Here is a 42,769-nt window from a genome sequence, read left to right as displayed (position 1 = left end):
CCTAACCTTTTGATCCGTAGTCAAACGCTCTATCCAATTGAGCTACGGGCGCTTAATCAGGCGACTTAATTATCTTAACATATCGTTTTTATCAAGTCAATATCTTTTTGAGATTTGTTTGTCGCATGTGTTTGAATGTCTTTGTTTCAAATACGTCATCAGCGACGAATAAAAATATACCATGGATCACATAAAAGGGTCAATACATTTTTCTAAAAAAGTTTCATGTTTTTTAAGAAGTCGTTTTTTCTTAGATAAATAGAAATGCAATAGCCCTATTTTCTTCCCTTTCTTCATAATTCCAATGATTCTTAAATAAAATCTTTCTAAATCCAAAGGAGGACAAAACATGGTCACATAGAATTTTTATTTATTGGAAAATTCTTAAAATTTTCCAAGCATTTAAAGGGGGTAGGAGATGATGAAAAAGTTCGTCGCTTTTCAAATCATGATCGCTTTGGTGATAGGAGCTCTTATCGGCCATTTCTTTCCTGACTTCGGGATGGCTCTCAGGCCAATTGGAGATGGATTCATCAGGTTGATTAAAATGATTGTTGTTCCTATCGTTTTCTCTACCATTGTTATTGGTGCAGCCGGCAGTGGTGGTATGAAGAAAATGGGAAGCCTAGGATTAAAGACGATCATTTGGTTTGAGGTCATCACAACCATCGTTCTAGGAATTGGTCTATTGCTGGCTAATGTTCTAAAGCCTGGCGTTGGCCTTGACTTCTCTAAATTAGCTAAGAAAGATATTGGTGAATTAGACGGCTATACGCAGAAAGTCGTCGACTTTAAACAAATGGTACTCGATATCATTCCAACGAATATCGTCGATGTCATGGCTCAAAATGATTTACTAGCTGTCATTTTCTTCGCCATATTATTTGGTGTAGCGGCAAGCGGTATCGGTAAGGCATCCGCTCCTGTTCTCAACTTCTTTGAATCAGTGGCACAAATTATGTTTAAGCTAACGCAGATGGTCATGGTGACAGCACCTATTGGAGTGCTTGCATTAATGGCTGCTTCTGTTGGTCAATATGGCATTGTGTTATTAATCCCGATGATGAAGCTTGTTGGGACTGTATTTTTAGGATTATTCATTATTCTCTTTGCTTTGTTCCCTCTGGTCGCACTGATCTTCCGTTTTAACTACTTCGAAGTTTTAAAAATGATTTGGGATTTGTTCTTGGTTGCCTTCTCTACTACAAGTACAGAAACCGTCCTTCCTCAGCTTATGTCACGAATGGAGAAATACGGCTGTCCGAAAAGAATTGTCTCCTTTGTCATTCCATCTGGTCTTTCTCTCAATTGTGATGGGTCCAGTTTATATTTATCGGTTTCCTGTGTGTTTCTTGCACAAGCGTTTGGTGTCGACATGAGTTTGTCACAGCAGCTTTTGATGATGCTTGTTCTTGTGTTAACGAGTAAAGGGATTGCAGCGGTGCCATCCGGTTCACTCGTCGTCCTTTTGGCGACCGCCCATGCAGTAGGTCTTCCAGCAGAAGGCGTCGCCATTATCGCCGGTGTCGATCGAATTATGGATATGGCTCGAACAGGTGTGAATGTTCCAGGTCATGCCGTTGCATGTATTGTCGTATCGAAATGGGAGAAAGTATTCCGCGAGTCTGCTTGGGAAGTTCCAAAAGCAGGTGAAGAAACAAAAGGAATGTAGTGTTATATGAAGGAAAGGGCTTCCCCTTTCCTTCTGCGTGTAGACAAACCCTCGCATTCGTTGTCAGTCCTGCGCTCCGGTGCTCACGAATGTCAAATTCGCTCCGCTCCGGTACTCGTCCTTCCTAGACTTCAAAGGTTTTCTATCACGCTGAAAAGAAAACAAAAGGAAAGGGCTTCCCCTTTCCTTTTCTTATGATAAAAATGCTTGCTTTAGGACCGCTTTGCCTTGAGGTTGCAGCTGCACTTCTGCATATGCGCCATTAATCAGCGTCATTTGCGGCGGGACATGCCCACAATCTATATCATAAAAAATAGGGATTTGTAATTCCTTTTGTAATTCTTCATATACATCATGATACTGATACCCTTCCACAGGCACATCTACTGCACTTCGCCCAAACATAATACCTGAACAATGGTCAAACCATCCTGCTAGTTTCAATTGAACAAGCGATCTCTTCACGCTTACAGCATTTAATTCACAGTTTTCAAAGTACCAGAGAATTGGTTCATCTTTTAAGAATGTTTTTTGAAAAGCTTTGACATCTCCAAAAGGCGTCCCAGCTAAGTGGCGTATGACATCAATACAGCCGCCCATTAGCCTCCCCTTTACCATCTTTTCTTGTCGATCAACCGTATGCCATGCGGTCGGTTCTGTTAAATGAAAAACATGTTCAATCGGATTGTCATACTGCCATTCCTTTTGATACATAGATGAAGAATATTGGCTGATGTCCATTTCCCCTTTTGTTGAAAGTACTTCTTCCCACATGACAGTTGTTTGATCAAGCTCTTCTCCCTGAAGATCTACTAGGTTCGGCCCATGCGCAGTGGCAATGCCTGTTTTGAATGTCAACGCCAGCAGAAGCGCACTCGTATCCGAGTAACCAAGAATCCACTTTTTTTGCATCGATGAGAAATCAAGGTGCTCTAACACCTCCATCAGAAGCTGCCCTCCCCATGGCGGGATGATGTGATCAATCTCATCACAGGTCATCATGTACTGAAGCTCCTTTGCTCGTTCTACGGCAGGAGCTGATTTTGCCTTTTCCTGGTGCCATACCGTATCTCCACATATGACATCATAGCCTCTTTTTTTCATTCGCTCGCATGAGAGCTGAAACATGTCATGCAAAGACGGCTGTACACCTGAGGAAGGTGCTGTGACGCCAATTGTTTGTCCTTTTTGTAATTGTGGAAATTGTATCATCCTATTTCCCTCCATCCTCTCTCAATCTCTCATTTATAAAGAGGAGCCCCTATTACAAGGGACATCTTCTTTTATTCCTTTTGACGCAGCACAGTATAGACACCTGCAAAGATACATAGAATGCCAATGAATGAGCGTAATCCCATTTCTTCTCCCAAAAGCAGCCAGCCAAGAACGGCACCTACGATCGGTTGAAAGAAAAAGAACAAACCGCCGCTTGAGGCATCCATTAATTGAAGCCCTCTATTCCATAAAAAGAATGCTAGAGCTGTTGAGATGATGCCTAGATAAAGAATACCGCCCCAAATCTCCGGCCTTGCCATCTGTTCCACATCTAGGTGAGGTAAACGAAATAATACAGGCGGTGTTAAAACAATGAATGCAATGATGATCGCATATGTGGTTGTCACCACCTGAGGGTACTTTCCTGGGACACGTTTGAGCAAAACAGACATCAGCGCCCATGTTAAAGCAGCGAAGACCAATGAAAGACCACCGACAAATTCATCTGTCTGTACTGCAACTGGTCCAATCATGAGCCATACACCTGCTGTAGCAAGCAGGATGGATGCGCACTTTCGAACAGTCATGGCTTCTTTTAATAGAAAGAAAGCAAACAGCACCATAAACGCAGGAGTTGCAGATGTAATAACAGCCCCCATTTGTGCAGAGGTATACATCGTCCCAATTTCTTGGGTCACGATTGAAAGGAAATTTCCGATCAGCCCAATCAACACCATAAGGGGGATATCTTTTTTATCTAATCGAAAGGAATAGCCCAAGCGCCAAATGGTGATCACCAACACGACTCCTGCTACAGCATATCTCATCCAGACGAGTTCAAGTGGCGGAACAACCGCTACTGTTACTTTGACAACAACGTACATGCCGCCCCAAATACTTGCTGCGATTGCTAGGTAAAGGGCGCCTATATATTTTTCATTCATCATTTTCCCTCCGTTATTGGATATTTTGAATACCATATCCACAAACGGAGATCACTCTCCGTTATGGACGGAGGGCATTTGGAACATCATGTTCAAACAAAGGTTTGCACAGCATTGTCGTCACTCCAATTTTTTTATTTTCTGATACTTTATAACAGATTCTGGATGACTTCAATCCTTTTTACACCTTTTTTCTTTATATAATAGAAGATAAGGGGATATTGACATGCTAAATTCGTTTTCATATAGTAAGTAAAACTATAGGTCGTCACGCAGAAAAGGAGTAGAGGTCGTTGGATATTGAAGCTAAAAAACATATTCCCAGCACGGAACATGAACCATTTCTCGAGGGAATAAAAGATTGTGTGCCAACCCTGCTTGGTTATATGAGTATCGGGTTTGCCTTTGGAATTGTTGGAATTAGCGCACAGTTGAGCCTATGGGACATTGCGCTTCTAGCAATCTTTATTTACGCAGGTGCTTCACAGTTTATTATCTGTGCACTGCTTGTCACGGGAAGCCCCCTTTCCGCTATTATTCTCACTACATTTATTGTGAATCTGCGTCATTTATTACTAAGCCTGACGCTGGCTCCTCATTTTACATGCTACTCTTTAAAACAAAATATTGGATTCGGTCTATTGCTGACTGATGAATCCTTTGGCGTAGCCATGAATAAATTAGCTCAGCATGGAAAGCTGAATAACCGGTGGATGCACGGGCTGAACATAACGGCTTATTTGTGCTGGATTGCTGCCTGTATACTTGGCGGCATTTTTGGACACTGGATCTCAAATCCTGAAGCACTTGGTCTTGATTTTGCTCTTTCCGCTATGTTTGCTGCACTGCTGGTTCTTTCTTTGCAAACTGTGCCTAAAAGTAAATTAACCCATCGCCTGTCACTTGTTTTGTATATGGTCATTGCGATGTTTGTCCTGCTTCATTTTGTTCCATCACACGTGGCTGTTCTATTAGCCACCATAATTGTCGCAACCATTGGGGTGGTGACAGATAAATGATCAGCAGTTTTATGATGTGGCTCATTCTCGGCTGTATGATTGTCACTGTGATTCCAAGGGTCGTTCCCTTTATATTTGTACGAAGTATCGAGCTGCCTGAAGTGGTGCTCAAGTGGTTATCGTTTATTCCCATTTGTATCTTTACGGCTTTAATTGCAGAGCATTTGTTCATTCATACCACAACAGGTGTCACCATTCACTGGATGTACCTTGCTGTCTTGGTTCCTACCGTCGTGATCGCTGTTTGGACAAAGAGCTTATCACTTACTGTTCTTGTAGGCGTCATGCTGATGGGGACTGCCAGATGGTTTTTTTAAAAGAAAAAGCTTAACCGCATGCGGTTAAGCTTTGTTTCATTTTACGATTCCGTATACAAATCCATCGTAACCCTTTTCACCAACAGTTTGAATGGCTGTTGCCTCTATTCTTGACTCTTGTTTGAGTAAATTGAAAAATTCACGAGTTCCTTGCACTCGTTCATCCCCATCAGAGTCATGAAGGACTGCTCCATTTCTGACGACATTGTCTGCAATAATGACTGTTCCCTTTTTTGAGAAGTGTAACGCCCACTTTAGATATTTCGGGTTGTTCGGTTTATCTGCATCAATGAAAATCAAATCGAATGGAAGCACATCCCTCTCTTTTAACTGAGATAGCGTATCCAATGCCTTTCCTTGCAAAATGCTCACCCGTTCCGATAAGCCCGCTCTACTAATGTTTTGCTGCGCAATCTGTACATGGTGGCTGACAGCCTCTAATGTGATGAGTTCTCCATCCTCTTCAAGAGCACGCGCCAACCAAATGGTACTGTATCCACCAAGTGTCCCGATCTCTAAAATGCGCTTTGCATTCTTGGTTTTTGCTAATAAATAAAGCATTTTCCCTTGAGCTGGTGACACATCAATTTCTGGCAGTCCTGCTTGCTTATTATGAGTAAGAGCTTGCTCCAAAACATCATCTTTAGGAATCAACTTGTCTGTGATATACTCGTCAACTTTCTCCCACACTTGCTTCATCTCAACCATCTCCCTTGATCATGTCTTCTGTCTCAAGTCTACATGATGATAGCGAGCGCGTATAATCAATTCTTTTCACACATCTATTCATTTTATTGATGAAAGACATGTCATGATGGAGACATGAAGCAATGCCGTGTTTTCGGATTTACTGGTTCAGGTGATTTTTCAAATCCCCTTTTTTATCTTGAAGCTTTCCTTTGGCTTGATCCTTTTTCCCTTCTGCTTTCAGGTTTTGATGATCTGTTGCTTCGCCAAGCTTCTCTTTCAATTGACCTTTGGCTTGATTTGTTTTTCCTTTCGCTTTATCCATATGTCCTTTTTCTTCACTCATTTGTTCCACCTCCACGTTTGATACTATTCATTTAGCCTTTTTCACAGATACAAAACATCTGAGTGTGCGATCCAAGAAACTACAGCAACAAGAAAATCCAGCCAAGGTCGGCTGGATTAAAAATAATGATCTATAAGATAGACTTAAAAGCTTTAACCTGTTTTACTCTGATCGTACTCAACAAGATCACCTAGAATTTCGTCAATCTGATTCATCATCTCAGTTTCAATTTTCACCTCAGATGCTAAAGCATTCTCCCTCACCTGTTCTGGACTAGATGCACCGATAATTGCTGCAGAAACGTTCTGATTTTGCAGTACCCATGCTATTGCAAGCTGAGCGAGAGTAAGATCAACCTCTTGTGCGATGGGCTTAAGCTTTTGGATCGCCTCTAAGGTATTATTATTCATCCAGCGTTGAGCAAGGTTTTTAAAAAAGGGTTTTCCAGCAGGTGAGTTAGCACGCGAATTAGTCGGAAGTGATTTTCCTGGGAGGTACTTTCCAGTAAGGATTCCCTGGGCCAAAGGCGACCATACTACCTGGCCAAGTCCTTCGCGCTGACAGGTCGGTATTACATCACTTTCAATGATTCTCCATAACATGGAGTATTGAGGTTGGCTGGCAATTAGGGGGACTTTTAGCTCTCGTGCAAGCGCTGCCCCTCGAGTAATTTGTTCTGCTGTCCACTCACTTACACCAATATAGTTCACTTTCCCCTGTCTTACTAAATCTGCGAAAGCTAACATCGTTTCTTCCAGAGGTGTAGTTGGATCAAACCTGTGTGCATAGTAAATATCAATATAATCCGTTTGTAAACGTCGCAAAGAGGCATGACAGTTTTCCAAAATATGCTTGCGTGATAATCCTCTATCGTTTTTCCCAGTACCGGTTGGATGACATACTTTTGTACATAGTTCAATGCTCTCCCGCCGGATCCCTTTTAAAGACCTGCCTAGTATCTCTTCAGCCTTGGTGTCTGAATAAACATCAGCAGTATCAAACGTCGTAATACCAACATCAAGAGCAGCTTTCACACAATCATGGGCAGTTTCTTCATTTATCTTACCACCATGATTAATCCAGTTTCCGTATGCAAGTTTACTAATTGTTAATCCACTATTTCCAAGTTTACTATACTCCATAATAATGCCCTCCTTTTGAAAGAATACTTTCATTATAAAAAGAGGCCGTTAATATGTATAATATATATATTAAGATAAATATATATATATATTATATAACTAAAAATATTTCCATTAAAAAAACACAATAAGCAATGTTGAAATTTATAGGGGGCATAAAAAATGGATCTGAGACAAATACGTTATTTTATCATGGTTGCTGAAGAACTAAATTTTAGCCGGGCAGCTGAACGTCTTAAAATGGCACAGCCTCCATTAAGTCAGGAAATTCGCAAATTAGAAGAAGAGTTAGGTGTTACGCTTTTTCATAGAACGAGAAGACAGGTTGAACTTTCAGATTCGGGGAGAGTATTTTTAGAAGAAGCCCGCCGTACGCTTCTTCAAGTAGATAGAACGATTAAAGCAACACAGCTTGCAGATGACGGAAGAATAGGTCATTTGACGATCGGCTTCGTTGATTCTACTGATATTGTGATTGATATTATTAAAAGGTTTCGAGAAAGTTTCCCTAACATCCATCTTGTCTTATGTGAAATGGCTACAGAACAGCAGTTAAAAGCACTATATAAGAAAGAAATTCAAATAGGATTTATTCGTTCTAACCAAAATAATAAGATACTTACCTCAGAAATTTGTTGTGAGGAATCATTAAGCTTGGTTTTGCCAGAAAATCATCCTTTAGCTTCATTTCCCAAAGTTCCAATTCATTTATTAGCCAATGAACCATTTATCATGTTCCCACGTCATCTAGGTGCAGCTTTTTATGATTTAATTATCAGCTACTTTTGGGAAAACAGCATAAGTTTAAACGTAGTTCAGGAAGCTATTCAAATGCATACGATTGTGAATTTAGTTGCTGCAGGAATGGGAATCTCTGTGGTTCCATCCTCAGTAGAAAGCGTAAAACGTTCAGGGGTTGTTTATAGAAAAATCCAAGAAACTACACCAAAAGTAAATTTATATGTTTCATGGAGACAAGATGAAACATCAACCGTCGCTGACCACTTTTTAACAGTTGTGAGAGAAGCCTATTTAAGTTCTCAGTCTAAATCATGAAAATCCAGCCAGGGTCAGCTGGATTAAAAAATAATGATCTATAAGACAGACTTAAAAGCTTTCACCTGCTATGTACACGTTTCAGGTATGATAGACATAATGGAAAGAAAGGTTGGTGTTCTATGATTATCTCTGAAAACATATTCACCGTTCGTGACTTGACCTATCGTATTCGGTCTGCTGCAATTGGCGATGCCAAGCAGTTATCAGCGCTCAGACTGAAAATTGATGGTGAAACAGAATATTTAGACCGTGAACCAGGCGAAGCCTTTCTTCATGAAAAAGATTTTGAGGTGTTGATTCAAGATGATACCAAAAAAAGCAGGCATTTATTTTTGGTCGCTGATATTGAAGGAGAAATTGTTGGTTTCTCCAGATGTGAGGGACATTCACTCAAGCGCTCTGCTCACAAAGTGACTTTTGGGGTCGCCATTCAAAAGGATGTTTGGGGCTATCACATTGGCAAAGAGCTTTTAGCCGCTTCTATTGACTGGGCTGATCAGCAAGGCATCCAGAAGATGTCACTTCAAGTGCTAGAAACGAACCAAAAAGCCATTCGGTTATATGAGCACCATGGCTTTCTGATTGAAGGGGTATTAAAAAATGATAAACGTCTGGCAGATGGACTTTATTACAATACTGTTGTGATGGGCAGGCAGCGGCCAAGCTTCTGACTACTTACATCACATAACCCCATACCATTGAAATCGCACTGTATATTAGAAGCAGCCCCATGACATACTGGAACGGTCTTTCATAAGCAGTCAAAAAGCGCTTATACAAAGAGCCAAATAGGCTCCAGCTAAATGTACCGAGAAATCCAATAAGTGCGAGAATCAGCGTCCATATGACATACTGCATATTCGATTGTCCATATGGCAAAACAAATGTTGAAATCACAGTCAATCCATACAAAATCGCTTTTGGGTTGATAAATTGCAGCATCATACCAGGGACAAAATGATTGTAACGATCAAGTGTTTCGTCATCCCCGCCTTTACTTTTCATGATTTTGACCGCTAAATAAATCATGTATGCAGCTCCGATGAACGCCATGACCCAGCCTATTTTCGGCATCACTTGATAAAGAATGATATTAAAGAAGCAACTCAAACACAAAATAACGAGAAATCCGATACCCACACCTAAACAAAATCGAAATGTTTGCTTGACCCCATATTTATTCGTAAAGACCATGGCCATGATGTTGTTTGGCCCTGGGGTAAAGCTGCTCACAAAAGCATAGATCAACATAGAAAGAATCATAGTTGCCGCCTCCCTTGTACGTTATTAAGACTTTAATTACTTTATTGCGTATGTTACGTTTTATTGTAACGTTCGGTCTTTATAAAGTAAATAGAGAAAGGAGTTTTTTTCATGGAAGATGTACAATCGATTATTTCTAAAAATGTGAGGCTTCTTAGAGACCAAAAGAAATTAAGCCTCGAAAAGATGGCAGAATTAACAGGTGTCAGCAAAACCATGATTGGACAAATTGAAAGAGGAGAATCAACCCCTACCATCACGACTTTATGGAAAATCGCCAACGGATTAAAGGTATCTTTTAGTGAGCTCATTCACGCACCACAGCCTGAAATCAAAGTAGTACGCAATGAAGATGCACAGATTTTAATGGAAGATGATGGGCGATATCGCGTATATACGACTTTTCCTTTTGATAACCGGGGGAAATTTGAAGTGTACCGAGTAGAAATTGATCCTGGCGGGTCGCTGCATGCAAATGAACACATTGGCGGGACAGAGGAATTGATTACCGTTTTTGAGGGAGCGCTTGATATATCCATTGGAGATGAGCAATACAGCTTAAACGCCGGCGACTCCATTCGTTTTAAAGCGGACCGTACGCATGCATATAAACAAACCGGAGAACAAATGGTCCGGCTGCAAATGATTCTTTATTATCCTCATGAAAAAAGCTGACAGGCTTGTCCACCTGTCAGCTTTGCATTTTATTTAATTAAATCCTGGATCGCGTACCACTGTTCCAGTAAATGTGACACTATATTTTCCTAATCCCAATTCTTTAATAGAGGTTTGTTTTAAAATACCGACCCAGCCATCCTCTGCATATACAATACTTTCTGGGATGTTTGATGTCGTATATGTTCTTGTTACTGAAACAGTTCGACTGGCCTGAGCCGTTATTTCACTGTTTGTTTGCTCCTTTGCTTCCACTGGAGCAGTTGTGACCCCAGCACCCGTTAAGACAATTGCTCCAACTAAAACAGAAGACATGACCTTTTTCATAAAAAAATCCCTCCCTTTTTTTGTAGAACATAATAACCATACCATAACTCAGTACTTATATAAGATATTTTTTCATTTTTTTGAAAATTATGATATGATTGTCTTATGTTGGATAGAGAGTGTTTTATACTTCTGTGCTTTTATCCTCATCTCATTCCGTCAAACAATTGTGAACGGAGGTGATTTCATGAAAAAATGGCTCATCTGTTTTCAACTTGTTTTTCTCTTCACCTTGACGACCACACCACTTGCTTCTGCTGCTTCATGCCCTACAGTGAAACCTTGTGTCATTGATCCTTAAGCATCAAAAAGGTCGATCAAGCCTATTCACTTGATCGACCTTTTTCGTTATGCTTGCTCTGCTTCCCAGCGAGCAACCTCTTCTCTTACTTTAGGAGCGACTTCTTTTCCAAATAGCTCAATGGCTTTTAATACTTGATCATGCGGCATTGAACCAACTGGTACATGAAGCATAAAACGCGTGATTCCTACATTTTTTCTTAGGTGAATCACTTTCTCTGCCACTGCATCTGAATCTCCTACATACAGCGCGCCTTCTAACGTTCTCGCTGCATCAAATGTAGAACGAGTATAAGGTCCCCAGCCTCGCTCTCTTGCTAACGTATTCATCACATGCTGTGTGGAAGGGAAGAATTGGTCTGCTGCCAGTTCTGTTTCTTCCGCAACAAATCCATGCGAATGTGACGCCACGGTTAATTTCTCTGGGTCATGTCCAGCGTGCACTGCCGCTTGCTTGTACAGCTGAACGAGCGGTGCGAACTGTCTAGGACTTCCGCCAATGATGGCAAGTACTAAAGGCAGTCCCAATAATCCAGCACGTACGACAGATTCACGGTTTCCTCCACTGCCGATCCAGATTGGAAGCGGATCTTGAACAGGTCTTGGATATACGCCGACATCTTGAATAGCTGGGCGATGCTTTCCGCTCCATGTGACACGCTCAGACTGCTGTAATTTGAGCAACAAATCAAGCTTTTCTTCAAATAATTCTTCATAGTCATCAAGGTCATAGCCAAAGAGCGGGAATGATTCAATAAATGAACCACGGCCTGCCATAATTTCTGCACGCCCGTTTGATAGTCCATCTAGCGTTGCAAAATCCTGAAAGACACGAACAGGATCTGCTGATGAAAGGACTGTCACTGCACTTGTCAGGCGGATATTCTTTGTTTGTGTTGCCGCAGCCGCTAAGACAACAGCGGGATTCGATGCAGCGAAATCCTCACGGTGATGCTCACCTACGCCAAATACATCAAGGCCAACTTGATCTGCTAAAATAATTTCTTCGACTACTTCTCGAATACGCTGTGCGTGACTGACTGTTTTTCCTGTTTGAAAATCAGGTGTTGTTTCTACAAATGTACTAATTCCTAGTTCCATGAGTGGAACCCCCTATCTTATAAGTATGTTACGAATTCAGAGACTGGCTTTCGGTAGCCTCTCGGTTGTCTGCTCTCTACTTTTTCTTTTCCTAGTGTGATCATTAACACGGGAACCAAATCCGAATCGATGTTGAGCACCTTTTTCATGACATCAGGGTCAAAGCCGATCATTGGGCACGTGTCCCAGCCCTTGTTTTTGGCGGCGAGCATAAACAGCATCGCAGATAATGAAGCATTGCGGATTGCCTCTTCTTTCTGAAAATCCGCTCCTCTCTGTTCATAAAAGCTCATCGTCTCTCTGACCATTTCTTCGTATTGCTGTGTGTTTAAAATGCCAAGCATTTTCAGACCTTCATAAATGTTCGCCGCTTGCTGATAAGCCTTTGGGTCTCCCAGTACAATGATCGCTGCTGAGGCAGAATGCACTTTATATTGTCCAAATGCAGCTTCTCTTACTTGTTCTTTAAGACCTTCTGTTTGGACGACGACATATTGTGTGTGCTGTAAGTTAAAAGCAGATGGTGCCATTTTGACCTCTTCAAAAATGCTGTTAAGCTCTTCTCTCGAAATCGAGATATTTGGCAAAAAATTTGATGCGGATCGTCTTTCACGTACCAATGTATCAAAGCTGAGAGTCATCTTGTTTCCCCTTTTCGTGAAGTTGTTTTGCACCTAAACCGACTTTTTTTAATAATTCAATGAGCTGTTCTTTTTCTTCTTTTTCAATAAAGGATAGGTTTTGTGAAATGACATCTGTGTGTTTAGGAAAAATGTCGTCAAACAATTGCTTTCCTTTTTCCGTCAGTAATACATGAAATACACGTTTATCAGAGGGCGCACATTGCCTTTTCACGAGCTCTTGTTTTTCTAGTTTGTTCACGACATATGTCATACTTCCACTTGGGATTGACAGGATGTCGCTGATTTTTTGGACGGGATGTGGCCCCTTACTATAGAGCAATTCAAGGATCTGAAAGTTTTCAAATCCGATATCATAACGTTCAATGTCTGTTTGAATATTTGTAAAAAGAGCTTGATAGGCTTTCATCCACACGCGGAATAGCCTTAAGTCTAATTCATGTTCATGCTGCACCATGGCAACTACTCCCTTTTTAAGAAATCCTAAAACTAGGATAAATTTATCCTAACACTAGGATATATCATTGTCAACGAGTTTGTTTCATAAAAAAAAGACCACCTCAAATCAGTGATCTTCTTCTTTTAAGACAAAATGCAATTCAGCTATCTGCATGTATTGTTTGACTTCTTTTAATGAAAACCTGGATTCTATATCCGCTGGGGAAAACAGGGGAATGCCTCTACCAATCATGACAGGAGCAATTTGAAGATAAAGCTCATCAACCAATCCTGCTTTTATGAAAAACTGAAGCAGTTCCCCGCCGCCGACAATCCAGATATGCTGACCTTCTTCATGTTTTAATTTTTTCATAAAAGATAAGATATCTTCACGAATGATATGGGTTCCTTTCAAACTGTCTTGTAAAGTACGTGACATGATATAACATGTCTTTCCTTCATAAGGAAACTCATCTGGTGACAGCTGTAGAACCTGCTCATATGTATTTCGCCCCATGATCAGCGTATCAACTGACGCATAAAAGTCATCATACCTCGTTTCTTCTTCGCCCTCTGTTCCTATTAACCAATCGAGCCTGTGATCCTCTCTCGCTAAATAGCCATCGATACTCATTGCCCCATAAAAAAGCAGCTTCCTTTTCTGACTCAATTCCATCACTCCCTTATCTTAAACGAGAACATATATTCTATTTTAATTGTATCAGAAAGGAAAGACAAAGTATATATGGATTTTTCATCATCCGTTTTCATGCCTTCAACACCGTGATTCACTAAGGTATCCTCTTCAAGTAATGATATAATAAAATCAGTTCAATCAATGATCATACTTGGAGGAGAAACTGATGATACGACGACTTGATCATATCGTGTTGACTGTACAACATATGGAGGACACCATTCGCTTTTATACAAACGTATTAGGAATGAAGGAAGAAACCTTTGGAGAAGGCCGTAAAGCGCTTCGTTTTGGTTTACAGAAGATCAATCTTCATGAAGCTGGTCATGAATATGAGCCGGCAGCGGCTCACCCACTTCCAGGCTCTAGTGATTTGTGCTTTATCACCGATTTAGATATGGACAGTTTGCTGCTGCACCTTCGCAAGCAAGTAGTTCCTATTGAAGAGGGACCCGTCAGGCGCACAGGTACATTAGGTCCGGTTGAATCTGTTTATATCCGTGATCCTGATCTGAATTTAATTGAAATATCTCGATATATAGAGGAGGGTGATCCGTCATGACCCGCTTATTTTTGAGACCGATTGAAGAACAGGATTATCCGGGTATTCAAAGAGGATGCCAGCATGAAGAAACACTTTACATGACTGGCACACGAAAAACGTTCACACTAGAAGAAATTCGTTCAGCCTACACCCGATTTTTACAAGATGACAGCAGACGAGATTTCGCCATTTGTCTGTTAGACACGAAAGAAATGATTGGGGATGCGGCGATTGTGGATATTGATCCAATCAATCATACGGCAAGCTTCCGCATTGCGCTTCATGGACCAGAACATTTCCAAAAAGGCTATGGCACCGAAGCTGTCCGAATGGTTCAAGCATTCGCCTTTGAGACATTAGAACTCAATCGCCTTGAGCTCGAAGTCTTTTCCCACAATCCGAGAGCCTTCAGAAGCTATGAGAAAGCCGGATTTCAATATGAAGGAAAAAGGCGCCAAGCGCTTTATTTCAATGGTACCTACTCAGATGTGATCATCATGGGCATCCTTCGTGAAGAATACAATCAGATGAACAGTGGAGATGCCCCTGCTTAAGAAGGGACATCTTTTTTTAAAATTTGAATCGCTGTGACGATGATCAAACAAATCATGGAAGAGAGAACGATAGAGACGCTTGATATACTAAGCGCCATGCCTTCCCATCTGCCAATGAAGAAACTGGCTATCAATAAAACCAATCCAAATAGAATAAAGCATATAGGGAGGATCAGACCCGCATGACGGTTTCTGCCTTTTTTCCCTGCCCACCATGAGAGACACAATACAACGATTGTAAAAATAGCGGTTTGCAGCCAAAACATGTTGTTTCAACTCACTTTCTCTTTTTTTATTTTATGACGATGGAGGTACTTCCAATGAACATGAGACCCATTGAGCAAAAAGACAACCCGTATATCGCAGCGATTATCCGCCAGTCACTAGAATCGGCGAATCTGGCGATTGAAGGAACCGCCTACACTGATCCCCACCTTGACCAGCTGTTCGAATACTATCAATCATTGACTCATGCAGCCTATTGGATTGCTGAAGAGAATGGCGATATTCTGGGCGGCGTAGGCATTGCTCCATTTACTAACGGAATATGTGAATTACAAAAGCTTTATCTGAGTCCAAATGCTCAAGGAAAAGGTGCTGGCAAAAAACTGATGGATACAGCGCTGCAATATGCCTCTACATACTATGAAGCATGTTATTTAGAAACCCGCCAGGAATTAACTGCAGCCACCGGCCTTTATCAGCGATATGGCTTTTCTCTTCTTTCAGAGCCGATTGAAGGCTCTGAGCATTCTGCAATGGATGCTTGGTATCTCAAAACCTTCTCATCATGAGCTGTAAAACAATCGATAGGTTTTTGTCCGCTGAAAGCCTAGCTTTTCTGCCAGTTTGATCGAAGTTAGGTGATGGACATCGCAATCCCAATGCGGTGTCCTCTTATTTTCAAGACAACTCTTGATCATATGCTGACCCGCCAGCTGCGCTAAACCTTTCCCCCGGTAGGCTTCTTCTGTCCAAATATCTATCTCTACACGATCTTCACTTGAAAAAATGGAGACACATTCACTCACCACGTTCTCACCATCTAAGATGGCAACTCCGATTCCTTTTGATAGAAAGCGCGCCGGTCTCCCCCAATAGGCTTCGTAATAGCTAGGCGTGAAAGCCCTGCTTGCATTGATCACCTGTTCTTTTGTCCGCTCTACTCTGTAGCCTGGATGAGACGCAGAAACATAAGATTGTGCTTGCGAAAAAACGTACGCATGTCTTTCCATCTCTTTCAGATGTGATCCAAGACAATTTTTCATCATCACATCTGTCGATTGATTCGCTGAAAATATGGTAAATCGGCCGTTTTGTCTTTTCTGCCTTTCGTAAATATCCACAATAAACGCCGAGAAGTGTGACAGCTCTTCTTCTCTCTTGCCTGCAACATAATAAATGCCGCATGCTGTTTCGAGAAAATAAATACGAGGGTGCACTGCATCATCTACATAAAGATTCCCTTGTATGAAACCATCCATGACCGCATCTACAAACACTGGATATGCCGGATCGATCTGGCGAATCCCTTCTTTTATCGATGCTGTCCTTTGCTTTTCCAAAAGATGCATGGCGCTCCCCTTTTCCAAACATGTTCTTTCCTTCCATTATATATAAAAAAATGCGCGCATGCAGTGACTCTTTGCAACTAATAAAATTCTTTCTCATTTGCTTTCCTCTATTGCTATGCTCATTGTGAAAGGAGGTTTATGAATGAGGGTTTGGTTTTATTTAGAAACAAGAAAAGGTTATGACATAAGTAAACGTCATCAACCATCCACATGGCACAGGCATTAAAACACCTGAAGCCGCAGTCTTAAAAAAAGAGACCTCGTTTAAAAGGTCTCTTACTTCTTCATTCATTATTCTGCTGCTGTCTCTTCTGTCGCCTTCACCTTCCAAATAAGGGGTAAGCCTACCTGCGAATAAAAATGGGACATGAATATTTTGATCGGATAATATGCCGCCAAGTGCCGGGTCAAAGATCGTACCATTACTTATGTAGGCAGAGTTCATTTTCCTACACATACTGAAACCGCAGTGGAAGAGATAATAAATCACTTGACGCTGAAACTTAACAGAGCAATGTTTCTTGTCATCATCTCATATGATCATTCGCTCTCTCTAAAAATGAATCATCCCTAATTCTACTGCTGCTTTAATTGCTTCCGCTCTTGAAGTGACCTCCAGCTTTTGATAAATATTTGTTAAATGAGCTTTGACAGTTCTCTCAGAAATCCCCATATCAAATGCAATTTCCTTACTTCGAAATCCTCTAGCCACTGCTTGCAAGACAAGCATCTCTTTTTCAGTCAGCATGTTTATTTCTTTTTTCAAATGGTTCGGAGTCACTTGATGCTCTGTTGATTCAAATACCTTAGCAGCGACGTTTGCTTGAAGAAGAATATCTCCTCTGATAGCTGCTTCAATTGTATAAAATAAATTTTCCCTGCTGGCATCCTTTAAAAGATAGCCCTTTGCTCCAAGTTGCAGCCCTTCAATCATTAATTTCTCTTCGTTATAGGTAGTGAGAATCAGGACCGGTACTTTTAATTGAAGAGACTGCATCTCTTTTAGCATCTCAAGCCCACTCATGTTAGGCATGTTGAGGTCAAGTAATACAAGGTCTGGAGCCTTCTCTTTCAAGACATCTAACCCCTTTGCCCCATCCTCAGCTTCACCAACAACATCAAATCGTTGATCTGTCTCAAGAATTAATTTTAACCCTTCCCTAACAACAAAATGATCATCGACAATCACAATTTGATAAGACATTGTTTTTACTCCTTTTTCAAAGGTATGGTTACCGTCACTTGTGTACCTTCATTTTTTTCACTTTTTAAGTGTAGCTGTGCATCAAGCAGTCGGGCACGTTCTGACATACCAATTAGACCGTAATGCCCGGAAGTGGATTCTTGTTTTTTCTCATTAAAACCCACTCCATTGTCTGTGATTTGCAAGGAGATGTGATCACCTTTTTGCTCCATCATCAATTCGACTTTACTTGCTTTGGCATGCTTGGCAATATTCGTCAAACATTCACTGACAATGTATACGGTATGTTCGATGAGAAAAGGTGACACTTGATAGGAGACAGCCACTTTTGTATGAACTGGAATATTCGTCGCCGTCATAAACCGATTCACTTCATCTTTCACAGAATCAGCTAAGTCATATTGATCCTGGCTATATGTTCGAAGGTCGTCAATGACCAATCTCGCCTCACCTAATGTCGTCCGCGCATGGCTCATTGAACCTTTAATAATGCTTTGAGCACGCTCAACATTCTGATTCTCTAAATGTGCATGGGCCGCTTCTAGCTGCATAATAATACCTGCCAGTCCTTGTGCAAGGGTATCATGTAAATCTCTCGCCATTCTTTGACGCTCATTTGCAAGTGTCAGCTCTTCCACTTGTTGATGTGCCAATTCAAGTTCCTTTAAAAATGTTTGTGTACGAATTCTAGCTTTGACTTGTCTAAAAAATAAAATGGAGTATGCGATGACTACAATCAGAATCAAAAACAAAATAGGAATGTATACCGTCAAATCATCTGTATCATTGACCAAAATAAGGGCAAGAAAAAAAAGGACATAAAAACTAAGCCCTGTCAAAATCACCTTCAATGTATGATAATATACCCCAATACTTTGCGCAATTAGTACCGGTAACAGACCAATTAAGATCACAGGGGAAGCCGCCTGCATGACTGAAACACAAAGTAGAATCACAATTCCTTGAATCAGAAAATATACCCATGGATTCTGCTGAAACCAGTAAAATGCCCACCAATGCAGAATCAGATGTATGGCAATAAGTGCAGAAAAAAACAGGCCAGAAATTGCTATTGGGGTGGTTATAAACTGAAATATCATTGCTGCAATATAAACAAGAATGACCCATAATAATGTTGGAATCCGCGAATAGATCATTTCATTAAAAGGGTCTACCCGTCGTTTCGCCATAAATAATCACCATCCGAGCCTCATATTCACTCAAAAAATACCGCCCACCCTTTATCGAGGTAATGGCGGTATCATCAATCATACCATGTAAGACTATTAGTGACTAAATCACTTTCTCTTCTTTCTCTGCTTTCTCATCTTTCTGAGAAATAGACTCACCTTCAATGTCTATACGTGGAAGCCAGCTTTCGAGCCATTTGGGTAAGTACCAAGCAGCTCGTCCGATCAGCATCATACAAGCTGGGATAAAAGTCATTCTTATGACAAATGCATCAAACAGAACGCCGAATGCCAACGTTAATCCCATTGTTTTAATGATCAAGTCATCTGCAAAGATAAAACTAGCAAAGACGAGGATCATGATTAAGCCTGCGGCAGTCACTACTCTTCCACTGTGCTTCAAACCTGATACAACGGACTTTTTCGCATCACCTGATAGAAGGAAATCTTCTCTCATTCGACTGACTAAAAAGACTTCATAATCCATTGCAAGACCAAATAATATTCCTGTCACTAGTACAGGCATAAAGTTTAACAATGGGCCATTTGCTGGTATTCCAAACAATGGCGCAAGGTGTCCATCCTGTAAAACAAAGACTGAAAAACCTAGTGTAGCGGTCAATGTCATAAGGAATCCTAAAACCGCTTTTAATGGAACAAGGAAGGATCTAAACACAAGAATCATCAAAATCAAAGCAAATCCAATAATGACTCCTGCAAATTTCGGTAACGCTTCACTGAGTCTATCTGAAATATCTATATTAACTGCCGTAGAACCAGTAACAAGTAATTTCGTATCATACTTTGCAGCAGTCTGACTAGATTCATTTCGTATATCTTTGACTAATTGCTTTGTCGCCTTATCTTCTGGACCGCTTTTCGGTAAGATGGTCAGCATGGCGTACTTACCCGATGGATTAGGAACAGCCGGTGCCACTTGTTTGATGCCATCCATCTTCTCTAATACTTTTGTTGTTTTCTCAATAGATTTCATTGCGTTATTTGCATGGGAGGCATCAATGATAACAACCAGTGGCCCATTAAACCCTTTGCCAAACCCTTCTGCTAACAGGTCATAGCCCTTGCGTTCAGTTGTTTCCTTCCCCTTCATACCGTTATCAGGAAGACCCAACTCCATATGAAGTGCTGGCCAACTAAATAGACCAGTCAATACAATGACACCTAGGATGATTTTACCTGGATACTTTTTGATAAACCTTCCCCAAGCTGTTGTTTCTTCTTTTTGTTGAGATTGTAATTTAGAGAACCATTTATTCTTTCTTGAAGGGCTTACTTTATCACCAAGAATCCCTAGTATCGCAGGAACAATTGTCAGAGACACAAGCATAACTGATAATACCATGAATGCAGCTACAAGACCCATAACGCCTAAAAATGGTATACCGACTAATACAAGTCCGCATAGTGCAATCACGACGGTGACACCTGCAAACAATACAGCACTGCCTGCTGTAGCAACAGCTCTAGCAGCTGCTTCTTTCAATTCGTAACCCTCTGCTAATAACTGTCGATATCGAGAAATGATAAATAATGCATAATCAATTCCTACGGCAAGTCCAATCATCACAGCTAATGTAAGACTAAATGCAGACATATCAACAAAGTTTGAGGTAATTAATATGACCATCACGCCGATTATTAACCCAATGACAGCCGTCAAGATCGGTAGTCCTGCAATCAATAATGAAGCGAAGGTAAAGGCTAAAATAAAGAAGGCCATGACAATACCTATGACTTCCGAAATCCCGCCTACCTCAATTTCTGAGAATGTGACGGAGCCTCCTAATTCTGTTTGGATGCCAGCCTTTCTTGAAATCTTAATACTATCTAATACTTTCTCTTTTGAGGATGCTTTTACCTCACCCGCCTTCACCCGGTATGTAATATCCGCATACCCTATTTTCTTATCTTTACTAATAGCAAATGTCTGATATAAATCCGTCACTTGCTTGACTGCTTTATCCTTTTTGACTTCTTTGATCGTTTCGTTCAATTTATTTTTTACTTTTTTTGTTTCTAATGTTTCGCCCTTAGGTGCTTTAAAGATCAGACGAATGGTCCCGCCATCATCACCTGCTGGGAACTTTTTCTCCAAGAGATCCATTGCCTTTTCTGACTTTGTTCCTGGAATCGACATATCTCCATTAAATGAAACACCTGTCCCTATTGTTGCCGCCACAACAGCTACTAAAACAAGTAACCAACCGATAATCATCCGTTTCGGCTTAGAAAAAGCACTTTTTCCTAAATGATATAAAAATTTTGCCATTCACTTACTCCTTTTTCTTCAACTTCATGAACTTCATCTTTTTATTCTAAGCAATGAGATGATCGATTAAAATTGTACTTTTGGGCAAAAAGCACTGTACTTTTAGGCAACAAAAAAAGGGCATCTTCTTAAGATCCCCTTTAAATCGTTTATGAGGCGACTGTTTTTCGTCTCGTTCTGTTGATTTTACCGACAAACATATAGCCATATTTATAATGATTTGCTAACCGAGACAATAGGATAGGTCCAGCAATTGCAAGTGCTGATATTATGAATGTCCCCACAAAGAATGGATAATCTTTTAATTGTCCCCATAGTAACACAGAGATACCTAGAAAATACCCGTGAAGCAAATAGATGGTGAATGAATATTGACTAATGACAGCTACGAAAGATGGAACGCTTTTTACTTTAGAAAACAAGAGAAAGCATAAGAAGACAATACTGATTGTATAAAGAACAACATCTGGCCTCTTAGAAGAAGGCTCGAAAAAGCCTACATATGTATTGCTTAGAAGGGTCACTGCTGAAATCAGAACAAGTCCATACACGGCAAACTTAAATTGATGAAGTCTTGTGATAAACTGCTGATAATTCACTCCACAATAATAGGCTAAACAAAAATAGAATAACCAACCTGGAAATGGAATCCATTCTAAGCCGAACATTGGATTAGGTAATTGAGGTTGTGGGATTTTGACGAGGTTCATGACACTTAAATAACCAACTGTGATGATAAAGGAGATCGGCAATACCCATTTGGCTGAGGTACGCTTAGCCATTTTGTGAAAAAACATATGCAAAAAGTAAAATTGAAAAATAATCAGAACAAAATAACCAATATAATTTCCCAATAAGACATTTGCTGAAGCTCTTTTAAAGAAGTCAGCTGCCCCTCCATTTAACGATGCAGAATACAAAAACCCATCAACAATCCCAATAAATGCAAATGGGAAAAAGATGGCTTTCACTCTCTTCCACATAAATCCTTTAGGTGTACCATTTGGATAAGAATGCGCCAATAAAAACTCAGAAATGAAAACAAAACTCGGTGTACTGAACATGAGTAGTGCTACAAGAATAGATGATGATTGTGGGCTAGATAAAATGGCTATTGCATGAATGAGCACAACACTCAAACACGAGATACACCGAATATAAAAAATCTCTTTAATTTGCATTGAAAATCCTCCTCTAGCATTTTGGTAAAATATGTATCATGTTAACATGAATAACACCTCATCAACAGTGACCTTGTGATTATTTCAATACTCTATCCACAGGAACAAAAAAAGAGCCCTAGTTAGAGCCCTTAATTAGATACAACCGTCGCCTTCCCCTTCCAAATAAGGGTTAAGCCTAATCCGAGAAATAAGACAACACCTGCGAATAGAAATGGGAAATGTATATTTTGATCGAATAAAATCCCGCCAAGGGCTGGGCCGAAAATCGTACCAAGGCTTGTGTAGGTAGAGTTCATCCCTGCGACAAATCCTTGCTGATTGCCAGCGATTTTTGATAAGAAGGTCGTTAATGCTGGACGCAATAAATCAAACGCTAAGAAAATCACACATGTGACAATGAGGACTACCATAAATCCTGAGACGACAGTTGAAACAAAAGCGAGCACCGCTCCGACAATCAAGCAGAGCTGAATGACTCTTTTTTCCCCTAGGGTATTTACGAGTTTCCCAAAAACCAGCACTTGGATGATAACCGCCACAATCGAACTGACCGTAATAATCACCGCAATATCTTTTGGACCAAAACCAAACTTATGATTTGTAAACAAGCTGAAGACCGTTTCATACGCAGACAGTCCAAACGCGAGGACAAACACAATGATAAAAGCGATGAGATAGCTTGGATGGATCGATTTTTTCAAATCCTTAAAGAAGGTCGATTCCTTCACTTGATCCATCTGCTTCGCTCGCTCTTCTTTTGTTAATGGCTCCTTCAGCAAAAGCATAGACGAAATGACGGCTATAAAGGCAATCCCTGCTGCAAAGAAGAATGGCAGGCGTACACCGTATTCTGCAATAAATCCGCCAATCCCAGGTCCGATAATAAAGCCGGTACTAATGGCCGCTGATACATATCCCATTGCCTTTGATCTTTCTTGAACGGTCGTGATATCTGCGACATAAGCAGTCACAGCTGGCATAATAAATGCCGCACTAATACCGCCTAGCAGCCTTGCAAAATACAGCACATACACGTGTGTCCCAAGACCGAAGACGAGTTCTGATAACGCAAATAGAAATAGTCCTGACACAATCATAATCTTTCTTCCATAGCGGTCTACCCATCTCCCTGCAATAGGTGATGCAATGAGCTGAGCCACAGCAAACGCCGCCACAAGGTATCCCATCGTACTCCCTGTTAGATGCATCACATTCATGAATAGCGGCATGACAGGAATAATAAGACCAATGCCTAAAAAGGCAATAAATATGTTACTTAATAAAATAACGAGTACAGCTTTTTGCTCACGAATCGGTTTTTGCATGATGTTTGTTTCCCCTTTATTGATTCAATTGTTACTCATGATGGTTGATTCCGTGAATAATCAATGAGATCGCTTGTTTTTGTAATTCTTTTTTCTCTTCGATTGGATCATTTTTATACAACACGTCTAATCCGTAAAAAACGGATAATAATATTTTCACCGTTGACTCGACATGCTGGATCGACCAGCTGCCATCTTTGTTACCTTCAAGTATGATGTCTCTCATCACATCATCAAAGTCGGCGTCAATCTTGTTCAGCCGTTCCATGACCTCGTCTGATGTAAAGGCACTTGCACAAAATTCCTCACTTGCTCTCATTAATGGGTAGTTAATGCCCATTTGACTGAGCAGCTCTGCAAATCCTGCGAGCTGATCAATGGCCTGGTGCATCGTTTGTTTTTCCTGATGCCACGTCTCCATCATCAAGAGGTGATCCTCTTCCATGATATGAAGGAACAAAAACTCTTTTCCTTTAAAATGGTGATAAAGATTGCCTTTACTCACTTCAGCCGCCTCTAGAATATCTCGCACAGATGTTTCTGAGTACCCCTTTTTTGCAAATAAATCACGTGAAGCGGTGACGATTTTTCGCTTCGTCTTCTCGCTCTTTTCAGCCCCGCTTTGTGTACTTGTCATCTTTTACAATCCCTTCTATCTTGCTTTTCTTCATCAGGACAATTCAAAACCGACCAGTTGGTTTATTTTTTTATTATAAATGGATCTTTTTCAAAATACAATGAAAAAGTCGTCGAAACAATCACTCATGCCATCTCCTCATTTAAATTACCTTAATATTTAACTTCACTTAACTATAAACATTGCCTATAATGGAGTAGAGGTGATGTCATTGGATGCAGAAATCATTCATTACAGTAAAAAAATCATTGAATACTCGAATGCACTAGGCTCCATCTACGTAGAAGAGTATCAACGATTTTTAAAACATGAATATGCAGATTTATCAGCCAAACAAGAGCTGACACTTGAATTATTACGGACAAAAACAAGAACAATCAACGAACTAGCTGATTACTTTTCCATTTCGGCAAGTGCCGCCAGCCAGCTTGTATCAAAGCTTGAACAACTTGGCTATGTCAAACGAGAAATTAATCCACATAACCGGCGGGAAATCATTGTTGATTTTGCTGAAAAGGGTCATGACTTTCACAAGAATACAGAAGAAATTCAATTGCACCTCATTCAAAAATACTATGCAAAGCTTCCAAAAGAAGATTTAAAAACATTATTGTCTCTATACGAAAAAATCTATCAGATTGCGAAAGAAACGCCTTAATCCGGTGTTTCTTTCTCCGACATTTAAGTTAGATAAACTATTAAGGGGATGAAAGTATGGATAGTATTCATTTACAAGATGGACGTCATATTGGTTTGTGTGAATACGGGGATCTTGAAGGGTTTCCAGTATTCTTTTTTCATGGAACTCCTGGATCAAGAGTGATGTTTTTAGATGATGACCCCATTTCTAAAGAGCTCGGTGTTCGTCTCATCTGTTTAGACAGACCAGGATTTGGTTTATCTACCCCTCAACCTGAACGTACGATTTTAGATTGGGCAAAAGATGTGTTGGAAGTCGCAGATCATCTTGGCGTTCACCATTTTTCAGTGATGGGTGTATCTGGAGGCGGCGCATTCGCTGCTGGCTGTGCTTATCAATTGCCGAACCGAGTCCTTTCAGCCGCTCTGATTTCAAGTACAACGCCATTTCAGGACGGAAAACCGCCTAAAAGTATGCTCAAAGAAAACAAATTGGCTTTTTTCCTCAGTAAGAAGTTCCCTTGGCTATTGAAAGCAAGCTACCGTTCTCAGAAAAAAATGATTGAGAACAAACCAGAGAAATTTAAGAAGCTGGCCAAAAACGGGAACAAGCATTTACATCCATGGGACCGTCAATTTCTTCAAACCGATGAGCAATTAGAGATGATGATGACACATTTACACGAAGCCACTCGTCAATCGGTGGATGAATGTATTCATGAACCAGATTTGCTCTCGCGTCCGTGGGCATTTGATATGAAGGATATACAAATCCCTGTTGATGTATGGCATGGAAAAGAAGATGCGATGGCTCCTTTTGCCGAAATAGAAAAAATGGCGCCTAGCATTCCAAACGTCAAAACCTATTATATCGATGAAGCGGGACATTTTCTTACAGATGTAGACGATATTTGGCGAGATATTTTACTCTCTTTAAAAACACGTGCAAAAGAGCATCATCAGGAGCACGCATAAAAAAGACCCGAAGCTTCGGGTCCCTTTCTTCATTAATATTTTTCATAATATGTCTGCACTTTACTTGGATCTTTTGTCTTCGTTAGAGCGAGCATAAGCAGAATGCGAGCTTTTTGTGGATTCAATGAATCTGATGAGACAAAGTGATGTTCATCATCCATTTTTTCATGGGTCACAATCCCATTTCCTGCACGGCTTGACCTCACGACGACTACATCTTTCTTTACGGCATCTGTTGCCCCTTTGATGGCTTCTGTTGACATCGTTCCATTTCCGGCTGCGGCAACGACAATGCCTTTCGCTCCTGCTTTTACTGCTGCATCATACATGTATTTTTGATCATTTTGATAGCCGTATAAAATATCGACTTGTGGTAATTCTTTTATTTTTGATACATCAAATTCACTTTCAGACGTATGTTTTCTTGTTGGTTCGTTATAAAAGGAAACCACTTCACCAGCAATTTCTCCAATGTAGCCTTGCTCAAGAGACTTGAAGGAATCGGTTGTCGTCGTGTTTGTCTTTGTAATAAATCGAGCTGATGCAATTCGGTCATTTAATGTGACCATGACCCCTTTGCCCTTTGCTTCTTTTGTAGAGGCAATTTTGACAGCATGATACAAGTTTAGCGGACCATCCGCACTGATAGCAGATGCTGGACGCATTGAGCCAACGACTACAACTGGTTTATCACTTTTGACAACCAAATGTAAAAAGTAAGCGGTCTCTTCTAGTGTATCTGTTCCATGTGTGATGACAATCCCATCGACTTGATCATCGTTTAAGAGTTTATTCACTCGTTTAGCTAATTTTAAAAGAAGAGCATCATCCACATTTTCACTACCTACGTTCGCCACCTGCTCACCTGTTACGTTTGCAATATCCTTGAGCTGAGGAACTGAAGCAATGACTTTATCGATGCCAAGTGAACCAGATTTATATCCTGTCGTATCTGTATCACTGTCTGAACTGCCAGCAATCGTCCCGCCTGTCGCTAATACCTTAATATTAGACAAGGACTTATTCCCTGTTTCTACGGCTGTCGTTTTGTCCTTTGATTCCTTAGATGCGGTTTCGTTTTCGCTTTGATTTTTCTCTTGGGTACTTGTATTGGCACAAGCTGCTGTCGACATTAATAAAACTGAAAGAAGGACAGCACCTAACCATTTTGTTACGTTCATTCGATCATCTCTTTTCTTAAATATGATGGATTCAAAGCTAGGTCTCTTTCTATAGGATTTACTTTATACCATTCCTTCATTCATCAGCATGAGGCGAAAGATACAGAACCAAATAAAGGAAAAAAGGTCATTATCACAATCATTTCTTTATATCTAAATACCTATTTTTTTAAAAAGGTAATATTGAGGTTGTTCAATTATTAACAGTAAACGATGCTAGATCATCAATTTATGATAAAATATAGTAAATTTTACAAAAAGGAGTTTACATATTGCAAAAGCTTCAATTATTTCACAAAATCCTAATAACACTATTCCTTAGTTCGATTTTACTCAGTCTGTTCGTATGCTTCTATCCACCGATTCAGGGAGAGCCTGCGTTCATGGTATTTTACGTTCCCATCTTTTTTGTTTGTTATTTCGTCTTTGCGGTTCCTTTGCAGTTGTTGTTTTCTTTGCAACCAAAGGCTTTCCATCCACTTTATCTTGCTGCTTATTTACTGATCGCAATGGTTGTCATGCTTTTTGTGATCGATGGTATTGGGAGTTCAGTATCTATACCTATCATTATCATGAGCAGTCTCATCTACTGGATCTTTGATTCTTTGCTTTATCAAAGAACGCATGAAAAAAACACCTAATGTGAAGGTGTTTTTAGCTGCTCAAGTATATGTTCACAATGATCCAAGTACGCTTGGCTAAGCAGGAAGTCTTTCGGTGCGGCGATCGCTGCTAATGTGATCAGAGTATTTGAATGATGAATGAGCGGATTCAGCATTGAATGCTCTACATCTCTTATTGTTTGAATATGCAACCATTGAGGTGCTACTTCTTTCTCGTAGATCGTTTTTGTTTCAGCGGAATCTACGTTTCGGTCATTTTGTGCCAAAACCAAATAGATCGGTGATTGGATGCGCTTGATATCTGAAGTGGCATCGGCTTTCATGTTCTTTTGTATGAATTCAAATCGATCTTTTGTCATCTCTTGATCGTCCGTTTTCTTTTGATATGTGCGAAATGCCGCGCCTTCTTCTAATAATTTGTTTTGCTCATCTTCTTTTTCGATTGTTTTTTGAATTTGTTCTTGAGATGCATCCGCTTCTTTTAATGTTTGAAGTGTATTGTACCTTCCCTGTCTCATCCAATTGACAGCAGGCCCGACAAGGATGGAGGCTGTGATATCGGTTCGATCTGTCATTACTTTTGGGATCACCCAGCCCGCTTGGCTTGCTCCCCATAAGATGATTTGTTTTGATTGAAGATTAGGCTCTTTCTTCGCCCATTTGATCACATTCTCTACTTCCTTTGCACGATCATCCATGGATTGATGCAGCCAGTTTCCTTCTGATTGACCCACCCCGGGCTTATCCCATGATATAGACGCATAGCCTTGCTTTGCAAAGCGTTCCATTAAAGGTCTGTATCCTCCGTCATATGTGGCATTTTGTGGACCATCTCCGTGTACAAAAAGGACAATTCCTTTTATTGACTCCTTCTTAGGTGTTGTGACGATACCTGATAATGTCCCATCCGCAGTCTCCATGACGACTTCCTTTTCATTCATAGCAAAGCTGTTTTCATAAAATACAAATGCTGTGATACAAATGAATGCCGCTGCAGCGATGATCAGCCAAATCCTTTTTTTCAATTTCTATTCCCCGCTCTCTGTTCAACTGTGTACACCATGGAATCTTGGTACGTGACAGAGACTGGTACATTCTCATATAAGATCATATAAGAAGGCTGGTCAAACGGAGCTTCGTGTAGAAAAGCCTCAATTTCTTCAATGACTTTCTTTTCATCCCCGGCTAAAAAACTTTTGACCGCGTAAGAACCAGCATCCAGTCTCACATCGTAATCCTGTTCATTTGATACATAATAAGAAATGGTTGAGTCATCTTGCAGTTTGATCACATAATATCTCTCCTCAAAAAGAGACAGATCCAGCTCTTTTTGGTGAACGATTTGTTTAAAGTCGAGCTCTGTTTCAGTCTTTAGAAGATGATCTGGGATCTGTTTTAAATAACGAATTGGCCGATCTTGAGTCGTTGTTTGATTAAGCTGAAGGCTGTTTTGAATCGACAGCATATGCTCCAGACGCTGTTTCACTTCGCTCAATTCCTGTAATTGCTTCTCGACCTGATCCAGCATACCTCGATAGGACAGAGTCATACCGGGTTCTTTCGAAAAGCTCTCGCTGATATCTTTTAAAGAAAACCCCGCCTTTTTTAAGAAGAGGATTTGATAAAGGGTGTAAATTTCTTTTTCATCAAATAATTGGTATCCATTTTGAGCGACCTTCGCAGGGCGGACGAGATCCTGTTCTATATAATGACGAAGCGTATACTTTGTGATGTTTAATAGCTTACATACTTCTCCACTTGTTACATACGTCACTAGATTCCCTCCTTGTGTACATAGTCTAAACCATGTGGTTACCACACAGTCAATCATGCCATAAAAAAATCACCGAGGACATCTTCCCTCAGTGATGTGTCATTTCTATTTCATACTTGGACCAGCATGTGAAAAAATCGGATCTTTCAATTCAAAATCAAATGTCTTGCCGTCAACAATACCGACTGTTTTCTCATGATCATACAGCTCGAGCAGACAAGCTGCCATTTCTTTTGATGTATGATATTTCTTGATATTGCCTTCATATTCGAATTGATCTACATCTAATGAACGCTTTGCAAATTCCGATTCTGTTGCAGAAGGTGCTAATATTTTTGCCTGTAACTTAGCTCCCTTTTCTTTCAACTCTAGTGCCAGTCCTTCTGTAAAGGCACTCACGTAAAACTTTGTGGCCGAATAGGTGACGGCATTGCCGACGACTGTATAGCCCGCTCTTGAAGAAATGTTGATCAGCTGAGCCCCTTCTACTTGCTCATAATCACGAACAAATAAAGTGGATAAAATCGTTAAGGCTTCGATATTCAGATGAAGCATATCTCCAATTTTACTTACATCCTGTTCTCCTATCGAGCCGAAATGGCCGAATCCTGCATTATTAATGAAGGTGTCGAGCTCATATTCAGCCAATGATTCATAAAATGAATACACTTGCTCCATGTCGGTTAAATCGACAGACTGTATATTTACTTCGATATCGGGATATTGATCAAGAATCTCCTTCTTCAGTTCTTGGAGTTTCTCGAGCCGGCGTGCAGCTAAAATAAGATTTTTGCCTCGTGCTGCAAAGGCCAGTGCCGCCTCATATCCAATACCTGAACTTGCTCCTGTAATGACTGTATAGCTCATTTTATATCCCCCTATGAACGTCTTCTAACTAGTTAAATTATAACGACAGCACTTCGCTCTAGTCAATTTTGAAGAGAATCACAGGGGTGATTAGCTTGTCTATCTTCATTCATCATGTTGGAGGATGTCATGTTGAGATTTTTTTGTTAATTTGTGAAAAACCAATTGGTAGGAATGTTCGATTAACTCCTCTACAAATGAAGCTGGAATGTCTGCATCAAGGTAGATGGAATTCCAATGAGTCTTATTCATATAATAGCCCGGAATAATCCCCTCATGCATCTCTCTTAGTTCTTCAGCACGTTGAGGGTCACATTTTAAAGTGATCACAGGCTTTCGATTCGCATCCCCGCCCATCATAGCAAACATCTTTCCACCAATATGATATCGATCTGCCTGCCATTCTGGCTGATAATCATGGGTGACTCCTTTTAAAGAAAGGCAAAATGCCTGTAGATTCTCTTTTTCCATTAGATTCGCTCCTTTTTAAGTCGTCTTCTATCTTTCTATTATATCGACAATGAAGGCACATATCTGATCTTTTTCATTCACTTCACAACAATAAAGCACAGACCCGCTGGGTTCTGTGCTTTTCTATCAATGCTTCTTTCTTATTCAAATGCCTTCTTCAATTGATCACTCATGAGATGCCAAGCTTCTTCAGCTATTTCTAAATCTCCGGCATGCGTGAAGGCGTGAGGGACTCCTTTAAACTGTCTGTACGTGACGTCTATCCCTGCTTCTTTTAACTTCTCAGCATATTGTTCGGCTTCTTGAGCTAGCGAATCTCTTTCAGCTGTGATAACGAGAGCTGGTGGCATTTGTGCCAAGGATGAACGATCGGCAAAGATTGGAGAAACGAGCGGATTGCGCGGATCTTGGCCTTGCAGATAGAAGGCATTAAAGAGCCTCGCCATTTCAACTGGGATCGCTTCTTCAAACGCTGGCTTTTGTGCTGGATCAGTGGCTAAATCAAGTGGCGGATAATCAAGCACTTGATAGACAATCGGGAGTTGGTTCCCTTTTTGAATATTTAAGAGACAAGCAGCCGTTGCCAAGTTTCCTCCTGCGCTATGTCCGCCAATGGCTACTCTATTAGGATCTATTTGAAGCTCCTCAGGGTGTTCATACAGCCACTTCAGCACATCGTAGCATTCATGAAGAGCGGCTGGGAAAGGGTGCTCTGGAGCAAGCTGATACTCGACATTGACGACGATACATTGGGCTCGGTCTGCAATGACCGGACACCAGTGGTTATCCATTTCAGCACTGCCTAGAATAAATCCTCCGCCATGTAAATTCACAAAAACAGGAAGCGACTGCTTTGATGTGTTGACCGGCTTAAATACCCATACCTTTGTTTCGCCAGCACTTGTTGGAATGTCATATTCCATTTTGTTCACTTCAGGTGGATGGACTGGTTTTAGTTCCGATTGACTCGGTAATGAACCTTCAGATGGTTGACGTAATGACTCAGCGATTTTGATTTGTTCTTCTAAGTTCATGATCTCAGTCTCCTGTCTTATTTATTTCTTCTTAACTCATTCGTTTCTTTTTCCTCTTTTCCTTCTACTGAATCAGCAGCACATTCACATTGGTTCACTTTTTATCTATCTCCCCATTTTCGCCCTCTTTGAAACAAGCATTGAGAAAATAAAAAAAGCACTGCGGCGCTAAGTCCTCAGTGCTTTTCATCTGTTTTATGAAACTTGCTGTTCTACCTTCACTCGTTTAATGAAGAAAGCGATGATCAAACCAATGACTGTCATGATCACAGCAAAGATAAATGCATGCTGGACGCCATTTGTAAAGGCGAGCAGCTTGTTCATCGGATTTGCAGGATCAGCCACATTTTCCATAAAGCTGCGGGTTCCTGATGAAAGGATTGAAATACCGACCGCAGTACCAATGGCTCCTGACACCTGCTGCAATGTATTCATAATCGCTGTACCATGCGGATATAGCTCTGGCGGCAGCTGATTTAATCCATTTGTTTGTGCAGGCATCATGATCATCGCGATGCCGACCATTAATGTAATATGAAGAGTCACAATGTATCCAATTGATGTATTCACACTTAGATTGGTGAAACCTAACATCGTCGCTGCGACGATCGCAAGCCCTGGAATCACAAGCCATTTCGGTCCAAACTTATCAAATAAACCACCCATGATTGGAGATAGCAGACCATTGATAATTCCACCTGGCAATAGCATTAAACCTGCTGTAAAGGTCGTTAGTGCCAAGGATGTTTGCAAATACAATGGCAAAATCATCATAGCAGACAGCATCACCATCATACACACTAAGATCAGCAGTAACCCAATGACAAACATCGGATATTTAAACGGGCTTAAGTTCAGCATCGGTTCCTTCATATTCAACTGTCTGAGAGAGAATACAAGAATCCCAATGACACCTACTACAATTGCCACGATCACATGCATACTGCTCCAGCCGCCGCCTTCACCGGCGCTACTAAAGCCATACACAATTCCTCCGAAACCAATGGTTGAAAGCACAATCGATAAGATATCAATTTTCGGTCTTGTTGGTTCTGTAATATTTTGCATGAAGATAAAACCAAAGACGAGTGCAGCTATTAATAGCGGAAGTGAAATCCAGAAAATCCAATGCCAAGTCAGCGATTTCAAAATAAGGCCAGAGACTGTTGGACCAACAGCTGGTGCAAACATGATCACAAGACCTATAATCCCCATAGATCTACCTCGTTTATGAGGCGGGATGATTACCAAAATCGTATTGAACATCAATGGAAGAAGCAATGCTGTTCCGACTGCCTGTACGACACGTGCCACCATTAAAATACTAAAGACTGGCGCAACTGCTGCGATAAAAGTTCCAATGATCGAAAAGACGAGCGATGTCATGAAAAGCTGTCTTGTTGTAAACCATTGAAGAATGAGTCCTGAAATTGGTACGAGAATACCAAGTGTTAATAAATATCCTGTTGTCAGCCACTGAGCTGTCGTCGCTTCAATTCCAAAGTCTAACGTTAAGCTTCTCAGCGCCATATTTAGTGCCGTTTCACTGAACAGGCCAATAAAACCGGCTGTGATAAATGAGATAATAATGGGCAGCGTTCGAATATGAGAAGCTGCTGCTTGCTGTTTGTTCATAGTAGGTTGGCTCCTTTTCTTTTTCAATTTAAATCAATCATAGGAAGTAAGGACGGTCAGAAATGAGCCACTTCAATGTCTATTGAAAACAGATAAAATCTGTTTTTCTGCAGCGAATTGAGCGATTTTTTCGATTGAATAACCAGATTCATGAATATAAAACATCAGTTCAGGCGTCATCGGAGAGGACATACAAAGTGTCGTCAGTTCAATATCCTGTATGTTCGCTTCCCCTTTTTCATCTGCTTCTTCTAGCAAATCACGAATCATTTGCCTAAGCGATTGACTGTAATGACAGTCATACACTTTGCTTGTCTGCTCTAAATTCCCAGATATCGTAAGCATCCGAATCCAGTCTAAATGATGACCGACAATGAGATGAATTTCTTCGAGCACATAACGCAAACGTTCACGAACTGGCTGGTCACTGATTTTGCTCAAGTAAAGATGCAAAGCAGGGATCAGCTGTTCAAATCTTTCTCCAAGGATCGAAAGGCACAAATCACTTTTATTGGCATAACGGCGATAAAGAGTACCCTGCCCAACACCAGCTGTTTTGGCAATTTTATGCATGCTGACATTTTCCACGCCAAATTCCTGAAACAAAGTAAAAGCGACTTCTTCAATTTCCTTCCCAATATCCTTTTCCATGATGCTTCACCTTCTTTACCTTCATCCATATTGCACTTCTCTCTATGTGTTCAATCAAAACTTTTTGATTTTCATTAGGACAATTGTACCGGTATTATCTTACGGACAACTGTCCGCTTTGTCAATCATTCTTTAGTAAATCGCCTGAAAAAGATCATTTTCTTTCATAACTTCCTATAAAAAAATAGAAGAGTCTAGTAAAATATCCTCTTTAATATCATATATTAGACCGATTTTCCATTTCGAGAGAATCATGTATGATCAATTAAGAAAACGCTTTCAAAACAAGAGAGGGGAATGCCTACATGTCTTACCGTGTGAAACGAATGTTAATGCTGCTTGTCACTGGAATCGTCTTGAGTTTGTCCACATTTACTGCGGGTGCCTCGGCCCAAACAGGCGGATCGTTTTATGAGCCTTTTAACAACTATAATACGGGGTTATGGCAAAAAGCCGATGGGTACTCGAATGGAAACATGTTTAACTGTACGTGGCGTGCAAATAATGTCTCCATGACGTCGTTAGGGGAAATGCGATTATCGCTCACAAGTCCTTCCTATAATAAGTTTGACTGCGGAGAAAACCGTTCCACTCAAACATATGGCTACGGGCTTTATGAAGTCAGTATGAAACCAGCCAAAAATGTTGGGATCGTGTCTTCGTTCTTTACTTATACAGGACCGACTGATGGTACGCCTTGGGATGAAATTGACATCGAATTTCTAGGAAAAGATACGACAAAGGTTCAGTTTAACTACTATACCAATGGTGTAGGAAATCATGAAAAAATCGTCAACCTTGGTTTTGATGCAGCAAACTCTTATCACACGTATGCATTTGACTGGCAGCCTAACTCGATTAAATGGTATGTGGACGGACAATTAAAACATACTGCCACTACTCAAATCCCTCAAACCCCAGGAAAAATTATGATGAACCTGTGGAATGGTGCAGGTGTCGATGAATGGCTCGGCTCCTATAACGGTGTTACACCACTCCATGCGCATTATAACTGGGTGCGTTACACAAAAAGATAACCACATTACAAAACCTGTGACTTGTCACAGGTTTTTCTTCATTCAAATGGAATTGGTTTTTAGTTGATGAACGAGCTTTTGTTCATAACTGTGGATAATATCTTCATAACTTTCTATCTTGTAATCTAACCGCTTAATCGTCTCTTCAATTTCCTTTTGCTTTTCTACAAGTCTTTCTCTCTCATTGACCAAAATACTTTTCCGCGAGGACAGGGTACGATCCTCGCCCTCGATAAATAAAGCCGTATATTCTCGAAGTGCATCAATTGAGAGACCCGCATTTCTCATGCATTTTATAAATTCAATCCACTGAATATCCTCTTCTGCATAATCACGAACACCGTTTTCATCCCGCCGGATCGGTCGAATTAACCCAATATTCTCATAGTACCTGAGCGTAGCAGTAGATAAATTGAGCTGCTTGGCGGCTTGTGCTATTTTCATTGTTTTCACCCTTCTCTTCTTCTTTCACCTTATGAAAAATGAAATTCCTTCTTCTCATCATCTCCAATTTGATAGAGAACGCAAGATGCTTTTGGCTCAATTCTTTATTTAAGGATGTTGAAAAGCCTGAAGAGGGTTCTCTATTGACTTAGAGTTCACTTTAAGACGTACAGTATAGAAGTAGAACAGAATCTTACTTTTGAAAGGATGATCCAGAATGTGTCAGACGCACCAATCAAACGTTTTAAGTGTTTCACATGCAAAAGCGAATTTTGAACGGACAACCATTGAACGAAGAGCACTTCGTCCACATGATATTTTAATTGATATTCAATTTAGCGGAATCTGTCATTCAGATATCCACAGCGCCTTTGATGAATGGGGCGGCGGTATTTTCCCAATGGTTCCGGGTCATGAGATTACTGGAGTTGTTGCGGCTGTCGGTGATGCTGTGACGAAATTTCAGATTGGAGACCGTGTAGGCGTTGGCTGCTTTGTTGATTCCTGCGGCACCTGTGAATATTGCCAAAACGGAGACGAGCAATATTGCACGAAAGGAGTCGTCCAAACCTATAGTAGCATTGATTATGACGGAGAACCAACTTATGGCGGCTATAGTCAGAAGATTGTCGTGACAGAGCGCTTTGTCGTCAGCATTCCAGATCAATTATCCCTTGATGCCGCAAGTCCTCTTCTCTGCGCTGGCATTACCACTTATTCTCCGTTAAAGCACTGGAAGGCAGGCCCGGGTAAAAAAGTGGCCATCGTCGGGATGGGTGGACTCGGTCATGTGGCCATTCAATTCGCACGTGCACTTGGCGCTGAAGTCACGGTATTGAGCCGCTCTATGAATAAAAAAGAAGAGGCACTGTCATTTGGTGCAAAAGACTATTTTGCCACAAGTGATCCCGATACATTTAAAACATTAGCCGGTCAATATGACCTCATTCTCAATACAGTCTCTGCCAATATCAATGTAGACGCCTATTTATCCTTACTTCGCGTGGATGGAACCTTAGTGAATGTCGGTGCACCGCCTAATCCAGATCAATTCCATGTCTTTTCATTAATTTCCGGCCGCCGTAGCATTGCTGGTTCACTCGTTGGCGGCATCCAAGAAACACAAGAAATGCTCGATTTCGCAGCTGCTCACCATATCGCACCACAAATTGAAGTGATTAACGCAAGTCAAGTTGATGAAGCGTATGAACGTGTGCTGAAAAGTGATGTGCGTTATCGGTTTGTCATTGATATTTCGACATTATGATCGGATTCTATCTGGAAAGACCAGCTCAATGGCTGGTCTTTTTTAATGGTGATATCCTGTTTTTCTTGTAGTGAGATTTTAGAGGATATATTCAAAAATCATCCAACATTTTCATGAAATCATCTCTTTTTTTTTAGAACTAAATTTATTGACAAAAAATAAATAAACATGTTATTATTAAAAATTTGATTATTTTATCTCTAAGTGTGGTACCCTTAAAGTAGATACATGATATGGAGGCGGATGATATGTTTCAAATTGGTGATAACATTGTTTATCCAATGCACGGAGCAGGTATAATTGAAGCCATAGAAGAAAAAGAATTTTCTGATGAAAAACAACAGTATTATGTGATTAATATGTCAATCAGTCATATGAAAGTGATGATTCCAACACGGAAAATATCGGGTTCACGCATTAGACCTGTTACAGATATACTGGCATTAAACAATGTGATGGACATTTTCCAGCATGGCGAATCAGATCAAATACCGACATGGAAAGAACGGCATACAATTAATACAAACAAAATAAAAACGGGTAGCATCCAAGACGGTGCTGAAGTTGTACGTGACCTGATGCGTATGAAAAAAGAGAAAGCACTAAATGCAAGTGAAAAGAAAATGCTAGATGATGCCCATGAATTTTTGCTAAGTGAATTAGAGGTCATCAAAGGGATTACAGAAAAACAAATCAAAAGTTTCTGTTAAGAACTCTGCCGTCTTTTGGGCATCCCTCACCATTTTTGAATTCAAGTTCTCTGACCCACCCTTCAATTAATGAAAGAAAAAAGAATTTATTTAGGCAAATTCCGCATATTGTAAATCCAATATGCTATACTGTTGATAAACCTTTGAAGCATGAATTTTTTTACGATTACCTTGTAACATCTCCCTACTTGTACGCTGAGTAGGGTTTTTTATTGAAGAAATAAATGAAAGCACAAAAAAACAGGCTCTCTACAGAGAACCTGTTTTAAAAAAATGAAGATTAAGCAGTTTTTTGAACGTTAGCAGCTTGAGCTCCACGAGAACCTTGCTCTACGTCAAATGTTACTTTTTGACCTTCGTCTAAAGATTTGAATCCGTCACCTTGGATAGCTGAGAAATGTACGAATACATCGTCGCCTTCTTCACGTTCGATAAATCCAAAACCTTTTTCTGCGTTAAACCATTTTACTGTACCTTGTTCCATGTTTGTTGCCTCCTAGTGCGTTATCACACAATGTATTATACTATCCTTGCCCAAAGTATCCTCAAGACGAAAAGTCTTTCTTCATGCTATCCTTTACGCCGAACAAAAATAATTAATCTTATTGTAACATGATTCGGAAATAATTGCAATTTAGGATTTAAAAGAGCACAAAATGTGCTATTGTAACACAAATAAGACAGAGATTTAATGATGAAACGTTCATTTAGCTATGTTAAAGAAGAATGTTGGTTTTGGTTAAAAAGAAGAAACTCTCCTTTGTGCATAAAATCAGTTTTTTTCAGCACGAAAAGAAATCTTTATCTAAATTCTCTCTAAAATCGACTGAACAAAGTTAGTTTTTCCATCGGCATATTTGCGTTTGTCATTTTTATTTAAACTAGATAGGTTCAATTTGAGCTGCTCGTACTCACTTCTTACTAATTCGTCACTTCTTAAAAAATCCCTAAAATTTAACTGTTCGAGTAAATATCTATTGCCTGTTTGATACATATGGATTTGGTGAGTACGTGGTTCTCCTTTGTTGAAATAGAGTCTTTCAGGTAAAACATTGGTCCCTCTATATGAATAACCAAGCCTTCGCAAAGCTGTTACGCACTGTTTCCCGTCAAGAAAATGATCTATTTCAATCGCAATATCAATAATAGGTTTCGCACTCAAACCATTTACTGCTGTACTTCCAATATGATGCACATTCACCGTGTACTGCCCAATGACCTCTACTATTCGTTTCTTTTCCCTTTCAAATTCTTTGCCCCATTCAGCAGACCAAGGAACTAAAAAAACTTCCCCTCTTGGCAATCCAAGCATAAGCTCAACCCCACCTTATTATTTCGTTGTTTAATTGGAAATTTCAGCACAACCTAATTGAAGCCTTTCGATCCATTAGAACGACTTATTATAAGATAACTCAAACAAAAAGCCCACTTACTTAAGTTGAGTGGACTTTTTCGTTTAGAAACTATAAAAATCATTAATACAGCCATGAACCCGAATCAAGAAAACTTCTATTTATACAAAAGTGTACAACTACACATTTTCCGACTCAAGTCTGATTAACCAGTTATGAACTAATGAGTTAAATACATCGGGTTGTTCGATTTGCAAGTTGTGGCCAGCCATATCAAGCACTCCAAAGGTTGCCCTTGGATAGTCTTCGATCAGCCGCCACGCATCGTGATATCCAACTACATTGTCTTGACGCCCTGTGATAATGAGCGTGGGATACTGAAATTCAGATGAAATGTCGAAGGTATAGCCATATCCATTTTGAAGAATGTTATTGATGAATTCATGATTTGTTTGTTTAGAAGGAAGGTAAATTTCATCTCGAAACCTCTCCCATTCCGGTTTTCCTTGCACAACTGCCATGGAGCAAAATTCATCCGTCTCCTCTGGAGAGAGTTGTGATATCAAGCTGCTGTCACTTTTTAGAACGGTCTTCTCTGGCACGACTCTTTGATCGAATACAGGTATAGTCATTGGGGCCACAAGTAGTAATCCACGAACGGTTTCTAGGCGTGAATGAACAATACCTCTAGCTATGTACCCTCCATACGAATAACCACAAACAATAAACTGTTCATCAGGGATCATTTCGTCCAAAAGACGCAATACCGCTTCTAACATATCATCAGAATTCTGAATAGATGGATGCGGCTCGGAACGTCCCATACCCGGTAAGTCTATGTATATTCTCTTCCAACCGCTTTGTTTTTCAAATACCGGTTCAAATGCATGTAACATCACTTGATGGTCAAGTGTCCAACCATGCAATATAACGATCGGAAATCCTTCTCCAATGACTTTATGATAAATTGACATGTATTTGCATCCCCTTTTCTAGCGCTTCCCTAGTAATCTCAAGATTTTTTGTTGTTTTTCTTCATCATAGCTTAAAGTGAATAAAATCTTTGTTAGGAAGCTATGCTATGATTCCCTAACGAATTTCTCACGTAGATGGATTTTATTATGACTTTGATTTTTCTAATTGGTTTTCGCCCCATAAAAGAAGTTGTTCAAATATAGGGATCAGCTCTAGTCCTGCCCCAGTCAATGAATATTCTACTCTTGATGGAACTTCATTATACTGAACTCGTTGAACAATTCCGTTTTCAATCAGGTCCTTTAATGATTGATTGAGCATTGTTCCTGTAATTCCATACACTTTACGCTTTAACTCATTATATCGAATCTCCTTGTAACTACATAGTACAGCTAAGATTTTTAAATTCCATTTTCCCGCTAATATATTTAATGCATAACTCGCTGGAGCTATCGCTTTATTCAGCTCACTTTCAGTCATATTTTATCCACCCCTTAGTCAGTTTTTCCTTCCTTAAGCAGTTTATATTGCGTACTTGTTAAATCAATTCCATTTATTATAATCAAATATGTAAACCGTGTCATCCATGTAATAGAGAGCAAAATTGATTATAAAACCCTTCAAGTTAATACTTTTTCAAGGAGATGGAGTGAGTAAATGAAAAATGAACAGATGCGTGCTGCACAATATTCTAAATATGGATCACCGAATGTTCTTTTTGAAGATTCTATATCAAAACCTGTTATAGAGTCTGGAGAAGTACTCATTCGTGTACATGGGTCGAGTGTAAACTCTATGGATACGCTGTTTCGATCAGGCAAGTTGAAACTATTAACGGGTAATCAATTCCCTAAAGGGACAGGGGCAGATTTTTCTGGAGAGGTTGTTGAAATAGGATCGAACGTAAAAAGTTATCAATTAGGTGATAAAGTGTGGGGAGTTCTTCCTATGAATCTCAGGAGCCAAATTGGTAGTGCCGCTGAATATGTAGCTATATCACCTGTGAAAATATCTAAAACTCCTACAAAGATTGATCTCATACAAGCCGCGGCATTGCCTGGCGTAGGTGCTACTGCAATTATTGCCTTAAAAAATCAAGCTAAACTTAGAAGAGGCGAAAATTTACTTGTACGTGGTGCAAGTGGAGGAGTCGGAAGCATTGCGATTCAAATTGGAAAAATGTTAGGTGCTCATGTAACTGCTCTTGCAAACGAAAAACATCTCACTTTTCTTCAAGAGCTAGGTGCAGACGAAGTACTTGATTATAAAAAGACGTATCCTACTGATCTTAAAAAGTTTGATGTAGTCATGGACACAGTTGGAACTGACCTCAAACATTATAGGCGCCTGCTTACAAAGAACGGAAGAATGGTTACTATTGGATTTCCTAGTTTTTCGTCTTTCATATATATATTAGCTTCAACTACTTTCGGTTCTCGTAGAGTTCGCACATTCAGCGCAAACCCCAAAAATGAACTTTTAAAAGAATTAGCATCTTATGTAGATTCCAACAAGGTCAGACCAGTTGTTGATAGCATTTATCTTTTATCTGATGTTGCCAAAGCTCATCATTCCTTAGAAACTGGAGGTGGACGAGGAAAACGTATCATAAATTTACTTGATAACAAATAAACCATCAAATGGCATGACATTATTCAATTTTTCTGTTGTAAGAGGTACATGCTTGGTAGCCATTTCAAATCTTCCAGCTCTTCTAAAGTATTCAGCTGCTTCTAATGCAAAAATTTTCAATATCACCATGCATTTGTCTACTTTTAAAGAACGCAAAACACTGATCCAACAAATGCTTATCTTCTTTTATATAAAGACCTTGAGCCAAAGAAATACTTTTTTTACATAAACCATTGCTTCTGTCCTTCTGTTATCCTTGCATAAGACATGAGACATATTAATAGTATTAAACTCCTTTTTCAGATTATTTTTAAACTTCATGTCCAGAATAGAGTAGACCACATTACTCCTTATTTCCTTTTCACAAACAATCCATAAATTTCAAATATTTCACATGTCATGATAGATTTGTAACAAAATCAAACTTAGGGGGAAGTATTATGAATAAACTTTACAAGGGATTAATTGTTTCAGTATTATCAATTTCTTCATTAGCTCTTCCAGCTTTAACAAATCAAGCTTCTGCGCAAGAACCTGCAAAAATTCACAATATAGCAAAGCCTACAAATGAAATTGGAACGGTCGATTTCCATATGCTAAGAAACTCAAACGTTGGATTGCTGTATGGCTATACAAGATGGGAAATCATCTCTGGCAGTCACCTTATTAGCATTAGTTCTAGTGGTGTCGTATCTTCTTACTCATCACTTGGCACGGCGTTGGTTTATGCCTATGATATAAACGATAATTACGTCATTTTTAAGATTACAGTTGAACCTCGATAATTAAAAAAGTCCACTTACTTAAGGTAAATGGACAAATTCATTTAAAAGTGATAAAAAATTAAAAAACCAAAGGTTTACCACCTTTGGTTTCTTAGATGCGGCCGAGAGGACTTGAACCTCCACGGGTTATTCACCCACTAGGCCCTCAACCTAGCGCGTCTGCCATTCCGCCACGACCGCGTGTATGATGTGCTCATATATTCATAAGTGCACTGTTTGAAAAAACAATGCGGGTGAAGGGACTTGAACCCCCACGTCATAAAGACACTAGATCCTAAGTCTAGCGCGTCTGCCAATTCCGCCACACCCGCGTGACAATGGTGAGCCATGAAGGACTCGAACCTTCGACCCTCTGATTAAAAGTCAGATGCT

Annotated in this window: 48 protein-coding genes, 2 tRNA genes and 1 pseudogene; 16 read left to right on the top strand and 35 right to left on the bottom strand. The window is 40.1% G+C overall.

The features are described 5' to 3' along the window. Nucleotides 1-421: 421 nt before the first annotated feature. Entirely contained in the window at nucleotides 422-1,672 is a 1,251-nt protein-coding gene (gltP, locus tag QRN39_RS17195) for a glutamate-aspartate/proton symporter GltP (RefSeq protein WP_034620243.1), read from the top strand. A gap of 192 nt (nucleotides 1,673-1,864) precedes the next feature. Here gltP and QRN39_RS17190 read toward each other — a convergent pair whose 3' ends face one another. Next, nucleotides 1,865-2,884: a S66 family peptidase gene (locus tag QRN39_RS17190; protein WP_284907738.1), complete on the bottom strand. Its 1,020-nt coding sequence runs from the start codon at nucleotides 2,882-2,884 to the stop codon at nucleotides 1,865-1,867. 71 nt (nucleotides 2,885-2,955) lie between these two features. Further along, complete coding sequence (locus QRN39_RS17185) at nucleotides 2,956-3,831, bottom strand: DMT family transporter (RefSeq protein ID WP_034620208.1); 876 nt, start codon at nucleotides 3,829-3,831, stop codon at nucleotides 2,956-2,958. A 293-nt stretch (nucleotides 3,832-4,124) separates the two neighbouring features. Here QRN39_RS17185 and QRN39_RS17180 point away from each other — a divergent pair, with 293 nt between their 5' ends. Beyond that, on the top strand, nucleotides 4,125-4,850 hold the full coding sequence (locus tag QRN39_RS17180; RefSeq protein ID WP_284907737.1) for an AzlC family ABC transporter permease: 726 nt from the start codon (nucleotides 4,125-4,127) through the stop codon (nucleotides 4,848-4,850). Next, complete coding sequence (locus tag QRN39_RS17175; RefSeq protein ID WP_003214160.1) at nucleotides 4,847-5,167, top strand: AzlD domain-containing protein; 321 nt, start codon at nucleotides 4,847-4,849, stop codon at nucleotides 5,165-5,167. The genes QRN39_RS17180 and QRN39_RS17175 overlap by 4 nt, the downstream gene beginning before the upstream one ends. 36 nt (nucleotides 5,168-5,203) lie before the next feature. Here QRN39_RS17175 and QRN39_RS17170 read toward each other — a convergent pair whose 3' ends face one another. The 3 genes from QRN39_RS17170 to QRN39_RS17160 all read right to left on the bottom strand — a co-directional run bounded on the left by QRN39_RS17170 (nucleotide 5,204) and on the right by QRN39_RS17160 (nucleotide 7,342). Further along, the gene (locus QRN39_RS17170) at nucleotides 5,204-5,866 is read right to left on the bottom strand and encodes an O-methyltransferase (RefSeq protein ID WP_106066398.1); all 663 of its coding nucleotides are present in this window, start codon (nucleotides 5,864-5,866) and stop codon (nucleotides 5,204-5,206) included. Nucleotides 5,867-6,014: 148 nt separating this feature from the next. Continuing rightward, nucleotides 6,015-6,200, bottom strand: a complete 186-nt coding sequence (locus QRN39_RS17165; protein WP_003213978.1) for a CsbD family protein — start codon at nucleotides 6,198-6,200, stop codon at nucleotides 6,015-6,017. 152 nt (nucleotides 6,201-6,352) lie between these two features. Further along, a complete protein-coding gene (locus QRN39_RS17160; protein WP_050945658.1) occupies nucleotides 6,353-7,342 on the bottom strand; it encodes an aldo/keto reductase family protein in 990 nt (329 codons plus the stop codon). Between the two features lie 162 nt (nucleotides 7,343-7,504). Here QRN39_RS17160 and QRN39_RS17155 point away from each other — a divergent pair, with 162 nt between their 5' ends. Both QRN39_RS17155 and QRN39_RS17150 read left to right on the top strand, forming a co-directional pair. After that, entirely contained in the window at nucleotides 7,505-8,398 is an 894-nt protein-coding gene (locus QRN39_RS17155) for a LysR substrate-binding domain-containing protein (RefSeq protein ID WP_034620209.1), read from the top strand. Nucleotides 8,399-8,520: 122 nt separating this feature from the next. Then, complete coding sequence (locus tag QRN39_RS17150; protein ID WP_212046656.1) at nucleotides 8,521-9,072, top strand: GNAT family N-acetyltransferase; 552 nt, start codon at nucleotides 8,521-8,523, stop codon at nucleotides 9,070-9,072. A 4-nt stretch (nucleotides 9,073-9,076) separates the two neighbouring features. Here QRN39_RS17150 and QRN39_RS17145 read toward each other — a convergent pair whose 3' ends face one another. After that, complete coding sequence (locus tag QRN39_RS17145) at nucleotides 9,077-9,664, bottom strand: LysE family transporter (protein ID WP_003214091.1); 588 nt, start codon at nucleotides 9,662-9,664, stop codon at nucleotides 9,077-9,079. A gap of 111 nt (nucleotides 9,665-9,775) precedes the next feature. Between QRN39_RS17145 and QRN39_RS17140 the strand changes: the two genes are divergently transcribed. Then, on the top strand, nucleotides 9,776-10,339 hold the full coding sequence (locus QRN39_RS17140; protein WP_284907736.1) for a helix-turn-helix domain-containing protein: 564 nt from the start codon (nucleotides 9,776-9,778) through the stop codon (nucleotides 10,337-10,339). A 33-nt stretch (nucleotides 10,340-10,372) separates the two neighbouring features. Here the strand turns inward: QRN39_RS17140 and QRN39_RS17135 are convergent, their stop codons facing one another. The 5 genes from QRN39_RS17135 to QRN39_RS17115 all read right to left on the bottom strand — a co-directional run bounded on the left by QRN39_RS17135 (nucleotide 10,373) and on the right by QRN39_RS17115 (nucleotide 13,816). Next, on the bottom strand, nucleotides 10,373-10,666 hold the full coding sequence (locus tag QRN39_RS17135; RefSeq protein WP_003214005.1) for a hypothetical protein: 294 nt from the start codon (nucleotides 10,664-10,666) through the stop codon (nucleotides 10,373-10,375). Nucleotides 10,667-11,014: 348 nt separating this feature from the next. Then, entirely contained in the window at nucleotides 11,015-12,067 is a 1,053-nt protein-coding gene (locus tag QRN39_RS17130) for an LLM class flavin-dependent oxidoreductase (RefSeq protein ID WP_050945655.1), read from the bottom strand. 17 nt (nucleotides 12,068-12,084) lie between these two features. Then, a complete protein-coding gene (locus QRN39_RS17125) occupies nucleotides 12,085-12,708 on the bottom strand; it encodes a nitroreductase family protein (RefSeq protein ID WP_106030204.1) in 624 nt (207 codons plus the stop codon). Continuing rightward, nucleotides 12,692-13,165 (bottom strand): MarR family winged helix-turn-helix transcriptional regulator, encoded by a 474-nt coding sequence (locus QRN39_RS17120; RefSeq protein WP_003213943.1) that lies wholly within the window; start codon nucleotides 13,163-13,165, stop codon nucleotides 12,692-12,694. Before QRN39_RS17120 ends, QRN39_RS17125 begins: the two co-directional genes overlap by 17 nt. A 108-nt stretch (nucleotides 13,166-13,273) precedes the next feature. Further along, entirely contained in the window at nucleotides 13,274-13,816 is a 543-nt protein-coding gene (locus QRN39_RS17115; RefSeq protein ID WP_284907735.1) for a dihydrofolate reductase family protein, read from the bottom strand. Between the two features lie 193 nt (nucleotides 13,817-14,009). Between QRN39_RS17115 and QRN39_RS17110 the strand changes: the two genes are divergently transcribed. Together QRN39_RS17110 and QRN39_RS17105 are read left to right on the top strand one after the other, a co-directional pair. After that, nucleotides 14,010-14,405: a VOC family protein gene (locus QRN39_RS17110; RefSeq protein ID WP_003214262.1), complete on the top strand. Its 396-nt coding sequence runs from the start codon at nucleotides 14,010-14,012 to the stop codon at nucleotides 14,403-14,405. After that, on the top strand, nucleotides 14,402-14,941 hold the full coding sequence (locus QRN39_RS17105) for a GNAT family N-acetyltransferase (protein WP_106030203.1): 540 nt from the start codon (nucleotides 14,402-14,404) through the stop codon (nucleotides 14,939-14,941). Before QRN39_RS17110 ends, QRN39_RS17105 begins: the two co-directional genes overlap by 4 nt. On the opposite strand, the gene QRN39_RS17100 is transcribed toward QRN39_RS17105, so the two are convergent. Continuing rightward, nucleotides 14,938-15,207: a YesK-like family protein gene (locus tag QRN39_RS17100; RefSeq protein WP_106030202.1), complete on the bottom strand. Its 270-nt coding sequence runs from the start codon at nucleotides 15,205-15,207 to the stop codon at nucleotides 14,938-14,940. The two genes, QRN39_RS17105 and QRN39_RS17100, sit on opposite strands and share 4 nt — an antisense overlap. Nucleotides 15,208-15,261: 54 nt before the next feature. Here QRN39_RS17100 and QRN39_RS17095 point away from each other — a divergent pair, with 54 nt between their 5' ends. Further along, complete coding sequence (locus tag QRN39_RS17095) at nucleotides 15,262-15,735, top strand: GNAT family N-acetyltransferase (RefSeq protein WP_137055586.1); 474 nt, start codon at nucleotides 15,262-15,264, stop codon at nucleotides 15,733-15,735. Here QRN39_RS17095 and QRN39_RS17090 read toward each other — a convergent pair. From QRN39_RS17090 to QRN39_RS17060, 8 genes and pseudogenes are all read right to left on the bottom strand, one after another. After that, nucleotides 15,730-16,515, bottom strand: a complete 786-nt coding sequence (locus tag QRN39_RS17090) for a GNAT family N-acetyltransferase (protein WP_284907733.1) — start codon at nucleotides 16,513-16,515, stop codon at nucleotides 15,730-15,732. The genes QRN39_RS17095 and QRN39_RS17090 overlap by 6 nt on opposite strands. A 291-nt stretch (nucleotides 16,516-16,806) precedes the next feature. After that, a pseudogene (locus QRN39_RS18520) lies at nucleotides 16,807-16,960 on the bottom strand (MFS transporter); the annotation flags it as partial. Between the two features lie 108 nt (nucleotides 16,961-17,068). After that, nucleotides 17,069-17,719, bottom strand: coding sequence for a response regulator transcription factor (locus QRN39_RS17085; RefSeq protein ID WP_212046662.1), 651 nt, complete (start codon nucleotides 17,717-17,719; stop codon nucleotides 17,069-17,071). 5 nt (nucleotides 17,720-17,724) lie between these two features. Beyond that, nucleotides 17,725-18,909: a sensor histidine kinase gene (locus tag QRN39_RS17080; protein ID WP_050945649.1), complete on the bottom strand. Its 1,185-nt coding sequence runs from the start codon at nucleotides 18,907-18,909 to the stop codon at nucleotides 17,725-17,727. Nucleotides 18,910-19,012: 103 nt separating this feature from the next. Continuing rightward, nucleotides 19,013-21,199, bottom strand: a complete 2,187-nt coding sequence (locus QRN39_RS17075; protein ID WP_137055582.1) for an MMPL family transporter — start codon at nucleotides 21,197-21,199, stop codon at nucleotides 19,013-19,015. Nucleotides 21,200-21,348: 149 nt separating this feature from the next. Then, nucleotides 21,349-22,380, bottom strand: coding sequence for an acyltransferase family protein (locus QRN39_RS17070; RefSeq protein WP_284907732.1), 1,032 nt, complete (start codon nucleotides 22,378-22,380; stop codon nucleotides 21,349-21,351). Nucleotides 22,381-22,511: 131 nt separating this feature from the next. After that, nucleotides 22,512-23,708, bottom strand: a complete 1,197-nt coding sequence (locus tag QRN39_RS17065; protein ID WP_137055580.1) for an MFS transporter — start codon at nucleotides 23,706-23,708, stop codon at nucleotides 22,512-22,514. A gap of 31 nt (nucleotides 23,709-23,739) precedes the next feature. Further along, complete coding sequence (locus tag QRN39_RS17060) at nucleotides 23,740-24,345, bottom strand: TetR/AcrR family transcriptional regulator (RefSeq protein ID WP_050945645.1); 606 nt, start codon at nucleotides 24,343-24,345, stop codon at nucleotides 23,740-23,742. Nucleotides 24,346-24,550: 205 nt separating this feature from the next. On the opposite strand from QRN39_RS17060, the gene QRN39_RS17055 reads away from it, so the two are divergent. Both QRN39_RS17055 and QRN39_RS17050 read left to right on the top strand, forming a co-directional pair. Next, complete coding sequence (locus tag QRN39_RS17055; RefSeq protein ID WP_050945644.1) at nucleotides 24,551-25,003, top strand: MarR family winged helix-turn-helix transcriptional regulator; 453 nt, start codon at nucleotides 24,551-24,553, stop codon at nucleotides 25,001-25,003. A gap of 56 nt (nucleotides 25,004-25,059) precedes the next feature. Then, a complete protein-coding gene (locus tag QRN39_RS17050) occupies nucleotides 25,060-25,959 on the top strand; it encodes an alpha/beta fold hydrolase (RefSeq protein WP_284907730.1) in 900 nt (299 codons plus the stop codon). Between the two features lie 32 nt (nucleotides 25,960-25,991). On the opposite strand, the gene QRN39_RS17045 is transcribed toward QRN39_RS17050, so the two are convergent. From QRN39_RS17045 to QRN39_RS17005, 8 genes are all read right to left on the bottom strand, one after another. Further along, a complete protein-coding gene (locus tag QRN39_RS17045) occupies nucleotides 25,992-27,140 on the bottom strand; it encodes a type II asparaginase (protein ID WP_284907729.1) in 1,149 nt (382 codons plus the stop codon). A 637-nt stretch (nucleotides 27,141-27,777) separates the two neighbouring features. Then, the gene (locus QRN39_RS17035) at nucleotides 27,778-28,788 is read right to left on the bottom strand and encodes an alpha/beta hydrolase family protein (protein WP_284907727.1); all 1,011 of its coding nucleotides are present in this window, start codon (nucleotides 28,786-28,788) and stop codon (nucleotides 27,778-27,780) included. Beyond that, nucleotides 28,785-29,537: a helix-turn-helix domain-containing protein gene (locus QRN39_RS17030; RefSeq protein ID WP_284907726.1), complete on the bottom strand. Its 753-nt coding sequence runs from the start codon at nucleotides 29,535-29,537 to the stop codon at nucleotides 28,785-28,787. The genes QRN39_RS17035 and QRN39_RS17030 overlap by 4 nt, the downstream gene beginning before the upstream one ends. Nucleotides 29,538-29,642: 105 nt before the next feature. After that, a complete protein-coding gene (locus QRN39_RS17025; protein WP_050945638.1) occupies nucleotides 29,643-30,404 on the bottom strand; it encodes an SDR family NAD(P)-dependent oxidoreductase in 762 nt (253 codons plus the stop codon). Between the two features lie 105 nt (nucleotides 30,405-30,509). Next, the gene (locus QRN39_RS17020; RefSeq protein WP_003213869.1) at nucleotides 30,510-30,875 is read right to left on the bottom strand and encodes an MmcQ/YjbR family DNA-binding protein; all 366 of its coding nucleotides are present in this window, start codon (nucleotides 30,873-30,875) and stop codon (nucleotides 30,510-30,512) included. 140 nt (nucleotides 30,876-31,015) lie between these two features. After that, a complete protein-coding gene (locus tag QRN39_RS17015; protein WP_284907724.1) occupies nucleotides 31,016-31,909 on the bottom strand; it encodes an alpha/beta hydrolase in 894 nt (297 codons plus the stop codon). Nucleotides 31,910-32,104: 195 nt separating this feature from the next. Continuing rightward, the gene (locus tag QRN39_RS17010; RefSeq protein WP_050945631.1) at nucleotides 32,105-33,544 is read right to left on the bottom strand and encodes a DHA2 family efflux MFS transporter permease subunit; all 1,440 of its coding nucleotides are present in this window, start codon (nucleotides 33,542-33,544) and stop codon (nucleotides 32,105-32,107) included. 72 nt (nucleotides 33,545-33,616) lie between these two features. Next, the gene (locus QRN39_RS17005; RefSeq protein WP_050945624.1) at nucleotides 33,617-34,195 is read right to left on the bottom strand and encodes a TetR/AcrR family transcriptional regulator; all 579 of its coding nucleotides are present in this window, start codon (nucleotides 34,193-34,195) and stop codon (nucleotides 33,617-33,619) included. A 305-nt stretch (nucleotides 34,196-34,500) separates the two neighbouring features. Between QRN39_RS17005 and bglS the strand changes: the two genes are divergently transcribed. Continuing rightward, the gene (bglS, locus tag QRN39_RS17000; RefSeq protein WP_003214284.1) at nucleotides 34,501-35,232 is read left to right on the top strand and encodes a beta-glucanase; all 732 of its coding nucleotides are present in this window, start codon (nucleotides 34,501-34,503) and stop codon (nucleotides 35,230-35,232) included. Between the two features lie 42 nt (nucleotides 35,233-35,274). Here the strand turns inward: bglS and QRN39_RS16995 are convergent, their stop codons facing one another. Continuing rightward, nucleotides 35,275-35,676 (bottom strand): MerR family transcriptional regulator, encoded by a 402-nt coding sequence (locus tag QRN39_RS16995; protein ID WP_268459880.1) that lies wholly within the window; start codon nucleotides 35,674-35,676, stop codon nucleotides 35,275-35,277. Nucleotides 35,677-35,893: 217 nt separating this feature from the next. On the opposite strand from QRN39_RS16995, the gene QRN39_RS16990 reads away from it, so the two are divergent. Together QRN39_RS16990 and QRN39_RS16985 are read left to right on the top strand one after the other, a co-directional pair. After that, the gene (locus QRN39_RS16990; protein WP_253621820.1) at nucleotides 35,894-36,943 is read left to right on the top strand and encodes an NAD(P)-dependent alcohol dehydrogenase; all 1,050 of its coding nucleotides are present in this window, start codon (nucleotides 35,894-35,896) and stop codon (nucleotides 36,941-36,943) included. 248 nt (nucleotides 36,944-37,191) lie between these two features. Further along, nucleotides 37,192-37,653, top strand: coding sequence for a CarD family transcriptional regulator (locus QRN39_RS16985; RefSeq protein WP_003214090.1), 462 nt, complete (start codon nucleotides 37,192-37,194; stop codon nucleotides 37,651-37,653). A gap of 280 nt (nucleotides 37,654-37,933) precedes the next feature. Here the strand turns inward: QRN39_RS16985 and QRN39_RS16980 are convergent, their stop codons facing one another. The 4 genes from QRN39_RS16980 to QRN39_RS16965 form a co-directional block, all read right to left on the bottom strand. Continuing rightward, a complete protein-coding gene (locus tag QRN39_RS16980; protein ID WP_003214229.1) occupies nucleotides 37,934-38,137 on the bottom strand; it encodes a cold-shock protein in 204 nt (67 codons plus the stop codon). A 321-nt stretch (nucleotides 38,138-38,458) separates the two neighbouring features. Beyond that, nucleotides 38,459-38,965 (bottom strand): GrpB family protein, encoded by a 507-nt coding sequence (locus QRN39_RS16975; RefSeq protein ID WP_284907722.1) that lies wholly within the window; start codon nucleotides 38,963-38,965, stop codon nucleotides 38,459-38,461. Between the two features lie 219 nt (nucleotides 38,966-39,184). Continuing rightward, complete coding sequence (locus tag QRN39_RS16970) at nucleotides 39,185-39,979, bottom strand: alpha/beta fold hydrolase (RefSeq protein WP_284907721.1); 795 nt, start codon at nucleotides 39,977-39,979, stop codon at nucleotides 39,185-39,187. A gap of 145 nt (nucleotides 39,980-40,124) precedes the next feature. After that, nucleotides 40,125-40,460, bottom strand: coding sequence for a winged helix-turn-helix transcriptional regulator (locus tag QRN39_RS16965; protein ID WP_034666063.1), 336 nt, complete (start codon nucleotides 40,458-40,460; stop codon nucleotides 40,125-40,127). Nucleotides 40,461-40,637: 177 nt separating this feature from the next. On the opposite strand from QRN39_RS16965, the gene QRN39_RS16960 reads away from it, so the two are divergent. Then, on the top strand, nucleotides 40,638-41,612 hold the full coding sequence (locus QRN39_RS16960; protein WP_284907720.1) for an NAD(P)-dependent alcohol dehydrogenase: 975 nt from the start codon (nucleotides 40,638-40,640) through the stop codon (nucleotides 41,610-41,612). Between the two features lie 440 nt (nucleotides 41,613-42,052). After that, entirely contained in the window at nucleotides 42,053-42,397 is a 345-nt protein-coding gene (locus tag QRN39_RS16955; protein ID WP_034620217.1) for a hypothetical protein, read from the top strand. Nucleotides 42,398-42,493: 96 nt separating this feature from the next. Here the strand turns inward: QRN39_RS16955 and QRN39_RS16950 are convergent. Both QRN39_RS16950 and QRN39_RS16945 read right to left on the bottom strand, forming a co-directional pair. Continuing rightward, nucleotides 42,494-42,577 (bottom strand) — tRNA-Leu (locus QRN39_RS16950). A gap of 48 nt (nucleotides 42,578-42,625) precedes the next feature. Next, nucleotides 42,626-42,708: transfer RNA gene (locus tag QRN39_RS16945), tRNA-Leu, on the bottom strand. Nucleotides 42,709-42,769 lie beyond the last annotated feature (61 nt).

The organism is Bacillus sp. lyk4-R2A-2, from assembly GCF_030209735.1.
Lineage (GTDB): Bacteria > Bacillota > Bacilli > Bacillales > Bacillaceae > Bacillus > Bacillus pumilus.
The sequence above is the reverse complement of the archived record's forward strand: the minus strand, read 5'-3'. Positions and strand labels throughout refer to the sequence as shown.

Coding starts and splice junctions, on each gene's coding strand:
- QRN39_RS17045 (WP_284907729.1), bottom strand. CDS start 27,140: ATGAACGTAACAAAATGGTTAGGTGCTGTCCTTCTTTCAGTTTTATTA.
- QRN39_RS17080 (WP_050945649.1), bottom strand. CDS start 18,909: ATGGCGAAACGACGGGTAGACCCTTTTAATGAAATGATCTATTCGCGG.
- QRN39_RS17175 (WP_003214160.1), top strand. CDS start 4,847: ATGATCAGCAGTTTTATGATGTGGCTCATTCTCGGCTGTATGATTGTC.
- QRN39_RS17085 (WP_212046662.1), bottom strand. CDS start 17,719: ATGTCTTATCAAATTGTGATTGTCGATGATCATTTTGTTGTTAGGGAA.
- QRN39_RS17020 (WP_003213869.1), bottom strand. CDS start 30,875: ATGGAAAAAGAGAATCTACAGGCATTTTGCCTTTCTTTAAAAGGAGTC.
- QRN39_RS17065 (WP_137055580.1), bottom strand. CDS start 23,708: ATGCAAAAACCGATTCGTGAGCAAAAAGCTGTACTCGTTATTTTATTA.
- QRN39_RS16965 (WP_034666063.1), bottom strand. CDS start 40,460: ATGACTGAAAGTGAGCTGAATAAAGCGATAGCTCCAGCGAGTTATGCA.
- QRN39_RS17090 (WP_284907733.1), bottom strand. CDS start 16,515: ATGCATCTTTTGGAAAAGCAAAGGACAGCATCGATAAAAGAAGGGATT.
- QRN39_RS17135 (WP_003214005.1), bottom strand. CDS start 10,666: ATGAAAAAGGTCATGTCTTCTGTTTTAGTTGGAGCAATTGTCTTAACG.
- QRN39_RS16955 (WP_034620217.1), top strand. CDS start 42,053: ATGAATAAACTTTACAAGGGATTAATTGTTTCAGTATTATCAATTTCT.
- QRN39_RS17150 (WP_212046656.1), top strand. CDS start 8,521: ATGATTATCTCTGAAAACATATTCACCGTTCGTGACTTGACCTATCGT.
- QRN39_RS16970 (WP_284907721.1), bottom strand. CDS start 39,979: ATGTCAATTTATCATAAAGTCATTGGAGAAGGATTTCCGATCGTTATA.
- QRN39_RS17125 (WP_106030204.1), bottom strand. CDS start 12,708: ATGACTCTCAGCTTTGATACATTGGTACGTGAAAGACGATCCGCATCA.
- QRN39_RS17060 (WP_050945645.1), bottom strand. CDS start 24,345: ATGACAAGTACACAAAGCGGGGCTGAAAAGAGCGAGAAGACGAAGCGA.
- QRN39_RS17015 (WP_284907724.1), bottom strand. CDS start 31,909: ATGAACTTAGAAGAACAAATCAAAATCGCTGAGTCATTACGTCAACCA.
- QRN39_RS17120 (WP_003213943.1), bottom strand. CDS start 13,165: ATGGTGCAGCATGAACATGAATTAGACTTAAGGCTATTCCGCGTGTGG.
- QRN39_RS17110 (WP_003214262.1), top strand. CDS start 14,010: ATGATACGACGACTTGATCATATCGTGTTGACTGTACAACATATGGAG.
- QRN39_RS16985 (WP_003214090.1), top strand. CDS start 37,192: ATGTTTCAAATTGGTGATAACATTGTTTATCCAATGCACGGAGCAGGT.
- QRN39_RS16975 (WP_284907722.1), bottom strand. CDS start 38,965: ATGCTTGGATTGCCAAGAGGGGAAGTTTTTTTAGTTCCTTGGTCTGCT.
- QRN39_RS17050 (WP_284907730.1), top strand. CDS start 25,060: ATGGATAGTATTCATTTACAAGATGGACGTCATATTGGTTTGTGTGAA.
- QRN39_RS16980 (WP_003214229.1), bottom strand. CDS start 38,137: ATGGAACAAGGTACAGTAAAATGGTTTAACGCAGAAAAAGGTTTTGGA.
- QRN39_RS16995 (WP_268459880.1), bottom strand. CDS start 35,676: ATGAAAATAGCACAAGCCGCCAAGCAGCTCAATTTATCTACTGCTACG.
- QRN39_RS17100 (WP_106030202.1), bottom strand. CDS start 15,207: ATGTTTTGGCTGCAAACCGCTATTTTTACAATCGTTGTATTGTGTCTC.
- QRN39_RS17170 (WP_106066398.1), bottom strand. CDS start 5,866: ATGAAGCAAGTGTGGGAGAAAGTTGACGAGTATATCACAGACAAGTTG.
- QRN39_RS17140 (WP_284907736.1), top strand. CDS start 9,776: ATGGAAGATGTACAATCGATTATTTCTAAAAATGTGAGGCTTCTTAGA.
- QRN39_RS17105 (WP_106030203.1), top strand. CDS start 14,402: ATGACCCGCTTATTTTTGAGACCGATTGAAGAACAGGATTATCCGGGT.
- QRN39_RS17185 (WP_034620208.1), bottom strand. CDS start 3,831: ATGAATGAAAAATATATAGGCGCCCTTTACCTAGCAATCGCAGCAAGT.
- QRN39_RS17095 (WP_137055586.1), top strand. CDS start 15,262: ATGAACATGAGACCCATTGAGCAAAAAGACAACCCGTATATCGCAGCG.
- QRN39_RS17155 (WP_034620209.1), top strand. CDS start 7,505: ATGGATCTGAGACAAATACGTTATTTTATCATGGTTGCTGAAGAACTA.
- QRN39_RS17165 (WP_003213978.1), bottom strand. CDS start 6,200: ATGAGTGAAGAAAAAGGACATATGGATAAAGCGAAAGGAAAAACAAAT.
- QRN39_RS17190 (WP_284907738.1), bottom strand. CDS start 2,884: ATGATACAATTTCCACAATTACAAAAAGGACAAACAATTGGCGTCACA.
- QRN39_RS17055 (WP_050945644.1), top strand. CDS start 24,551: ATGTCATTGGATGCAGAAATCATTCATTACAGTAAAAAAATCATTGAA.
- QRN39_RS17160 (WP_050945658.1), bottom strand. CDS start 7,342: ATGGAGTATAGTAAACTTGGAAATAGTGGATTAACAATTAGTAAACTT.
- QRN39_RS16960 (WP_284907720.1), top strand. CDS start 40,638: ATGAAAAATGAACAGATGCGTGCTGCACAATATTCTAAATATGGATCA.
- QRN39_RS17070 (WP_284907732.1), bottom strand. CDS start 22,380: ATGCAAATTAAAGAGATTTTTTATATTCGGTGTATCTCGTGTTTGAGT.
- QRN39_RS17005 (WP_050945624.1), bottom strand. CDS start 34,195: ATGGAAAAGGATATTGGGAAGGAAATTGAAGAAGTCGCTTTTACTTTG.
- QRN39_RS17145 (WP_003214091.1), bottom strand. CDS start 9,664: ATGATTCTTTCTATGTTGATCTATGCTTTTGTGAGCAGCTTTACCCCA.
- QRN39_RS17010 (WP_050945631.1), bottom strand. CDS start 33,544: ATGAACAAACAGCAAGCAGCAGCTTCTCATATTCGAACGCTGCCCATT.
- QRN39_RS17075 (WP_137055582.1), bottom strand. CDS start 21,199: ATGGCAAAATTTTTATATCATTTAGGAAAAAGTGCTTTTTCTAAGCCG.
- QRN39_RS17025 (WP_050945638.1), bottom strand. CDS start 30,404: ATGAGCTATACAGTCATTACAGGAGCAAGTTCAGGTATTGGATATGAG.
- bglS (WP_003214284.1), top strand. CDS start 34,501: ATGTCTTACCGTGTGAAACGAATGTTAATGCTGCTTGTCACTGGAATC.
- gltP (WP_034620243.1), top strand. CDS start 422: ATGAAAAAGTTCGTCGCTTTTCAAATCATGATCGCTTTGGTGATAGGA.
- QRN39_RS16990 (WP_253621820.1), top strand. CDS start 35,894: ATGTGTCAGACGCACCAATCAAACGTTTTAAGTGTTTCACATGCAAAA.
- QRN39_RS17130 (WP_050945655.1), bottom strand. CDS start 12,067: ATGGAACTAGGAATTAGTACATTTGTAGAAACAACACCTGATTTTCAA.